Origin of the sequence: Ideonella sp. A 288, assembly GCF_002198735.1 — a bacterium.
GTDB lineage: Bacteria > Pseudomonadota > Gammaproteobacteria > Burkholderiales > Burkholderiaceae_C > Pseudaquabacterium.
Genome location: NZ_MWLO01000118.1, coordinates 57672 through 115342, shown reverse-complemented (window position 1 = coordinate 115342; position 57671 = coordinate 57672). Strand labels below are relative to the sequence as shown.

40 protein-coding genes (2 of these 40 cut by a window edge) are annotated in these 57671 nt (G+C 71.2%); 30 read left to right on the top strand and 10 right to left on the bottom strand.

Annotated elements, in window-relative coordinates; all coding sequences use genetic code 11:
- The 10 genes from EOINJALH_RS13030 to EOINJALH_RS12985 form a co-directional block, all read left to right on the top strand.
- Positions 1-463, top strand: the 3' portion of a protein-coding gene (locus EOINJALH_RS13030) for a branched-chain amino acid ABC transporter permease (RefSeq protein WP_088280791.1). Its footprint begins 614 nt before the window's first position; the window shows 463 of its 1077 coding nt (coding positions 615-1077); the start codon falls outside the window, past its left edge; its stop codon occupies positions 461-463.
- Between the two features lie 55 nt (positions 464-518).
- On the top strand, positions 519-2624 hold the full coding sequence (locus tag EOINJALH_RS13025) for a D-(-)-3-hydroxybutyrate oligomer hydrolase (RefSeq protein WP_088280799.1): 2106 nt from the start codon (positions 519-521) through the stop codon (positions 2622-2624).
- Positions 2625-2646: 22 nt separating this feature from the next.
- Positions 2647-3486 (top strand): alpha/beta fold hydrolase, encoded by an 840-nt coding sequence (locus EOINJALH_RS13020; RefSeq protein WP_088280790.1) that lies wholly within the window; start codon positions 2647-2649, stop codon positions 3484-3486.
- 240 nt (positions 3487-3726) lie between these two features.
- The gene (locus EOINJALH_RS13015) at positions 3727-5868 is read left to right on the top strand and encodes a bifunctional diguanylate cyclase/phosphodiesterase (RefSeq protein WP_088280789.1); all 2142 of its coding nucleotides are present in this window, start codon (positions 3727-3729) and stop codon (positions 5866-5868) included.
- Positions 5865-7889 carry a TonB-dependent siderophore receptor gene (locus EOINJALH_RS13010; protein ID WP_088280788.1) on the top strand — a complete coding sequence of 675 codons (2025 nt, stop codon included), beginning with the start codon at positions 5865-5867 and terminating at the stop codon, positions 7887-7889. Before EOINJALH_RS13015 ends, EOINJALH_RS13010 begins: the two co-directional genes overlap by 4 nt.
- Positions 7890-8012: 123 nt before the next feature.
- Complete coding sequence (locus tag EOINJALH_RS13005) at positions 8013-8522, top strand: YfiR family protein (protein ID WP_088280787.1); 510 nt, start codon at positions 8013-8015, stop codon at positions 8520-8522.
- Positions 8519-11317: an ATP-binding protein gene (locus EOINJALH_RS13000; protein ID WP_088280786.1), complete on the top strand. Its 2799-nt coding sequence runs from the start codon at positions 8519-8521 to the stop codon at positions 11315-11317. The genes EOINJALH_RS13005 and EOINJALH_RS13000 overlap by 4 nt, the downstream gene beginning before the upstream one ends.
- 32 nt (positions 11318-11349) lie before the next feature.
- Entirely contained in the window at positions 11350-12192 is an 843-nt protein-coding gene (locus EOINJALH_RS12995) for a substrate-binding domain-containing protein (protein ID WP_158219748.1), read from the top strand.
- A gap of 10 nt (positions 12193-12202) precedes the next feature.
- Positions 12203-14938: an ATP-binding protein gene (locus tag EOINJALH_RS33160; RefSeq protein ID WP_144290018.1), complete on the top strand. Its 2736-nt coding sequence runs from the start codon at positions 12203-12205 to the stop codon at positions 14936-14938.
- Between the two features lie 58 nt (positions 14939-14996).
- Positions 14997-17297 carry an ATP-binding protein gene (locus tag EOINJALH_RS12985; protein ID WP_088280783.1) on the top strand — a complete coding sequence of 767 codons (2301 nt, stop codon included), beginning with the start codon at positions 14997-14999 and terminating at the stop codon, positions 17295-17297.
- On the opposite strand, the gene EOINJALH_RS12980 is transcribed toward EOINJALH_RS12985, so the two are convergent.
- The 3 genes from EOINJALH_RS12980 to EOINJALH_RS12970 form a co-directional block, all read right to left on the bottom strand.
- Positions 17267-17983, bottom strand: a complete 717-nt coding sequence (locus EOINJALH_RS12980) for a hypothetical protein (protein ID WP_088280782.1) — start codon at positions 17981-17983, stop codon at positions 17267-17269. The two genes, EOINJALH_RS12985 and EOINJALH_RS12980, sit on opposite strands and share 31 nt — an antisense overlap.
- A gap of 172 nt (positions 17984-18155) precedes the next feature.
- Complete coding sequence (locus tag EOINJALH_RS12975) at positions 18156-18689, bottom strand: NapC/NirT family cytochrome c (protein ID WP_088280781.1); 534 nt, start codon at positions 18687-18689, stop codon at positions 18156-18158.
- Positions 18689-19402 carry a cytochrome c gene (locus EOINJALH_RS12970; protein ID WP_158219747.1) on the bottom strand — a complete coding sequence of 238 codons (714 nt, stop codon included), beginning with the start codon at positions 19400-19402 and terminating at the stop codon, positions 18689-18691. Before EOINJALH_RS12970 ends, EOINJALH_RS12975 begins: the two co-directional genes overlap by 1 nt.
- A 258-nt stretch (positions 19403-19660) precedes the next feature.
- Between EOINJALH_RS12970 and EOINJALH_RS12965 the strand changes: the two genes are divergently transcribed.
- The 8 genes from EOINJALH_RS12965 (at position 19661) to EOINJALH_RS12930 (ending at position 32620) form a co-directional block, all read left to right on the top strand.
- On the top strand, positions 19661-20719 hold the full coding sequence (locus EOINJALH_RS12965) for an extracellular solute-binding protein (RefSeq protein WP_158219746.1): 1059 nt from the start codon (positions 19661-19663) through the stop codon (positions 20717-20719).
- Between the two features lie 4 nt (positions 20720-20723).
- Complete coding sequence (locus tag EOINJALH_RS12960; protein WP_088280778.1) at positions 20724-22343, top strand: iron ABC transporter permease; 1620 nt, start codon at positions 20724-20726, stop codon at positions 22341-22343.
- 85 nt (positions 22344-22428) lie between these two features.
- On the top strand, positions 22429-23145 hold the full coding sequence (locus EOINJALH_RS12955) for an ATP-binding cassette domain-containing protein (RefSeq protein ID WP_088280777.1): 717 nt from the start codon (positions 22429-22431) through the stop codon (positions 23143-23145).
- A 145-nt stretch (positions 23146-23290) separates the two neighbouring features.
- Positions 23291-24736, top strand: coding sequence for an NAD-dependent succinate-semialdehyde dehydrogenase (locus EOINJALH_RS12950; RefSeq protein ID WP_088280776.1), 1446 nt, complete (start codon positions 23291-23293; stop codon positions 24734-24736).
- Positions 24737-25031: 295 nt separating this feature from the next.
- A complete protein-coding gene (locus EOINJALH_RS12945) occupies positions 25032-26852 on the top strand; it encodes an ATP-binding protein (protein ID WP_158219745.1) in 1821 nt (606 codons plus the stop codon).
- Between the two features lie 87 nt (positions 26853-26939).
- Positions 26940-28871 (top strand): radical SAM protein, encoded by a 1932-nt coding sequence (locus tag EOINJALH_RS12940; protein WP_088280774.1) that lies wholly within the window; start codon positions 26940-26942, stop codon positions 28869-28871.
- Complete coding sequence (locus tag EOINJALH_RS12935) at positions 28868-30346, top strand: M81 family metallopeptidase (RefSeq protein WP_088280773.1); 1479 nt, start codon at positions 28868-28870, stop codon at positions 30344-30346. The genes EOINJALH_RS12940 and EOINJALH_RS12935 overlap by 4 nt, the downstream gene beginning before the upstream one ends.
- Before the next feature lie 225 nt (positions 30347-30571).
- Positions 30572-32620 (top strand): methyl-accepting chemotaxis protein, encoded by a 2049-nt coding sequence (locus EOINJALH_RS12930; protein ID WP_144290017.1) that lies wholly within the window; start codon positions 30572-30574, stop codon positions 32618-32620.
- Here the strand turns inward: EOINJALH_RS12930 and EOINJALH_RS12925 are convergent, their stop codons facing one another.
- Complete coding sequence (locus tag EOINJALH_RS12925) at positions 32621-35926, bottom strand: PAS domain-containing protein (protein WP_144290016.1); 3306 nt, start codon at positions 35924-35926, stop codon at positions 32621-32623. It lies immediately after the preceding gene.
- Between the two features lie 217 nt (positions 35927-36143).
- Here EOINJALH_RS12925 and EOINJALH_RS12920 point away from each other — a divergent pair, with 217 nt between their 5' ends.
- Both EOINJALH_RS12920 and EOINJALH_RS12915 read left to right on the top strand, forming a co-directional pair.
- The gene (locus EOINJALH_RS12920; RefSeq protein ID WP_199873356.1) at positions 36144-37268 is read left to right on the top strand and encodes an ABC transporter substrate-binding protein; all 1125 of its coding nucleotides are present in this window, start codon (positions 36144-36146) and stop codon (positions 37266-37268) included.
- Positions 37268-39256: an ATP-binding protein gene (locus EOINJALH_RS12915; RefSeq protein WP_088280770.1), complete on the top strand. Its 1989-nt coding sequence runs from the start codon at positions 37268-37270 to the stop codon at positions 39254-39256. Before EOINJALH_RS12920 ends, EOINJALH_RS12915 begins: the two co-directional genes overlap by 1 nt.
- 21 nt (positions 39257-39277) lie before the next feature.
- Here EOINJALH_RS12915 and EOINJALH_RS12910 read toward each other — a convergent pair whose 3' ends face one another.
- Positions 39278-41344, bottom strand: coding sequence for an FAD-dependent oxidoreductase (locus tag EOINJALH_RS12910; protein WP_088280769.1), 2067 nt, complete (start codon positions 41342-41344; stop codon positions 39278-39280).
- Positions 41345-41703: 359 nt separating this feature from the next.
- Positions 41704-42852, bottom strand: a complete 1149-nt coding sequence (locus tag EOINJALH_RS12905; protein WP_088280768.1) for an aminotransferase class V-fold PLP-dependent enzyme — start codon at positions 42850-42852, stop codon at positions 41704-41706.
- Positions 42853-43173: 321 nt separating this feature from the next.
- Here EOINJALH_RS12905 and EOINJALH_RS12900 point away from each other — a divergent pair, with 321 nt between their 5' ends.
- On the top strand, positions 43174-43941 hold the full coding sequence (locus EOINJALH_RS12900) for an SDR family NAD(P)-dependent oxidoreductase (protein WP_088280767.1): 768 nt from the start codon (positions 43174-43176) through the stop codon (positions 43939-43941).
- A gap of 55 nt (positions 43942-43996) precedes the next feature.
- Complete coding sequence (locus tag EOINJALH_RS12895) at positions 43997-44824, top strand: metal-dependent hydrolase (RefSeq protein WP_088280766.1); 828 nt, start codon at positions 43997-43999, stop codon at positions 44822-44824.
- Positions 44825-44830: 6 nt separating this feature from the next.
- On the opposite strand, the gene EOINJALH_RS12890 is transcribed toward EOINJALH_RS12895, so the two are convergent.
- Positions 44831-45832, bottom strand: coding sequence for an integron integrase (locus EOINJALH_RS12890; protein ID WP_088280765.1), 1002 nt, complete (start codon positions 45830-45832; stop codon positions 44831-44833).
- A gap of 335 nt (positions 45833-46167) precedes the next feature.
- Here EOINJALH_RS12890 and EOINJALH_RS12885 point away from each other — a divergent pair, with 335 nt between their 5' ends.
- From EOINJALH_RS12885 to yidD, 6 genes are all read left to right on the top strand, one after another.
- A complete protein-coding gene (locus EOINJALH_RS12885) occupies positions 46168-47118 on the top strand; it encodes a site-specific integrase (RefSeq protein WP_088280797.1) in 951 nt (316 codons plus the stop codon).
- Positions 47119-47126: 8 nt separating this feature from the next.
- Positions 47127-48383: an IS91 family transposase gene (locus EOINJALH_RS12880; RefSeq protein ID WP_158219744.1), complete on the top strand. Its 1257-nt coding sequence runs from the start codon at positions 47127-47129 to the stop codon at positions 48381-48383.
- Between the two features lie 428 nt (positions 48384-48811).
- Positions 48812-49687, top strand: coding sequence for an alpha/beta fold hydrolase (locus EOINJALH_RS12875; protein ID WP_158219743.1), 876 nt, complete (start codon positions 48812-48814; stop codon positions 49685-49687).
- Complete coding sequence (locus tag EOINJALH_RS31235; RefSeq protein ID WP_144290014.1) at positions 49684-50637, top strand: hypothetical protein; 954 nt, start codon at positions 49684-49686, stop codon at positions 50635-50637. The genes EOINJALH_RS12875 and EOINJALH_RS31235 overlap by 4 nt, the downstream gene beginning before the upstream one ends.
- A 260-nt stretch (positions 50638-50897) precedes the next feature.
- Entirely contained in the window at positions 50898-51890 is a 993-nt protein-coding gene (locus tag EOINJALH_RS12870; RefSeq protein ID WP_088280796.1) for an IS110 family transposase, read from the top strand.
- A 142-nt stretch (positions 51891-52032) separates the two neighbouring features.
- Entirely contained in the window at positions 52033-52365 is a 333-nt protein-coding gene (yidD, locus tag EOINJALH_RS33490; protein WP_088280762.1) for a membrane protein insertion efficiency factor YidD, read from the top strand.
- Positions 52366-52500: 135 nt separating this feature from the next.
- On the opposite strand, the gene EOINJALH_RS31805 is transcribed toward yidD, so the two are convergent.
- Positions 52501-52671, bottom strand: a complete 171-nt coding sequence (locus EOINJALH_RS31805) for a hypothetical protein (RefSeq protein ID WP_158219742.1) — start codon at positions 52669-52671, stop codon at positions 52501-52503.
- Positions 52672-53130: 459 nt separating this feature from the next.
- On the opposite strand from EOINJALH_RS31805, the gene EOINJALH_RS31230 reads away from it, so the two are divergent.
- On the top strand, positions 53131-53526 hold the full coding sequence (locus EOINJALH_RS31230) for a hypothetical protein (RefSeq protein WP_144290013.1): 396 nt from the start codon (positions 53131-53133) through the stop codon (positions 53524-53526).
- A 160-nt stretch (positions 53527-53686) separates the two neighbouring features.
- Here the strand turns inward: EOINJALH_RS31230 and EOINJALH_RS12855 are convergent, their stop codons facing one another.
- Positions 53687-55093, bottom strand: coding sequence for a CoA transferase (locus EOINJALH_RS12855; RefSeq protein ID WP_088280760.1), 1407 nt, complete (start codon positions 55091-55093; stop codon positions 53687-53689).
- Here EOINJALH_RS12855 and EOINJALH_RS12850 point away from each other — a divergent pair.
- Entirely contained in the window at positions 55083-56237 is a 1155-nt protein-coding gene (locus EOINJALH_RS12850; RefSeq protein WP_310732304.1) for a citrate synthase family protein, read from the top strand. The two genes, EOINJALH_RS12855 and EOINJALH_RS12850, sit on opposite strands and share 11 nt — an antisense overlap.
- Positions 56238-56668: 431 nt before the next feature.
- Here the strand turns inward: EOINJALH_RS12850 and EOINJALH_RS12845 are convergent, their stop codons facing one another.
- Positions 56669-57671 carry the 3' portion of a hypothetical protein gene (locus EOINJALH_RS12845; protein WP_144290012.1) on the bottom strand. The gene runs 263 nt beyond the window's last position, so the window shows 1003 of its 1266 coding nt (coding positions 264-1266); its start codon lies off the right edge, out of view — the gene reads right to left on this strand; it ends in the stop codon at positions 56669-56671.

Here is a 57671-nt window from a genome sequence, read left to right as displayed (position 1 = left end):
CTTCGGCCGCGTGCTGCAGGCCATCCGCGAGAACGACTTCCGCGCAGAGGCCATCGGCTTCCGCACGGTGGTGTACCGCACGCTCGGCAACGTGCTGGCGGCGCTGTTCGCCACCCTGGCCGGCGTGCTGCTGGCGCTGTGGCTGCGCTACACCGGGCCCGACACCACGCTGAGCTTCGAGATCATGCTCGACATCCTGCTCATCGTCGTGATCGGCGGCATGGGCACGATGTACGGCGCGGTGATCGGCTCGGTGCTGTTCGTGCTGGCCCAGAACTACCTGCAAGACCTGCTGAAGCTGGCCGGCGGCGCGCTCGACGGCGTGCCCGTGCTGGGGCAGCTGGTCTCGCCCGACCGCTGGCTGCTGTGGCTGGGCGTGCTGTTCGTGCTGTCGGTGTACCACTTCCCCGCCGGGGTGGTGGGCCGCTTGCGCGCGATGGCACCGGCGCCATCGAACAAATGACATGACCACGAGGAGAGACCCGATGACCCACGACGCACCGCACCTGCCCATCCGCATGCTCACGCCGCCCCGCCCGCCGATCGTGGCCGTGGCGCTGGCCGCCTCCCTGGCCCTCGGCGCCTGCGGCGGCGGCGATTCGGTCGAGGTCAGCGTCAAGCCGAGCTTCGTGGGCACGGTGAAGACCACCACCTACGACGGCGTCACCGACGACCTGCTCACCGCCGGCCTGGGCCGCAGCGGCCTGGCCTCGGCCGTGGCGCCCACGCTGTCGGCCGTGCCCACCGCGGCCGAGCTGCGCCGGCTGGCCATCCACAGCAGCTACCGCGGGCTGGTCGACACCACCACCAACGGCGGCTACGGCGTGTTCTACGGCCCCAACGTCGACGCGGCCGGCGTGGTCGGCAGCGGCGAAGGCCGCATCGCCGGCACCGAGACCATCACCTTCAGCGACGACGGCAGCGGCCAGCGCAACGTCACGCTGATGGTGCAGGTGCCGGCCGGCTTCGACCCCGCGCAGCCCTGCATCGTCACCGCCACCTCGTCGGGCTCGCGCGGCGTCTACGGCGCCATCTCCACCGGCGAATGGGGCCTGAAGCGCGGCTGCGCCGTGGCCTACACCGACAAGGGCACCGGCAGCGCGCCGCACGACCTGGCGGCCGACACCGTGCCGCTGATCGACGGTACGCGCAGCGCGTCGGCCACCGCCGGCGCGCAGGCGGCCTTCCGCGCCGCGCTGTCGGCCACCGACCTGACGGCCTTCAACGCCGCCACGCCGAACCGCTTTGCCTTCAAGCACGCCCACTCGCAGCGCAACCCCGAGAAGGATTGGGGCAACTTCACGCTGCAGGCGGTGGAGTTCGCGTTCTGGGTGCTCAACGAGCGCTACGGCCAGACGCTGGTCACCGGCGCGCACGAGCGCCGCATCCGGCCCGAGAACACCATCGTCATCGCCTCCAGCGTGTCCAACGGCGGCGGCGCTGCCATCGCCGCGGCCGAGATCGACCGCGCCGGCCTGATCGACGGCGTGGCGGTGGCCGAGCCGGCCATCGAGATGCCGCCCAACCCGGGCGTGACGGTGCGCCGCGGCATCACCGCGCAGCCCACCATCGGCAAGACGCTGGTCGACTTCACCACCTACGCCAACCTTTACCAAAGCTGCGCCGCGCTGTCGCCGCAGGTGGCCGGCACGCCGGGCGCGGCCTTCGTCGTCACGGCCTTCGCCACCAACCGCTGCGCGTCGCTGAAGGCCAAGGGCCTGCTCACCGCCAGCACCACGACGGCCCAGGCCGACGAGGCGCTGCAGAAGCTGCGCGACTACGGCTGGGAGCCCGAGGCGGCGGTGCTGCACGCGTCGCACGCGGCCTTCGAGATCGCCTCGGCGGTGAGCGTCACCTTCGCCAACGCGCTGTCCCGCGCCAGCGTCAAGGACCACCTGTGCGGCTACAGCTTCGGCGCCACCACCCCGCAGGGCGTGCCCACGGCGCTGGCCACGGCGGCGGTGCTGCCGCTGTTCGCCACCGGCAACGGCGTGCCGCCGTCGGCCGGCGTGCAACTGATCAACAACCTGAGCCCGGGCGCGCCGCTGCGCGACCTGTTCTCGTTCTCGCCGTCCACGCTGGTGCAGGATTTCAACCTCGACGGCGCGCTGTGCCTGCGCGACCTGATCGGCGGCACCGGCCCCACCGCGCGGGCGCTGCAGGCGGGCGTCGACGAAACCCGCCGCAGCGGCCGCCTGGGCGGCAAGCCGGCACTGATCGTGCACGGGCGTGACGACGCGCTGCTGCCGGTCAACCACACCTCGCGGCCCTACACCGCGATGAGCAAGACCGTGGAAGGTGCCAACAGCAAGCTGTCGTACATCGAGGTGGCCAATGCCCAGCACTTCGACGGCTTCATCGGCCTGCCGGCAGTGCTGCCCGGCTACGACACGCGCTACGTGCCGCTGCACCTGTACCTGTTCCGTGCGCTCGACGCGATGTACGCGCACCTGAAGAACGGCACCGCGCTGCCGCCCAGCCAGGTGGTGCGCACGCTGCCGCGCGGCGGCACGCCGGGTTCGGCGCCGGCGCTGACGGCGGCCAACGTGCCGGCCATCTCGGCCGCGCCGCAGAACGCCGACGCCATCACGATGAGCGGCACGACGCTGTCCGTGCCCGACTGACCGCGACCCGGGTGCCACCGCGATGAGCTTCGCCTCCCGCTACCTGCGCTGCGCAGGCCGAGAACTCCACGTCACCGAATGGGGTGCCTCGCACCACGAGGTGGTCATCGCCTGGCACGGCCTGGCGCGCACCGGGCGCGACATGGACGACATCGCCGCGCACCTGTCCAGCCGCTACCGCGTCATCTGCCCGGACACGCTGGGCCGGGGCCTGTCGCAGTGGAGCCCGGCGCCCGACGACGAGTACTGCCTGGCGTTCTACACGCGCCTGGCCGAATCGCTGCTCGACCAGCTGGGCATCTCGCAGTGCCGCTGGCTGGGCACGTCGATGGGCGGGGCCATCGGCCTGCACGCGGCCGCCGGCCCGCTGCGCGGCCGCATCCGCCGCCTGGTGCTCAACGACATCGGTCCCGAGCTGGCGAAGCCGGCGGTCGAGCGCATCCGCAGCTATGCCGGCAGCCCGCCGGCCTTCGACACCATGGGCGAGCTGGAACAGTACTTCCGCACTGTCTACAAGCCCTACGGCTGGCTGAGCGACGTGCAGTGGCGCCGGCTGACTGAGTCCAGCATGCGCCGGCTGCCCGACGGGCGGGTGACGCCGCACTACGACCCGGCGATGGTGCGCCAGTTCACCGCCCACCCCGACGACTACGACCAGTGGCCGGCCTGGGACAGCCTGGACATCCCGGTGCTGGTGCTGCGCGGCGCCACCAGCGACCTGCTGCTGCCCGAGGTGGCCGAGGCCATGCGCAGCCGCGGCCCGCGGGCGGTGGTCGTCACGCTGCCCGACTGCGGCCACGCGCCGGCGCTGAACACGCCCGAGCACTTCGGGCTGGTCGAGCGCTTCTTCGCCGCCGGCTGAACGCCGCGCCGGGACGGCATCCCGGGCCCGACGGGCCCGATTGGGCCCGATTCGGCCCGTCGCAGCGTGAACAAGGGCCGATCGGCGCCCTTCATCGGCTCAAGCCGCCTGGAATGGTGGCCGAAACTGGGGAACGCAGGGCCGAGTCCTGCCGGGGGAGCGTCATCGGACCGCAGTCGGCGGCCACCGCCCGGCCGGCTGCGGTGCCCCACGACCGATGACCCCAAGAGGCTGCACCCGATGAATCCTGTCCCGGCTGGTTCCCGCCTGCTCGTGGTGGACGACGACTGTCTGCTGCGCGGCATGGCCGCCCGCACGCTGAGGCATGCGGGATTCGACATCGTCGAGGCCGACAGCGGGGAGCAGGCGCTCTCGGTCTTCGAGGCTACGCCCTTCGACCTGGTCCTGCTCGACGTGCTGATGGCGGGCATCGACGGCTTCGAGACCTGCCGCCGCCTGCGCCGCCTGCCCGGCGGCGCGCGCGTGCCGGTGCTGATGCTCACCGGCCTGAACGACACCGAGTCGATCGACCGCGCCTACGAGGCCGGCGCCACCGACTTCATCACCAAGCCCATCCAGTGGGTGCTGCTGGCCCACCGCGTGCGCTACGGCCTGCGCTCGGCCGCAGCAGCGGACGCGATGCGGCGCAGCGGCGACAGCCTGGCCCGCGCGCAGCGCATGGCCCACATGGGCAACTGGGAACTGCGCGTCGGCGGCCAGATGGGCTGTTCGGAAGAACTGGCCCGCATCTTCGGCGCGCCGGCCGAGGCCATGCAGTGCGCGTCGGCCGACGCCTTCCTGGAGCGGGTGCGCGACTTCGACCGCGAGCGCGTGCGCCAGGCCCGCGAGCGCCTGCAGAACGAAGGGATGCCGTACCAGCTGGTGTTCCAGGTCGAGCGCTTCGACGGCGTGGCCCGCACGGTCTTCGAGCAGGCCGCGCCGGTGCGCGACGTGCACGGCCGGCAGGTGGCCGCCGAGGGCATCACGCAGGACATCACCGACCGGGTCGAGGCCGAGCGGCAGATCCGCCACCTGGCGCTGCACGACACGCTGACGGGCCTGCCCAACCGCGACTTCTTCCTCGAACTGGCGGCGCCGGCGCTCGAGCAGGCGCGGCGCAGCGACAGCCTGTGCGCGGTGCTGCAGCTCGACATCGACCGCTTCAAGAGCGTCAACGATGCCATCGGCCACGAGGGCGGCGACCGCGTGCTGCGGGTCATCGCCGAGCGCCTGCAAGCCGGCACGCGCGGGGCCGACCTCACCGCCATCGGGCGGCACGGCGGGCACGTCGAGGTGCTGGCGCGCCTGGGGGCGAATGCCTTCACCGTGATGCTGGTCGACCTCGACCGCGCCGAACATGCCGCCGGTGCCGCGCAGCGCCTGCTGCAGGCGGTGGCCGAACCCATCCACCTGGCGGGCCGCGACGTGCAGGTCACCGCCAGCATCGGCATCTCGCTGTTCCCGCGCGACGCGCGCGAACCGGCAGAGCTGGTGCGCTTCGCCGAGCAGGCGCTCTACGAGGCCAAGCGCACCGGCCGAGCGCGGCACCGCTTCTTCGACGAGACCATGAACGCCGAGGCCAGCGCCCGGTTGGCGCGCGAGGCCGACCTGCGCCGCGCCATCGGGAATGGTGAGCTGCGCCTGCACCTGCAGCCCAAGGTCGACGCCGCCAGTCGGCGCATCGTCGGCGCCGAGGCGCTGGTGCGCTGGCAGCACCCCGAGCGCGGCCTGGTGCCGCCGGTCGATTTCATCCCGCTGGCCGAGGAAACCGGCCTGATCCTGCCGCTGACCGACTGGGTGCTCGAAGAGGCTTGCAGCCTGCTCGCCGGCTGGGCCCGCGACGGCCTGCCGCTGGTGCCGGTGGCGGTGAACGTGGCCACGCCGTGTTTCATGTCCGACGACCTCGTCGACATGCTGTCGGCCCGCATCGCCCGCCACGGCCTGCAGCCGGGCCAGCTGATGCTGGAGGTGACCGAGACGCTGCTGATGAGCGACATCGACCGCGCCGTGGCCCGCCTGGAGGCGCTGCGCGCGCGCGGCTTCCGCCTGTCGCTGGACGATTTCGGCACCGGCTTCTCGTCGCTGGGCTACCTCAAGCGCTTCCCGATCGACGAGCTGAAGATCGACCGCTCCTTCGTGCGCGACGTGCAGCACGGCGGCAAGGACGGCGCGCTGGTGGCCTCGATCATCACGCTCGGGCGCATGCTCGACCTGAAGGTGGTGGCCGAGGGTGTCGAGACCGATGCCCAGGCCGCGGCCCTGATGGCGCAGGGCTGCCAGCTGCACCAGGGCTTCCTGTACGCGCGGCCGATGCCCGCAGCACAGTTCCGCGAACTGCTGGCCCAGCGCCTGCCTGTCCCCCTTCCGTTGGAGGTCGCATGAGACCTGCCGGCCTGCCCGATGTGGCCACCCCGACCTTTCGCCGGCTCGTGCCGATCGCCGCCCTGCTGACCGCGCTGGTGCTCGCCATCCCCGGGGCCGCGTCCGCCGCCGCAGCCCCGGTCCCACAGGAGGCTGACGCCGGCCTGGACGAGCTCGAGCAGCTGATGGCCGTGCCGGTGTACGCCGCCTCCAAGTACAAGCAGTCGGCCGCCGAGGCGCCGGCCGCACCCACGGTGCTGACCCAGGGTGACATCCGCAGCTTCGGCTGGCGCACGCTGGGCGAGGTGCTGAACGGCGTGCGCGGCGTGTTCCTGCGCTACGACCGGGCCTACACCTATGCCGGCGTGCGCGGCCTCAGCCGCCCGGGCGACTACAGCTCGCGCCTGCTGGTGCTGATCGACGGCATGCGCGCCAACGAGAACATCTACGACTCGGTGCTCATCGGCCGCGAGTTCCCGCTCGACGTGGGCCTGATCGAGCGGGTCGAGTTCATCCCCGGTCCCGGCTCGGCGATGTACGGCTCCAACGCGGTGCTCGGCGTCATCAACGTGGTCACGCGCAGCGCGGCCAGCCTGCGCGGTGGGGCCGTGGCGGTCACGCTCGACAGCGATCGAGGGCGCAAGCTGCAGCTCAGCCTGGCGCGCGAGTTCGACACCGGCGCGCTGCTGGTGGCCGGCAGCGCCGAATCGCGGCCGGGCGGCGACCTCTACCTGCCCGAGTTCGACAGCCCCGACACGGGCTTCGGCCGCGCCGTCGGCCTGGACGGCGAGCGCGACCGCAAGCTGATGGCCCGCTGGACCGGCGGCGCCTGGACCCTGACGGCGCTGGCGGCCGAGCGCCGCAAGCAGATCCCGAACGCCTCGTTCGATCTGGTCTTCGGCGAATCCGCGGTGTGGACCGACCGCATGACCCTGGTCGGCGGCACCTGGCAGTCGATCGACGCCGCCGGCGAGGGCTGGCATGCGCAGGCCGGCCTGGGCCAGTACGACTACCACGACATCGGCCGCTACGAGCCCGACCGCCTGCTCACCGCCTACCGCAACCAGGGCCGCTGGTTGCAGGGAGAACTGCGGCGCACGCTGCGCCTGGGCGGCGCGCACCTGGTGCTGGCGGGCGTGGACGTGCAGCGCAACTTCCGGCAGGCCATCTCGAACACGGTGCTCGAGCCCGAGGTCTCGGACAGCGGGTCGCTGAGCACGGGCACGCGACTGGGCCTGTTCGTCAACGACGAGATCGCGCTGAACCCCGGCCTGCGGCTGGGCCTGGGCGTGCGCCTGGACCGCGAAAGCAGCGGTTCGTGGCACAGCACGCCGCGCCTGTCGCTGCTGTGGCAAGCGGCGCCCGGGCTCGTGGCCAAGCTGCTGGCCGGCACGGCCTACCGCGAGCCCAACGTCTACGAGCGCGCCCCCGAGGCCGACGGACGGCCCTGGAACGAGGCCTTGCGCCGCGAGCAGGTGGATTCGCGCGAAGTGGTGATCGACTGGCGTGCCACCGAGCGCCTGCGCGTGTCGGCGTCGTGGTTCCGCAACCGTGTCACCGACATGATCGAGCAGGTCGACAACGCCGAGACCGGGCTGCTGATCTATCGCAATGTCGGCGCGGCCACGTCGCGCGGCGTGGAGGCGGAGGCCGAGTACCTGGCGGCCGCCGGGTGGCGTCTGCGTGGTAGCTGGACCGGCCAGCGCGTCACCGGCGAGGGCGGGCAGGCGGTGTCGAACTCGCCGCGCTGGCTGGCCAAGCTGCACGGCACCGCGCCCGTGGCGGGCTGGCCGCTGCGCCTGGGCCTGGAACTGCAAGGCCTGGGCCCCCGGCTGACGCTGGCCGGTGCCACGCTGCCCGCGCACTGGCTGGCCAACGCCACCGTGCTGTGGGACCCGCCCGGCCGCGCCTGGTCGTTGGCCGCCAGCCTGTACAACCTCGGCAACCGCCGCACCGCCGACCCGTCGGGCCCGGAGTTCGTCGGCGACCGCATCGAGCAGGACGGCCGCAGCCTGGCGCTGCGCTGGGGCCTGGCCTTCTGAGCGCACCGATGCGAGCCCCGTGCCCGCCGACATCGCACCAGCGCCAGCGCATGGTGTTCGCTGCCACGCGCCCGAGCCGAAGGGCCTTCGCGCGGCGCGGTCAGATGGCCGGGTGGCGCTGACATGACCCGCCTGTCGTTCTGCCTGCTGCTGGGCGTGGCATGGCTGCCCTGCATGGCAGCGGCGCAGCCCTCGCAGGAGCTGATGGTGAAGGCGCGCCTGGCACTGAACCTGGCGCGCTTCGCGCAGCGGCCGGCTGCGGCGGCCAGCGAGCCCCTGCGGCTGTGCCTGGCGCACCGCGATGCAGCCTTCGAGCAGGCCTTCGGCGAACTCGAAGGCAAGCTGGTCAACGGCCGCCGCATCGTGCTGCAGAAGGCACCGCCCGTGCAGGGCTGCGATGTGCTGTACGTGCACGCCAGCGCCGACCGCGGGGCCGAACTGGTCCGGGCCTGCCAGGGCGGCGCCACGCTGACCATCGGCGATGGCGAGGGCTTCCTCGCACACGGCGGCATGGTGGAGCTGGTGGTGGTCAACGACGCGCTGCGCTTCGACGTCAACCTGGGGCCCGTGCGGCAGGCGCAGCTGGGTCTGTCCAGCCAGGTGCTCAAGCTGGCACGGCAGGTGAAGGAATGATCGCGACCCCCCACGCCCGATGGCACGACCGGCCGCTGGCCTTCAAGCTGGCGGTGGTGCTGGCGCTGAGCGCGGGGCTGGCGGCGCTGTTCGTGGCGGCGGCCATGCTGGTCATCGCCTGGTGGAGCGCCGAGGCCCACGCCCGCGAGGACGCGCGCGAGAACGTGCGTTCGCTGGCCTTCGCGCTGCAGGCGCCGGTGGCCTTCGTCGACGATGCCGGCATCCGCGAGGCCGTGGCCGTGCTGAAGGCACGCCCGCAGGTCACCGGCGCGTGGGTGGTCGATGCGGCGGGCGGACCGCTGTACAGCTTCGGCGAGCAGCGGGACCAAGGTGTCGACGAGGCCGGCGGCCTGTGGGCCGGCTGGCTGCAGGTGAGCGAGCCGATCCGTGCCAATGCCGACACCGAGGAGCTGGGGTGGGTCACGCTGCACATCGATCTCGGCGAGGTGTTGCATGGCCTGCGCCAGCAGGCCGCGGCGGCGGTGGGCGGCGCGCTGGCCGCGCTGGTGCTGGCGGTGCTGATCTCGCGGCGCCTGGCGCGCCGCCTCACCGCGCCGGTGGTGGCCCTGGCCGAGACGGCCACCGCCATCGCCCGCGACCAGCACTTCGAGCGCCGCCTGCTGCCGTCCGGCGCCGACGAGGTGGGCGTGGCGGTGCAGGCCTTCAACCGCATGCTCGACGAGGTGCAGCGGCGCGGCCAGGCGCTGTCGGTGGTCAACCGCGAACTGCAGCAGCAGGCCCGCGACAGCCAGGACGCGCGCCGCCTGGCCGAGGCCGCGTCGCTGGCCAAGACGCGCTTTCTGTCCAACATGAGCCACGAGCTGCGCAGTCCGCTGAACGGCGTCATCGGCGCCGCCCAGCTGCTGCAGGCCCAGGGCGCCGACGCCGACCGGCGCGCCGAGCTGGTGGGCATCATCCGCACCAGCGGCACCAACCTGCTCGGCCTCATCGAGGGCGTGCTCGACCTGGCGCGCATCGAGGCCGGCGCGCTGCGCCTCACCGAGGAAGATTTCAACCTCGGCGAATGCGTCGATGCGGCGGTCATGTCGTCGGCGGCGGTGGCGGTGGCCAAGGGCCTGCGGCTGGACTGCATCATCGACCCCGGCCTGGCGCCGTGGCGACGCGGCGACGGCCACCGGCTGCGCCAGCTGCTGCTCAACCTGCTGGGCAATGCCGTCAAGTTCACTGCCCGGGGCGAGGTGGTCGTCGAGGTGCAGCCCGGCCGGTCGCCGGACGAACTGCGCATCGACGTGCGCGACACCGGCATCGGCATCGAGGCCCAGGCCCTGGCCGCCATCTTTGCGCCCTTCCAGCAGGGCGACGAGTCGACCACGCGCCGTTTCGGCGGCAGCGGCCTGGGCCTGACCATCTGCCGCGAACTGGTGCAATTGATGGGCGGGCACATCGAGGTGAGCTCGGTCCATGGGCAGGGCTCGACCTTCACGCTGTGGCTGCCGCTGCCGCCGGTGGTCGCGCCGCCGGCCACGCCGGCCCCGCTGGGCCTGCGCGTGGCCTGGTTCGAGCCGCACCCGCCCAGCGCCAGGGCGCTGGCGGCGCTGCTGCACCGGCTGGGCTGCGTCGAGCAGGCCTGTGCCGACCTCGAATCGCTGCGGCGCTTCGTGGCCCAGCCCGACGGCCGCGGTCGCGCCCCCTGGGTCATGGTGGCCACCGACACCCCCGAGGGCCGGGCCCTGCTGTCGCAGGCGCGGCCCTGGCTGGATGCCGCCCACGTCATCCCGATGGGCGGTGCAGCCGTGGCCGCCGAAGCCATGGCCTGCGACGCCGCCGGCGTGCCTCGGCCGGTGGCGCGCCCCTTGCTGCGCTCGGCCATGGTCAGCCGTCTGGCCGAAGGCCGCGGCCTGGCACCGCTGCCGGCCGACCACGGCGCGCCGCAGGCCGGCGGCGCCGCGCCCGGCAGGCTGGTGCTGGTGGTCGAGGACGACGAGATCAACCAGTCGGTCGTGCGCTCGATGCTGGCGCATGCCGGCTTCCGTTGCCAGGTGGCATCGCACGGGCACGGCGCGCTGCTGCTGCTGTCCGAGGTGCCCTTCGATGCCGTGCTGATGGACTGGCAGATGCCCGACATGGACGGGCTCGAGGTGACGCGTCGCCTGCGCGCCGGCGAAGCGGGTGCCTTGAACCGCGAGGCGCCGGTGATCGCGCTGACCGCCAATGCCTTTGCCGAGGACCGCGACGCCTGCCTGGCCGCCGGCATGGACGATTTCCTCACCAAACCGGTGCTCGCCGCGCAGCTCACCGAGATGGTGTCGCGCTGGGCCGGCCAGCGGCCGGTGCGCGATGCAGGTGATCTGCCGCCGTCGCCGCCACCCGTCGACACGGCCTCGGCCGATGGGCCGACGGCCGCCCCGTCGCCGCAGGGCCTGCCGGCCGAGGCCGGCGACCCGCCGGCCTACGACCCTTCGCTGCTGGCCAGCCTGCCCATGGTGGCCGACGGGTCCGATCCAGGCTGCGCCGATGCGCTGCTGGCCCTGTTTGCCGAGAGCCTGGCGGGCACGCTGGCCACGCTCGAGGACAGCCTGGCCCGCGGCGACACCGCCACCCATGCGCGACTGATGCACACCTTGAAATCCTCGGCCGGCCAGGTGGGTGCCCTGGCGCTGGCCGCCGAAGCCGAACGCCACGAACTGGCGCTGCGGCGCGGGGCGCCGCCCGATGCGGGCGCGCTGCCCTGCCTGCGCGCGCAGGTGCGTCGTTTCGAGGCCGCCATCGGCCGGGGGGCATCCTCGGGTGCCGACCAGGGCGTGGTGGCGCCGGTCGAGTCGAGCCTGGCATGACCCTGGCGTCCACCCCGATCGAGCGAGACCCGATGATGACTTCCCAGCGGTTTGTCCGATCGGCCCTGGCCTGGGCGCTCGGCCTGTGCGTCGCGCTGCTGCCGGCCGCGGCGCGGTCCGACGAAGTGGTGGTGCCCGGCAGCGGCAACCCCGAGCAGGTGCTGCGCGTGCTGGCCGATGCCTTCCACCGCAGCCAGCCGGCGCACCGCGTCGTCATCCCCGGCAGCACCGGCACGGCCGGCGCACTGCGCGCCATCCAGGAGGGCACCGCCGTGCTGGGCCGCATCGGCCGGCCCCTGACGGACGACGAACGGTCCCGTGGGCTGGTCTTCGTGCCGATCGGCCGTGACCCGGTGGCCTTCGTCGGCGGGGCGGGCGTCGGGCTGCGTGGCCTGACCCGTGCGCAGGTCGTCGACATCTATGCAGGAAAATACGCGAACTGGCAGGAGCTGGGCGGCCGGCCCGGGCCGATCCGCGCGATCGGCCGCGAACCGACCGACACCTCGCGGCAGTCCATCCAGCGGGTGATCGAACCGTTCTCGACCATCGTCTTCGGCGAGCACGTCAAGGTCGTCCACCTCGACCCGCAGATGCTGGACCTGCTCGACCGTTTTCCCGGCAGCCTGGGCTTCATCAACCGCTCGGCGCTGGCGGCCGCGCGCACCCGGCTGGTGCCGCTGGCGCTCGACGGCGTCGAGCCGTCGCCGCAGAACGTCGGCGCCGGGCGCTACCCCCTGTGGCTGGAGTTCGGCTTCGTCCACCGCCGCGGCCTGCGCTCGCCTGCGGCCGAGGCCTTCGTCGCCTACGTCCGGTCGTCCGAGGGCGTGCGGCTGCTGCGCGAGATGGGCGTGCTGGCTGCACCGGGCTCGCCATGAGCCCGGCGCCTTGACCCACACACCGGCCATGATGGCGCGCCTGCGACCGTCCACCAGCCTGACCCTGGCGCTGCTCATCGGGCTGCTGGCGCTGGCCGGGCAGTGGGTGTCGCAGCGCGTGGCGGCCGATGTGCTGGAGCAGACCGTGCGACAGCGCGAGATCGACAAGGTCGACACCATCGCCGGCGTGCTGCGCGGCCTGATCGAGGCCCACACCGACCAGGTGGAGATGATGGCCCGCCTGCTGGCGGCCAACCCGCTGATCGCCCGCGCGATGGCGCTGGAGGGTGCCGATCGCCGCAGCGCGCTGGCGCGGCATCTCGAGGCCGCGATGCGCATCGGTCGGGTGGCTGGGCTGGAGGTGACCGACGCCGCGGAGGAAGTGGTGTTTCGCGCCCACGAGCCCCAGCGCTGGGGCGGGCGGGCAACGGGCTGGGGCGTGGCGGAAGGCCTGGCCGGCACCGGCGTCGTCGTCAGCCAGCGAGAGAGTGGTGGCGTCATGGTGCGGGCGATCCAGCCGCTGTCGCTGGACGGCCGGGTGGTCGGCACGGTGGCGGCGGGCCTGCGCCTGGACCGCGCCTTCGTGGACGAGCTGAGCCAGGAGGTCGGTGCCGGGCTGGCGCTGCTGGGCCGCCAGGGGCAGTCGTTCGGCACGGACCGTGGCACGGCCGGCGACGTCGACCGCGGCGCCGTGGACGAGGCCTTCCTGCGCAAGGTGCCGGTCTACCGGCTTGATGCCGGCACGCGCACGACCCACGCCTACCTGCCGGTGACCATCGTCGACGAGGCCTACGTGATCCTGGCGCGCATCGACAGCCGATCGGCCTACCAGGTGCTCGACGACGGCAAGCGGCGCGCGGCCATGTACGGTGCGCTCACCACGGTGGTCAGCATCCTGCTCGGCCTGCTGGCCCTGCGCCTGGCGCTGCGGCCGCTGCACCGGCTGCGCGAGCGTGCCGAGCGCACGGCGGTGGACCTCACCGGCGCGGCCATCGACAGCGCCGGCGCCGACGAGGTGGGCTCGGTGGTCAAGGTGCTGGAGACGCTGACCGACCGGCTCGTGCAGCGCAACGCCGAGCTGGTCGAGGCCACGCGGGCGGCCGACGCCGCCAGCCAGGCCAAGTCGCACTTCCTGTCGGCGATGAGCCACGAGATCCGCACGCCACTGAACGGCGTGCTCGGCATGGCCGAGCTGTTGCGACGCACGCGGCTGGACGAGCAGCAGGCCCGCCATGTCCAGGCCATCGACACCGCCGGGCGCATGCTGCACGACCTGCTCAGTGACGTGCTCGACCTGGCCAAGATCGAGGAAGGCCAGGCGCAGCTCGAGCGTGTGGACTTCGACGTCGGCCGCCTGCTGACCGACCTGGGTGCGGTGTACCGCGAGATGGCCGCCGCGCGCGGCCTGGCGATGCGGCTCGACCTGCAGGACCTCGACGGCCAGTGGGTCAGCGGCGACCCCACCCGCCTGCGCCAGGTGCTGTCCAACCTGCTGGGCAATGCGGTCAAGTTCACCCTGCAGGGCCACGTCGGCCTGGCCAGCCGCCGGCTGGCGGCACCCGACGGCGATGTCCGGGCCTGGTGGCGCTTCGCGGTGGAAGACTCCGGCATCGGCATCTCCGCGGCCGCCCAGGCCACCCTGTTCCAGCGCTTCGTGCAGGCCGATGCGTCGACCACGCGCCAGTTCGGCGGCACCGGGCTGGGCCTGTCGATCTGCAAGCACCTGATCGAGATGATGGGCGGCCGGATCGGGCTGGACAGCCAGCCCGGCCGCGGCGCGCGTTTCCATGTCGACCTGCCCTTCGAGCCCGCCGTGGCCCCGGTGCTGGCGCCCGTGTCGGCTCCCGTGTCGGCGCTTGTGCCGGCGCCTTTGCCAGCGCTTGTACCGCCGCCCGTGCCGGCCAGACCGCCGCGCGCGCCGGCGTCGCAGCCGACGGCGGCCCGGGTGCTGGTGGCGGAAGACAATCCGGTGAACCAGCAGGTCATCAGCGGCCTGCTCGGCTGGCTGGGCGTCGAGGTGACACTGGCCGGTGACGGCGCCCAGGCCCTGGCGTGGCTGCAGAAGGCGCCCTTCGACCTGGTCTTCATGGATTGCCAGATGCCCGTGATGGATGGTTTCGAGTCGACACGCCGGATCCGTGTCTGGGAGCAGGGCCAGCCGGGCCGTGGGCCGGTGCCCATCGTCGCGCTCACCGCCAATGCGCTGGCGGGCGACCGCGAGGCCTGCCTGGCCGCCGGCATGACCGGCTACGTGGCCAAGCCGCTCACCAGCGCGGCCCTCGAGGCGGCGCTGGCGCAGCACCTGCCGGCGTCCGCCCGGTCGGCCGCGGTCGGCCAGGGGTCGGCCGCCGCAGAGGCGCCGTCCGACACCGCACCGGCGGTGTTCGACCGCCGTGTCCTGGAGGCCCTGCCCATGGTGGCCGACGGATCGGACCCGGCCTTCGCGGACCAGATGGTCGACCTGTTCATCGAGGGCGCCGGGCCGTTGATCGACACCCTCGACCAGGCCCAGCGTCAGGGCCTGCGCGAGGCCCAGGTGCGCGCGGTGCACACGCTGGCCTCCGGCGCCGGGCAGGTCGGCGCCTTGGCGCTCGCCGGCGCGGCCTTGGCCCTGGAACAAGGCCTGCGCGCGGGCGACACCCTCGCCGACGGCGCGCCCGCGCGCTTGCGGCAGGCCGTCGACCGGCTGGCCGACGAGGTCGCCCGGTCCCGCTCGGCCAGCCGCCGCCCGAAGGTAGCCCAATGAGCGTGCGTGGCCGTTCCAGGGCGCGAATCCTGCCGCGCGCAGCGCGAAGGGCTGGTCCTTGAGCCGGGCCTGGTCGCCCGGGCCGCCAACCTCGCCCAGCCGCCAGGCCGGCGCGGGCGAGCCCGACGCCGCCTCGGCGGACGTCGCCGCCGCCACGGCCAGCGCGGTGGCGGCCGCCCAACTGCACATGGTCTATGGGCGGCTGCGCCTGACGGTGCTGCTCACCGTGGGCACCTGCGCGGTGTTCTTCGCGCCGATGGTGCTGTTCTTCCCGATGACGACGCTGCTGGCGTGGCTGGCGGTGATGCTGGCCGTGACGGCCGGGCGTTATCTGCTCTGGTACGCCTTCCGGCGCACGGCGCCAGCCGACAACGCGCTGGCGCGCTGGGACCGCCTGTATGTCGGGTTCAACCTGCTGGCCGGCGGCGCCTGGGCCTGCGGGCCGGTGATGATGGGTTCGCTCGACCGCGGCCAGGCCCTCTTGCTGGTGGGCACTCTGCTGGCCGTCAGCTCGGTGGCGGCCATCACGCAGGCGGCACGCTTTTCGGCGCTGCTGGCCTTCCTGACGGCGGCACTCCTGCCCACGGTGGCGGTGCTGCTGGCCAGCGCCGACGAGGTGCAGAACGCTGCAGCCCTGGTGGTGCTGGCCGCCTACCTCGCCATGACAGCGGTGGGCCGCGTGTCCAACGCGACCATCCGCACCTCCATCGAGCGTGAGTTCGAGCTGTCGCGGGCGGTGGAACAGCGCGAGCGGGCACGCGCCGAGGCGCAGGCGGCGTCGGGCGCCAAGTCGCGCTTCCTGGCCAACATGAGCCACGAGCTGCGCACGCCGCTGAACGCGGTGATCGGCGCGGCCCAGTTGCTGGCCCTGGAGCATGGCGACGCCGGGTCGCGGGCCCTGCTGGTCGAGGCGATCCAGAAGAGCGGCACCAACCTGCTCGGGCTGATCGAGGACATCCTCGACCTGTCGCGCATCGAGGCCGGCCAGCTGTCCCTGGTGCACGGCGAATTCGTGCTGCACGACTGCGTCGAATCCGCCCTCGCCACGGCCGCGCTGGTGGCGCAGGCCAAGGGCCTGGCACTGGCCTGCGACATTGACCCCGCCTTGCCTGCGCGGCGCCACGGCGAGGCCACGCGCCTGCGCCAGGTGCTGCTCAACCTGCTGGGCAATGCCGTCAAGTTCACCCCGGCGGGCGAGGTGCGGCTGCGCGTCGGCCCCGGTGAGGCAGCCGACCGCGTTCGGTTCAGCATCAGCGACACGGGCGTGGGCATCGGCGAGGCGTCGCTGCCGCACATCTTCGAGCCCTTCCGGCAGGCCGACGATGGCGCCGACCGGCGTTTCGGCGGCAGCGGGCTGGGCCTGTCGATCGTGCACCAGCTGGTGCAGGCGATGGGCGGTCGCATCTCGGTGCGCAGCCAGCTGGGCCAGGGCACCTGCTTCGAGTTCGAGCTGCCATTGCCGCGGGCCACGCCGGCCGCCGATCGGGTGCCGACCCCCGTACCGACCCCCGCACCAACACTGGCACCGCGAGCCGCCACCGGCCACCGAGGCGTTCAGGTGCTGGTGGTCGAGGACGATCCGCTCAACCAGATCATCGTGTGCCGGCTGCTGCAGCACGCCGGCTGCATCACCACCGCCGCGGCCGATGGCGCGCAGGCGCTGGCCCAGCTGTCTGCGCGGCCCTTCGACCTGGTGCTGATGGACTGGCAGATGCCCGACATGGACGGCCTGGAGGTGACCCGTCGCATCCGGGCCGGCCAGGCCGGCGGTGCCGCGCAGGGCATGCCCATCGTGGCCCTCACCGCCAACGCATTTGCCGAAGACCGGACGGCCTGCCTGGAGGCGGGCATGAACGATTTCCTCACCAAGCCGGTGCTGGCCGATCGGCTGCTGGCGGTGGTGCAGCGCTGGGCCGGCGTGCCGCTGCCGGCGATGGCAGCCTCATCCGAGGCCGCCGCGCGCGCGTCCCGGCAGGTCGACCTGCCGGTGTACGACCCCGACGTGCTGGACGCCTTGCCGATGGTGGCCGATGGATCCGACCCGGGTTACGTGGGCGAACTGCTGGCGGTCTTCGTCGACGGCGCGCGGCGCGGCGTCGAGGCGATCGACGCCTGCGCGGCAGCCGGCGATGGCGCCGGCCTGCAGCGCCAACTGCACACGCTGCGTTCGTCGGCCGCGCAAGTGGGTGCGATGGCGTTGGCGGCCGAAGTCGGCGCCATGGAGGCCGCGGTGCGCGCAGGCGCGTCGATCGATGCGCTGGCGCCGGCACGGGCGCGCCTGGCGCTGGCGGCCTTCGAATCCGCGCTGGCCGAGCGGCGCCGGTCGGATCAGCCGAACCTGATGAAGAGCTTGCTGTAGGCCGGCTTGACCTTGCCCATCGCGTCGCGCAGCGCGGCGGCGTCCATCGCCAGCGCGGCCGTCTTCAGCTGGCCCATCGAGCCCTCCAGGGCCTGCAGCAGGGCATCGAACTCGGGCTGGGACTTCAGCGCCGACGGGGCTTCCTGCCGCAGCCGCCCGGCCAGGTGGTCGAGCGCGCCGACACGGGCCACCAGCCGGGGCAGGCCCTGCGGTTCGGCCAGGGCCTTCGGGCCATCGGCCAGCAGGTGCTCCATCTCGGCGTGGAAGGCGTTCATGTGGTCGCTGAACACCACCACCTGGTTGCGCCGGCGCAGGTCGGCGAGTTGCTCGCGCACCGCTTCGAGCGTGGCGTGCGCCGCCGGGAGCTGGCCGTCGCCCACCTCTGCGGCGGCCTGCTCGTAGACCTTGGACACCTGGGCCAGCGTGGCCCGGAAGGCGGCGTCGCGGTCGTAGGGCGCGACCACCGGCTGACCGCCCAGCCGCTGCACCAGGTCTTGCCAGGCCGATTGCGCCTGCAGGACCGCCTGCCTGGCCTCGGGGACCGACTTGCCGTTGGTGCGTGACAGTGCCGCGCGGTAGGGCGCGTAGGCCACCTGGATGGCGTCGGTGACGGCGTCCGCCGCCTGCAGCGGCGACGCGAACGCGGCAGCCAGTGCCGCGGTGAGGAGGGTGTGGGTCAGGCGCATGTCGGTCTCGTGTCGGTTCGGGGAATCTCCCGGACCGCGAGGGTACCCATTTGGGTATGTTCGGACATGCGATTTGTCAATTCGCTGCCGTGCGATCGGTGCGGTGAGATCGGTGCCGGCGGGGCGTCATGCGCCTGCCGTCACCGATGCCGCGACCGACGCGCCCGGGTGCTCAGTCGTCGCGCTTGGGCAGCGAGTGGGCCACGCCCTGGTGGCATTCGATGCAGGTCTCGCCCTTCTTCTGGCTTTCCTGCATCTTCTCGCGGCCGCGCTCGGTCTGCTTGTGGAAGTCCATGGCCTCGTAGCTGTGGCAGTGGCGGCACTCGCGCGAGTCGGTGGCCTTCATGTACGACCACACCCGTTCGGTGAGCACCGGCCGCCTGGCCTCGAACTTCTCCGGCGTGTCGATCGTGCCCAGCAGGTGGTGGTACAGGTCGTTGGCGGCCATCAGCTTGCGCATCAGCTTGGGGCCCAGTTCGCGCGGCACGTGGCAGTCGGCGCACTCGGCCCGCACGCCGGAGGCGTTCTTGAAGTGCGGCGTCTTGATGTAGTCCGCGTACACCGTGTCCTTCATCTCGTGGCACGAGATGCAGAACTCGGACGTGTTGGTGGCCGCCAGCGCCCCCTGGAAGCCACCCCACAGAGCCACGCCGACCACGCCGCCCACGACGAGCAGCGTGGCCGCACCCCACTTGCGCCAGCCCATCACTTGGCCGGCAGCGTGGTCAGGTGCACGGCAATGTCGGCAGCGATCTGCGGGTCGAGTGCGCGCAGGGCCGGCATGGCTTCACCGGGTTGCCCGTTTGCGATCTTGTTCAGCATCTCGGCGCCGTTGTCGGCCACCGAGCCCAGCGGCGGGCCGTCCTTGACCTTCTTGCCGTCCAGGCCGTGGCAGCCGGCGCACAGGGTGTTGAAGTACACCTCGCCCTTGGCACCGTTGCCCTTGGCCTTGTTGGCGGCGTCCAGGTACTTGGCCATGTCGACCTGCCCCTTGCTGACGAACAGTGCCAGGTCGCTGGCATCCTTGGCGCTCAGCTGCGCGTCGGTGTAGCCGTGGTTCTTGTCGCGCAGCACGGCGGCGATGGCCGCGGGGTCTTTGCCGGCTGCGCCCTGGATGCCCTTCACGCCGGTGAAGTGGCTGCCCTTGGCGTACAGGCCGTCCTTGCCCTTGTAGTCCCAGCCGTGGCATTCCTTGCAGCGCCAGGAGTTGTCCTTGCCGTACTTGCCGTCCTTGATGTAGCCCGGATGGTCGGTGGTGGGCTTGGCTGCCTTGTTCTCGGCAAACCACTTGTCGTAAAGGCGTCCGCCGCGGGCGATGGACGATTCGGTTTCGGCGGCCGAGGCCGGCAGTGCCGTCAGCATGAAGGCTGCCGCGCCGGTGACGGCCAGCAGAAGTTTGGCGAATGGGTGCTTGATCATGAAAATTTCCCTGGGTTGCTCGATGGCTTGGCGGATCATGTCGTCCCAACCTGAATCAGGGCCGACAGCCGCAATTGGATACGGTAACCGGGGGTTTCTCCCCGCGTTCGGGGGGGGGACATGATGGGCATCAACGTGCCTTCATTCACGGGGGGCAGCGTTCGTCGGCCGGGGGGGCTGCACTAGACTTTCGTCCGGGTCCGCCAGGTGCCTGCCATGGCCCCGGCCCGCGAGCCAACCCTTTTCAGGAGAACACCGATGACGACACGCCGTACCCCCTGGCTGTCTGGCCTGCTGACGCTGGCGATGGCGCTGACGGCGTCGACTGCCGCGCTGGCCCAGCAGCGCGTGCTGCGCATCATCTCCGACCGCACCGACCAGGGCACGCTGCGCCCCATGCTGGAGGCCTTCGAGGCCAAGTCGGGCGCCAAGGTCACCGGCGTGTTCCTGGACCAGGGCCTGGTCAACCGCCTGGAATCGCGGCCCACCGAGGCCGACGTGGTGATCACCAAGGACGCCGAACTGCTGGAACTGGCCGCCGAGCGCGGGTTGCTTTCGCCGTTCAAGTCGGCCGCCATCTCGGCGTCGATCCCGCCCGAGTTCATGGACCCGCAGGGCCGCTTCTTCGTCGACGCCTACCGCGCGCGCATCATCTTCTACTCCAAGGCGCGGGTGAAGCCGTCCGATCTGTCGAGCTACGAGGCCCTGGCCGACCCCAAGTGGAAGGGCCGCATCTGCGTGCGCAGCGGCAGCCACGACTACAACCTGGCGCTGTTCGGGCAGTTCTTCGCGTCGTTCGGCGACGACAAGGCGCGCAAGGTCATCACCGGCATCGCCGACAACCTGGCCCGCGCGCCCAAGGGCAACGACCGCGAGCAGGCCAAGGCCATCTTCGAGGGCAAGTGCGATCTCGCGCTGATGAACACCTACTACCACCCGATGATGGCGGCCAACCCCGACCAGAAGGCCTGGGCCGACTCGGTGGGCGTGTACTTCCCCAGCCAGGCCGGCAAGGGCACCTTCATCATGCGCTCGGCGGTGGGCCTGACCAAGGCCAGCGAGAACCGCGACCTGGGCCTGCAGCTGATGGAGTTCCTGGCGTCGCGGGAAGGCCAGCAGAAGATGGTCGATGCCACCAAGCAGTACGCCGTCCACCGCGACGTGCCGGTGCACCCGCTGATGGTCAAGCTGGGGGCCGAACAAGGCCTGGTCGACGGCAAGTTCCGGATGGACTTCGTGCCCCTGGTCGCCATGGCCGGCCGGCGCGATCAGGTGATCAAGCTGGTCAACGAGATCGGCTTCGACTCCGGTCAGTGAAGGGGTGACCGTCGCCGCCTCCACTGCCACGGGCCTCGTGGCGCCCGCGGGGCCGAAGCTCGTTCTCGGCGGTGCGGCGGTGGCCAGGGTGCTGCTGGCCGGGGTGCTGGCGCTGGCCGCGGTCGTCCCGTCGGCCTACCTGCTGTGGGTGGCCGCGCCGATCCTGCTGGACGGCGGCTGGCTGGTGCACTTCGCCTCGACCACGCTGCCGCACCAGGCCTGGGCCAGCCTGGCGGTCGCGCTCGAGGCCTCGGCCGTGGCCTTCGCCGCCGGCGCGGTGCCGGCGGTGGCCGTGTCGCGCTTCGACTTCCGGCTGCGCGGCCTGGTCACCGTGCTGGCGCTGCTGCCGCTGCTGTTCGCGCCCTACGTCACCGCCAGCACCTGGATGACGTACTTCTCGTCGGCCTTCTTCGAGGGCCGGCACGCGCTGGCCATCGAACTGGGGCTGGCCTGCGGCCCCTACGTGTTCATCGTCTTCCGGGTGGCGGCCTCGCGCATCCCCAACGCGTTCTCCGAACTGGCTGCGGCGCTGGGTTGCGGCCCCTGGCAGCGGCTGTGGCGGGTGCACCTGCCCAGCCATGCGGTGCCGGCGGCGGCGTCGCTGATGATCGTCTTCGCCCAGTCCATCGGCGACTACGGCGCGGCCGAGCGCCTGGGCATCGACACGCTCAGCGTCGGCATCCACAACCTGTGGCTGGCCAGCCAGAACTCGTGGGTGGCGGCCATCGCCTCAACGCTGCTGATCGTGCCGGCGCTGGTGCTGGTGGCGGTGGCGGCCTGGGCGTCCACCTCGATCATCAGCCAGAACCCGATCCCGCCGGCCGCGGCGGCGTCCTCGCGCAAGCCGCTGGCCGGCCCGGCGGCCTGGGCGCTGGTGGGCTGGAGCATGCTCTGCTCGCTGCCGGGCTTCTGGATCCCCGAGGCCATCACCGTGCGCTGGGCCTGGCTGCGCTGGGAGCGCACCCGCTTCGCGGCCATTCCGGGCGACATGCTCAACGCCGCGCTCACCTCGCTGTCCACCGCGCTGCTGGTGGGCGCCGTGTGCGCGCTCACCGCGGTGCTGATGCGTGCCGGCTCGCGCTCTCGGCTGGCCGAGCGCATGCCCTGGCTGTACCTCACCAACTACTTCCTGCCCTCGCTGGTGCTGGCGCTGGCCTTCGTGATGATGAGCCGCGACGGCGCCGTCCTGGCCGAACTGCTGGGGCCGCTGCGCGACACGCGGCTGCTCATCGTGCTGACCGAGGCGCTGCGCTTCATGCCCTTCGCGATCCTGCCGACGCTCGATGCGCTGCGCCGCACGCCGCCGGCGATGATCGAGGCCGCGCGGGCCTTCGGTGCCGGCCCGGTGCGGGCCCGCATGGTGGCCTTCTCCGGGCACCTGTGGCCGGCGCTGGTGCTGGGCTGTGCGCTGGTGTTCATGGAATCGCTGAAGGAACTGGACATGAGCCTGATGCTGCAGCCCTTCGGCTACACCTCGCCGTCGCTGAAGATCTGGGCCTTTGCGCGCCACCAGAACATGGACCGGGCGGCCGTGTGGGTGCTGATCACGCAGGTGCTGATGCTGCTGCCGCTGGCGTTGCTGGTGTGGCGCATGGAGCGGCTCGGCGAGCGCCGGGCGGGTTGAGCCCGGCGGGCCGGGCCCGGGGTGGGACGGGGCGGCGCAGTCGGCCGGGTGTCGCAATGCAGTGTGTTGAGTCGATGGGTTCGAGATGCTTTCAGTCAGGTCGTTGTCCAGGGTCGTGTCCGGCCGGGCCATCGTGTCGGAGGTGTCCTTCGACATGGCGCCCGGCGAGGTCGTGGCCATCCTCGGGCCCTCGGGCAGCGGCAAGACCTCGCTGCTGCGGCTGATCGCCGGCTTCGACGCACCGTCCGGCGGCAGCGTGCATCTGGCGCAGCGCGACGCCTCGGCCGACGGCCGGGTGCTGGTGGCACCTGAACACCGTCGTGTGGCCGTGGCCTTCCAGGACGCCACGCTGTTCCCGCACCTCGACGCGGTGGGCAATGCCGCCTTCGCCATCCGCGGCGGCGACAAGGCGGCGCGCCAGCACAAGGCGCGCGAGGCGCTGCGCGACATGGGCCTGGCCGATGTCGACGGCCGCGATGTCGCCACGCTGTCGGGCGGCGAAGCCCAGCGCGTGTCGCTGGCCCGCGCCCTGGCGGCCGATGCGGCGCTGCTGCTGCTCGACGAGCCCTTCGGCAATGTCGACCGGCTCACCCGTGCCGACCTGCTGGTGCGGCTGAAGGCCCGGCTGGGCGGCGGCCTGGGCGCCATCGTGATCACCCACGACCCGGCCGACGCGGTGGAACTGGGCGCCCGCGTGCTGCTGATGCGCGACGGCCGGTTGATCGCCGACGGGCCCTACGACGCCGTGGCCGGTGGGGCCCGAGGCGACTGGGCGCGCGCCTTCCTGGGCGCCGGGGGCTGAGCGTCGAGCGGCCCCCGGCCGGGCCGTCGGGCCGGCTGATCGGCGTCGGGCTGGCCGGCCGCTTGGGGTAGACCGCACGCCGGGGCCCGAGCCGGCTGGCCGACAATGCCGGGCTCCATCGACCCGACACCGAGTGAGCGCCGCCATGACCGAATCCTCCTACCCCGACGTCCAGCTCTTCATCGCCGGCCAGTGGCGCGACGGCAGCAGCGGTGAGACGTTGCCGGTGCACGACCCCGCCACCGGGCTCGAGGTGGGCCGCGTCGCGGTGGCCCGCCAGGCCGACCTGGACGCCGCGCTGGCCGCTGCCGCGCAGGGCTTCGAGACCTGGAAGCGGGTGCCCGCCGCCGACCGCGCCAAGCTGATGCGCGAGGCCGCGCGACTGTTCCGCGAGCGTGCCGACCGCACCGCGCGCCTGCTCACGCAGGAGCAGGGCAAGCCGCTGGCCGAGGCCAAGGCCGAGGTGCTGTTCGGCGCCGAGATCATCGAGTGGTTCGCCGAGGAGGGAAAGCGCGTCGCCGGCCGCATCGTCGCGCCGCGCAGCGAGGGCACGCTGCAGCAGGTGTTCAAGGAGCCGGTGGGCCCGGTGGCCGCGTTCACGCCGTGGAACTTCCCGATCAACCAGGTGGTGCGCAAGCTGTGCGGTGCGCTCACCACCGGCTGCTCCATCGTCATCAAGGCGCCCGAAGAAACACCGGCCTCGCCGGCCGAACTGGTGCGGGCCTTCGTCGATGCCGGCGTGCCGGCCGGCGTGATCGGCCTGGTCTACGGCGACCCGGCCGCGATCTCGTCGTACCTGATCCCGCACCCGGTGATCCGCAAGGTCACCTTCACCGGTTCCACGCCGGTGGGCAAGCAGCTGGCCGCGCTGGCCGGCGCGCACATGAAGCGGGTGACGATGGAACTGGGCGGCCACGCGCCGGTGATCGTGGCCGAAGACGCCGACGTGGCCCGTGCCGCCAAGGTGGCCGCGGCGGCCAAGTTCCGCAACGCCGGGCAGGTGTGCATTTCGCCGACCCGCTTCATCGTCGCCAACAGCGTGCGCGAGGCCTTCGTCGCCGGCCTGGTCGAGGCCAGCCGCGGCCTGTCGCTGGGCCACGGCCTGGAGACCGGCACCACGCTCGGGCCGCTGGCCAACCCGCGCCGCGTGGCGGCCATGGAACGCCTGACCGCCGACGCGGTGCAGCGCGGCGCCACCGTGGCCACCGGTGGCGAGCGCATCGGCAGCGCGGGCAACTTCTTCGCGCCCACGGTGCTGGTCAACGTGCCCGGCGACAGCCTGGTGCTCAACGAGGAACCCTTCGGCCCGCTGGCCGCGGTGCGCGGCTTCGACACGCTGGACGAGGCCCTGGCCGAGGCCAACCGCCTGCCCTGGGGCCTGGCGGCCTATGCCTTCACCACGTCGTTGAAGACGGCGCATGCGCTGACCCACGGCGTGCAGGCCGGCATGCTGTGGATCAACCAGCCGGCGCCGGCCTGGCCCGAGATGCCCTTCGGCGGCATCAAGGATTCGGGCTACGGCAGCGAGGGCGGCCCCGAGGCGCTGGAGGCCTACCTCAACACCAAGTCGGTCTCGACCTTCTGCGGCTGAGGCCGCCAGGGCGCGTCGGCGCGCGCCCGGCGGTCGGCGGCCGCGGAGGCCATGGCCGCCGTGGCCGCCGTGGCCGCGAGCGTGGGCTGAGATGGCCCCGAGATGGCCCCGACGCACCCCCTTGATCGGGCCTTCGGCGGCCCGGGCGCCCGATAGCATGGCCTGCGTCGCCCCCGATGTCGCCACGGGGCTCCCGATGGATCACCCGGCCAGGCCACCGACGCCCACCCCGCGAGGGGCGCGTCCGCCCCTGCGACCCCACCGCCGCCACCACCGCCCCGATGACAGGCCGCCCTTGCGCGTTCGCGCACCCACCGCCTGGTTCCGCGTCGACCACGTGGCCGGAGGGCGCCATGGCCGTCGCCCCGCGCCCGGCGCCCGGCGCCGAGCGGCTTACCACGGCGGCGCGATGACGGCGCTGTCACCCGCATGGACGGCCGGCGCCCTGGTGGCCGGCCTGGCACTGGCCGTGGCGCTGGGCCGCCAGGTGGTGCTGCGACGCCGAGCCGAACGCGCCCTGGACCGCACGACGGCCGAGCGCGACCGCCTGCTCGCCGGCCTACCCGAGGCCGAGCAGCGCCTTCAGGCGCTGGGGCGCCAGCACGAGGCGCTGAAGCTCACGATGAACACCCACGCCATCGTCTCGGTGGCCGACCGGTCGGGCACCATCGTCGACGTCAACGACGCGTTCTGCCGCATCAGCGGCCATGCGCGCGAGGCGCTTCTCGGGCAAGACCACCGCATCGTCAACTCGGGCGTGCACCCGCCGGAGTTCTGGCGGGCGATGTGGGGCACCATCGCGCGCGGCAGTCCGTGGCGGGGGCAGATCTGCAACCGGGCCAAGGACGGTTCGCTGTACTGGGTGGACAGCATGATCGCGCCCCTCGCCGGCGCCGATGGCCGCATCGAGAAGTACGTGTCGGTGCGCTTCGACATCACGGCGCTGCACGCCATGCAGGCCGAGGTCGAGAACAGCGCGAGGCTGCTGCGCGGCGCCATCGACGCCATCGACGAGGCCTTCGTACTCTTCGGTCCCGACGACCGGCTGGTGTTCTGCAACGACAAGTACCGAGCCATCTACGCGTCCTCGGCCGATCTGATCGTGCCGGGCGCAACCTTCGAGTCCATCGTGCGCGGCGGTGCCGAGCGCGGCCAGTACCGCGACGCGATCGGCCGCGTCGACGAGTGGGTGGCCGAGCGCATGGTCGCGCACCGCAGCGGCGACGCCACGCTGGTGCAGCGCATCGACAGCGGGCGCACCCTGCGCATCGTCGAGCGGCGCATGCCCGACGGGCACCTGGTGGGCTTCCGCATCGACATCACCGACCTGGTGCGCGCCAAGGAGGCCGCCGAGCAGGGCAGTCGCGCCAAGAGCGAGTTCATCGCCACCATCAGCCACGAGCTGCGCACGCCGCTGCAGTCGGTGCTGGGCTTCTCCGAGCTGGGCGAGCAGTTCGCCATGTCCCAGGCGAACACTCGCCTGCAGCACATGTTCGCGCGCATCCAGGACGGTGGCGAGCGCATGCTGCGGCTGGTCAACAGCCTGCTGGACCTGTCCACCATCGACACCACCGAAGGCTCGCTGGCGCTGGAGCGCTGCGACCTGGTGGTGCTGGTGTCGGACGTGGTCGACGCGCTGCGTGCCCAGGCGGCCCGGCGCGACGTGTCGATCGGGCTGGACGCGCCCGCCGCGCCGCTGCCGATGGAGGTGGACGTGCTCCGGCTGCAGCAGGCGCTGCGCAACGTGCTGGCCAATGCGCTGCGCGTGGCGCCCGAGGACAGCGTCGTCGACGTGGCGATGCACCTCGGGCAGGGCGTCGAGATCACGGTGCGCGACCACGGCCCCGGCATCCCGCCGGACGAACTGGAGGCGGTGTTCTACGCCTTCGTGCAGTCCAGCCGCACCCGCGACAACTCCGGCGGCACCGGCCTGGGGCTGACCATCGCGCGCAAGATCATGGTCGCGCACGGTGGCAGCCTGCAGGCCGAGAACGCCGATGGCGGCGGGGCGCTGCTGCGCCTGCGGCTGCCCGGGCGAACCGCCTCGCCGGCTGGCGCGCCGCCGCCGGCCCTGGACGCCGCCGCGCCGGGCGGCGCTCCGGCCGCGCCGGGGTAGGCAGCGAGGCAGCCAGCGCGGGTATGGCCTGGCCCGGCGGGGCTCAGGCGCTTGCGCCGACAATCGGGCGGCCCCGCTGCCGCCACCATGCCCGACCACCCCGATCGACCCGCCCGCGTGCTCTCCGTCATCCCGCCGATGACGCAGCTGAACACGCCGTACCCGTCCACCGCCTACCTGACCGGCTTCCTGCGCTCGCGCGGCGTCGATGCGGTGCAGGAAGACCTGGCCCTGGCGCTGATCCTGGCGCTGCTGTCGGCCGATGGCCTGCGGGCGGTGCGCGAGGCCATCGTGGCGCTGCCGCCGGCGCAGCGCACGCCGCGGGCGGTCGAATTCGACGCTCAGTTCGCGCGCTATGAATCCACCATCGGTCCCACCATCGCCTTCCTGCAGGGGCGCGACGCCACGCTGATGCACCGCATCGCCGGCCGCGGCTTCCTGCCCGAGGGGCCGCGCTTCACCTCGCTGGACGTCTACGTGGACGAGGACGGCGGCGACCCCATGGCCTGGGCCTTCGGCGCGCTGGGCACGCACGACCGCGCGCGCCACCTGGCCACGCTGTACCTCAACGACATCGCCGACGTGCTGCGCGAGGCGGTGGACGAGCGCTTCGAGTTCGTGCGCTACGCCGAGTCGCTGGCGCAGAGCCAGCCCAGCTTCGACCCGCTGGCCCGGGCGCTGGCCGCGCCGCCCAACCTGGTCGACCGCACCCTGCACCGCCTCACGCTCGACGCCCTGCAGCGCCACCGGCCCACCATCGTGCTGCTGTCGGTGCCGTTCCCCGGCGCGGTGTACGCGGCGCTGCGCATCGCGCAGTCGATCAAGGCGCACGACCCGGCCATCGTCACCGTGCTGGGCGGCGGCTTCGTCAACACCGAGCTGCGCGAGCTGGCCGAGCCGCGACTCTTCGACACCATCGACTTAGTCACCCTCGACGCCGGCGAGCGCCCGCTGCTGGCGCTGCTCGAGCACCTGGCGGGCCGGCGCTCGGCCAGCCGGCTGGTGCGCACCTTCTCGCGACCGGCCGGCACGGACGAGGTGCGCTACACCAATTTCGTCGAGCCCGACGTGCCCTTCGACGAGGTGGGCACGCCCACCTGGGACGGCCTGCCGCTCGACCGCTACCTGTCGCTGCTGGACATGCTCAACCCGATGCACCGGCTGTGGTCGGACGGGCGCTGGAACAAGCTGACCGTGGCGCATGGCTGTTATTGGAAGAAGTGCAGCTTCTGCGACGTGGGGCTGGACTACATCTCGCGCTACGACGCCGCCACCGCCGGCACGCTGGTCGACCGCATCGAGGCCATCGTGGCCGAGACCGGGCAGACCGGCTTCCACTTCGTCGACGAGGCCGCGCCGCCCAAGTCGCTGAAGGCGCTGGCGGCCGAGCTGCAGCGCCGCCGCGTCGAGATCACCTGGTGGGGCAACATCCGCTTCGAGAAGACCTTCTCGCCCGAGCTGTGCGAGCAGCTGGCCGACAGCGGCTGCATCGCCATCTCGGGCGGACTGGAGGTGGCGTCCGACCGGCTGCTGGCGCTGATGAAGAAGGGCGTCTCGGTGGACCAGGTGGCGCGCGTCACCAAGGGCTTTGCCGACGCCGGCATCCTGGTGCACGCCTACCTGATGTACGGCTTCCCGACGCAGACCGTGCAGGACACGGTGGACGCGCTCGAGTACGTGCGGCAGCTGTTTGCCGCCGGCTGCATCCAGTCGGGCTTCTTCCACCGCTTCGCCTGCACCGTGCACTCGCCGGTGGGCCAGCACCCCGAGCAGTACGGCGTCACCCTGAAGCCGCTGCCGCCGGGCCGCTTCGCGAAGAACGACATCGGCTTTTCCGACCCCACCGGCACCGACCACGACGCGCTGGGCGTGGGCCTGAAGAAGGCGCTGTACAACTACATGCACGGCCTCGGCCTCGAGCAGGACGTGCGCCGCTGGTTCGACCTGCCGGTGCCCAAGACCCGCGTCGCCCGGCACCGCATCGAGCAGGCGCTGGCCAAGACCCACGGAGGACCATGAAAGTCTTCACCGCCTCGCTGGCCACCGAGACCAACACTTTCGCGCCGATGCCCACCGGGCTGGATTCGTTCCTCGAGCGCGGCACCTTCAAGGCCGGCACGCACCCCGACCACCTCACCCTGTTCGCCGGCCCGCTGTGGGCGGCGCGGCAGCGCGCGCGAGAGCGTGGCTGGCAGCTGGTCGAGGGCCTGGTGGCCAGCGCGCAGCCCAGCGGCGTCACCACCCGCGCGGCTTACCAGGCCCTGCGCGACGAACTGCTGGCCGACCTGCGCGCCGCGCTGCCGGTGGACATGGTGGTGCTGGGCCTGCACGGCGCGATGGTGGCGGATGGGTACGACGACTGCGAGGGCGACCTGCTCGGCCGCGTGCGCGCCATCGTCGGCCCCGGCGTCGTGGTGGGCGCCGAGCTCGACCCGCACCACCACCTCAGCGACGCGATGGTCCGCCACGCCGACTTGCTGATCGCCTTCAAGGAGTACCCGCACACCGACGTGCTGGCGCGCGCCTTCGAACTGGTCGACCTGTGCGAGGCGCAGGTGCAGGGCCGCATCCACCCGGTGCCCGCGGTGGCCGACTGCCACATGATCACCGTGGTGCACACCACGCGCCCGCCGGCGCGCGGCTTCGTCGACCGGTTGATGGCGCTCGAAGGGCAGGGCGGCATCCTGTCGATCACACTGACGCACGGCTTCCCCTGGGGCGACACCGCCGACATGGGCACCAAGCTGCTGGTGTACGCCGACGGCGACCGCACGCCGGCCGAGCGCCTGGCGCGGCAACTGGCCGACGAGCTGTTCGCGATGCGCGAGGCGCTGGCGCCGCCGCTGCTGGGCGTCGACGAGGCGCTCGATCAGGCGCTGGCGCTCACCACCGCGCCCGACGGCGGACCGGTGGTCATCGCCGACGGCGCCGACAACGCCGGCGGCGGCGCCGCCAGCGATGCCACCTTCATCCTGCGGCGGCTCGTCGAGCGCGGCATCGCCGGCGCGGCGCTCGGCCCGCTGTGGGACCCCGGCGCCGTGCGCATCGCCTTCGAGGCCGGCGTCGGCGCCACCCTGCCGATGCGCCTGGGCGGCAAGGTGGGGCCGCTGTCGGGCGACCCGCTCGATGCCGACTGCACGGTGCTGGCGCTGCGGCGCGACATGGTGATGAGCGGCCTGTCGGGCGCGCCCACGCCGATGGGCGACTGCGCGCTGGTGCGGGTGGGCGCACCGGCCGGCGGCGTCGACGTAGTGCTCAACACGATCCGCAACCAGGCCATCGGCACCGACCTGTTCACCCAGCTGGGCTGCGACCTGGCCACGCGCCGCGTCGTCGTCGTCAAGTCATCGCAGCACTTCCACGCCGCCTACGCCCCGCTGGCCCGCCAGGTGCTGTACGCCGCGGCGCCCGGCGTGGTCACGCAGGACCTGCGCCAGCTGCCCTACCGCAAGCGGCGGCGGCCGATGTGGCCGTTGGACGCGGCGGCTGGCTGATCGCAGGCCGGCCCGCGCGGGCGGCGTGTCGGACGGCGTGTCGGACGGCGTCGGCGCGACGGTTCTGCGCCCAACGGCCGGGCCCTGGGGTCCCCGCCGCGTGCACCATGAAAAGGCATTAATTGAGAGATCCCGACAGGCCTGATCGGGCGATCTGAGCATTCGAGGCCATTCGACACTGTCGGCGTACCACTGTGGTGCGACGCCAGCCGCCAGGACATGTCGATGACCCGCCGTTCCCCCAGCCCACCCGCCGCCCGTGCGAGCGCCCGATCGCAGGGCTTCTTTGCCCACCACGGCATCTGGGCTCCGGGCGTCCGGCTGTTCCGGCAGCTGGGCTTCCGGACCAAGGCGACGATCATCACCTGGTCCGCGATCCTGCCGTTGCTGGCCCTGCTGGCCTGGCAGGCGCTGGGCGACTACCGGGGCCAGCTGGAGGCCGAGAAGGCCTCCACGCGCGAGCACGTCGAGCTCGCCCATGGCGTGCTGGCTTGGGCCCACGGCTTCGAGACCTCGGGGCGCCTGTCGCGCGAACAGGCCCAGGCCATGGCCTTGTCGGCCATCGCCCGCATGCGCTACGGCGACGGCGGCGCCGAGTACTTCTGGGTCAACGACATGGCGCCGCGCATGGTCATGCACCCCGTCAAGCCCGAGCTGGACGGCAAGGACATGGCTGCGTTCAAGGACCCGAACGGCCTGGCGCTGTTTCAGGCCTTCGTCGACACCGTGCGCCGTGGCGGGCACGGCTTCGTGGCCTATCAATGGCCCAAGCCCGGCCACGAGCAGCCGGTGGACAAGGTCTCCTACGTGAAGGGCTTCGCGCCCTGGGGCTGGGTGGTGGGCTCTGGCATCTACGTCGACCACGTGCTGGCCGCGGCGCAGGCCCGCTGGCGCGTCGGCGTCGTGGTGGTGGTGGCCGCGCTGGCCTTCGGCTGCTACCTGTTCTGGTGCTTCTACCTCGTGATGGACGGCGGCCTGCGCGAGACCGAATACCACCTGAACGCGATGGCCAGCGGTGACCTGACCACCCAGCCCTCGCCCTGGGGCACCGACGAGTCGGCCCGGCTCATGATGAGCCTGCGCGCCATGCAGGACAGCCTGCGCGACACCGTCACGCGCGTGCGCCTGGCCAGCCAGGACATCGTGCACTCTAGCAGCGACATTGCCAGCGGTGCGCTCGACCTGTCGTCGCGCACCGAACAGGCCGCGGCCAACCTGCAGCAGACGGCCGCGTCGATGGAGCAGATCTCGTCGACGGTGCGCCACACCTCCGACCACGTGATGCGGGCCGCCGACCTGGCGCGCAGCAATGCCGAGGTGGCCACGCACGGCGGACAGGTGATGCAGCAGATGGTGTCGACGATGGCCGAGATCCACGGCGCCTCGAACCGCATCGCCGACATCATCGTCGTGATCGACGGCATCGCTTTCCAGACCAACATCCTCGCGCTCAATGCCGCGGTGGAGGCGGCGCGCGCAGGCGAGCAGGGCCGTGGGTTCGCCGTGGTGGCCGGCGAAGTGCGGCAGCTGGCACAACGGTCCGCTGCCGCGGCGCGGGAGATCAAGGCGCTGATCGGGGCCAGCGTCGAGAAGGTGACGACCGGCACCGGCATCGTGCGCGAGGCCGGCCGCGCCATCGAGCAGATCGTCGGCAACGCCGGCCAGGTGAACGAACTGCTCGACCAGATCGCCACCGGCGCGCGCGAGCAGGCATCGGGCGTGGGTCAGATCGGCCAGGCCGTCGCCGACCTCGACCGCATGACCCAGCAGAACGCCGCGCTGGTGGAGCAGACGGCCGCGGCGGCCGGTGCCATGAAGGACCAGGCCCACATGCTGGCCAGCGACGTCGACCGGTTCAAGCTGCCCGATGCGCCCGCCGGTGGCGGCAGCGCCGCCGGCCCTGGCGCGGCGCAGGGCGTGCCCGATTTCGATTTCGACCAGGCCATCGACGCCCACCGCCAGTGGCGCGTGAAACTGCGCGCGGCCATCGCCGAGCACCAGCGGCTGGACGCCGACACGATCTGCCGCGACGACCAGTGCCCGCTCGGCCGCTGGCTGCACGGCCCGGGCGGCGCCCAGTGGGGCGGCCGCCCCATGTTCACCGCCCTGATCGACCGGCACGCCGACTTCCACCTGGCCGCGGGCGACGTGGCCCGCAAGATCAACGCCGGCGCCTACGCCGAGGCCGATCGGCTGATCGGCTCGGGCTCGCGCTTCGCGCAGGCCTCGCTCGAGGTGGCCACGCTGCTGACGCGCTCCAAACAGGGCTTGTGATCAGCCCCTGCCGCCCAGCGTCGCCCGCATCGCCCGCAGCAGGCGCGGCCCGTCCACCGGCTTGGTGATGTAGTCGGCGAAGCCCTCGCGCAGGCAGGCCTCGATCGTCTCGGGCATGGCGTTGGCGCTGATCGCGATCACCGGGATGGCGGCGGTCAGCGCATCCGCGCGCAGCCGGCGCAGCACGCCCTGACCGTCGATGCCGGGCATCTGCAGATCCACCAGCACCAGGTCCGGGCGCTCGCGGCGGGCCAGCTCGATGCCCTCGGCCGGGTGCTCGGTGGTCCACACGCGCAGGCCGGTGTGCTCGTCGAGCAGGCCCTCCATCAACGCCAGGTTGACCGGGTTGTCGTCGATGCACAGCACCTTGCCCACCAGCTTGGGCGCGCCGCCGGCAGTGGGCGCCTCGGCCTCGGCATCGCGGCGGCCAGGCTGCGCGGACCAGGCATCGGCCTGGCGCAGCCGCACCCAGAAGCAGCTGCCCTGGCCGGGCACGCTGTCGATGCCGATCTCGCCGTGCATCAGCCGCACCAGCTGGTGGCTCAGCGCCAGGCCGATGCCGGTGCCCTCGGTGCCCGATTTCTCGGCGCCCAGGCGCTCGAAGGCCAGGAACAGCCGCGACTGCGCGGCCTCGTCCAGGCCGGGCCCCTCGTCGTGCACCTCGAGCCGGGCCTGTCCGTCGACCGCGCGGCAGGCCAGGCGCACGCGCCCACCGGGTCGGTTGTACTTGATCGCGTTGGACAGCAGGTTCAGCAGCACCTGTTTCAAGCGCATGCGGTCGGCCAGCACCACCACCGAGCAGTCTTCCACCGAGGGCATCTCGAGCCGCATGCCGTGGCGCGCAGCCACCGGCTGCATCAGCTGCACGCAGTCGTCCACCAGCGAGGGCAGCGCCACCGGCTCGATGCTCACGTCCATGCGGCCGGCCTCGATGCGGGCCAGGTCGAGCAGGTCGTTGATGAGGGCCAGCAGGTGCTGCCCGCCGCGCTGGATCTCGCGCACCTGGTGCAACTGCTTGTCGGTCAGGCGCCCGCCGGCATTGCGCTCGAGCAGTTGCCCGAAGCCCAGCACCGCGTTCAGCGGCGTGCGCAGCTCGTGCGACATGCTGGCCAGGAATTGCGACTTGGCGCGGTTGGCGCGCTCGGCCTCGTCGCGTGCGGCCACCAGCGCGGCCTCGGTGGCCTTCAGCGTGGTGATGTCGGTGCCGAAGGCATAGCACAGCGCCGTGCCGTCGGGCTGGTGGCCCACCGCCAGCGTGATGAGGTGGTCGCGCGACGGGCGACCGGGCACGGCGCTGTAGTGCCGGTCCTCGATCACCGACTCGCCGGCGAAGGCGCGGCGCAGGCCGCGGGCCAGGTGCTCGGCATGCTCGGGGGGGTGCAGGTCGGTCAGGTGCTTGCCGACCACCTGCTGAGGGTCGACGCCCAGCAGCTCGGCCACCCGCGCGTTGACGTAGCGGTACCGCAGCTGCTCGTCCAGCGCCGTGATGTAGCCGGGGAAGGCATCGAGCAGCGTCCGCTGCCGCGCTTCGGCCTCGCGCAGCGCCTGCAGCGCCTGCGATTCGGCGGTGACATCGCGAAAGCCCCACACCCGCACCTGCCGGCCGAGCTCCAACGTGGGGATGCAGCGGCGCACCAGCACGCGCCCGTCGCGCAGCGTCAGGCGGTCTTCCTGCGGCAGGCCGCTGGAGATGACCTCGGCGATGCGCGCCACCTCCCGGTCGGGATCGACGAAGTGCGACCGGGCGTGGGCGATGATCATCGCCGGCGTGACGCGGCTGCCCTCGCTGGCCGGGATGTCCCACAGCTGCAGCAGCTTCTCGTTGGCGAACAGCACCGGCTCGTGGGGCGAGCGTGCATCGGTGGCGAAGATCGCATCGCCGGTGGTGTTCAGCGTCAGCCTCAGGTGCTCGACGCTCGAAGCCAGCGCGGCACGGCTGGCCTCGGCGTCGGTGATGTCGCGCGAGATCATCACCACGCCGCGCCAGTCCACCGCCGGGTCGATGAACGGAAAGTAGCGCGTCTCGAGGAAGCGGTCGCGGGTGTGCAGGCTCGGGCTCGGACCGCGCACCACCTGCTCGGTGCCTTGCGCGATGCAGTCGACGATGGCCTGCCGCCGCCGCTGGCTGGTCACCACCGGGAAGACCTCTTCCACCGTGCGGCCGACGGCCGCCTCGCGTGGCAGGCCGTTGTTGCGGCACCAGGCGTCGTTGACGATGCGGTAGGCCTGGCGCTCGTCGACCACGCTCACCGGGTCGGCAATGGCGTTGACCACGAACTCGAACATGCGCAGCGAGGCCTCGGCGCGCACCCGCTCGGTGATGTCCTGCACCGTGCCGATCATGCGCTGGGCCCGCCCGGCGGCGTCGAAGAACACCTCGCCGCGCGCGTGGATGCGCCGCTCGGAGCCGTCGGGCCCGACCACGCGGTGGGTGCAGTCGTAGCGGGTGGGGCCCGTCAGGGCCCGCTCCAGCAGGGCCTCGACCGCGCTGCGGTCGTCGGCGTGCAGCCCGGCGCGGTACACCGCGTAGGTGGGCACCACGGTGCCGGGCTCCAGGCCCCAGAGCCGGAAATGCTGGTCCGACCAATGCAACTGGCCGAGGTCGATCTGCCAGTCGAAGCTGCCCAGGGCGGCCAGGTGCTCGGCCTCGCGCAGTTGCTGTTCGCTGCGCAGCACGGCCTTGGTCTGCATGGCGTCGGCGGTGCGCCGGGCGTCCGAGCGCATCAGCTGCCGGCGGGCGTTCTGCACCGTCAGGGCCACACCCACCAGCAGCACCAGCAGCATCAGCGCCAGCACCAGCGCCTGCGTGTGGCCGCTGGCCAACAGTCGGGCCAGCAGCGGCAGCAGCGCCGGCCCGACGAAGAGGGCCGCCCCCAGCCGGTCCATCGGGGTGGCGGCCAGCGTCATCGCGCACACGATCATCAGCGCGGTGACCAGCAGCGTCTGCAGGCCGGTCTCCACCGCCGGCCACAGCAGCAGGCTGCACAGCCCCCAGGCCACGCCGCGCAGGGCCAGGCAGGCGCGGTAGCGCGGCAGCCAGCGGGGGTCGGCGGTGTCGGCCGGCCCCGCGTCGGCGTGTCCGGCCGCGCGGTGCCGGCGCCACACCTGCAGGTTGACACTGCCGGCGACCAGCATCGCGCCGTACCACGCCAGCAAGCTCGTCCGCTCGGCACTGCCCCACAGCACCACCAGCAGCATCAACGCCAGCACGGTGCCGGTGCCCACGGCCACTGGCAGGCCGGCATGGTGCATGCGCACCTGTCGTTGCCACAGGGGTCCGGTGCCGGGGTGCGGGGATTCGCTCATCGTGGTGGACAGCGGGGCCGATTCTGCGTTGCCGCCGCGCCGGTGCACAGGGCGGCGCGCAGATTCTTGTGCTGCACACCGAGTCAGGGGGGGCGCCCGGACCGGCCGGCACGTCGGCCCGGGCGGTGTCGGCGTGGCCCTGTCGGGCCATGCGACGCCAGGTGGCCTGCACCGAATCACCCACCTGCAGGGTGGCGGCCTGCCGCGTTCGCTGGGTATGATGACCCCATACCGGCGCGATGCGTCCGAGTTCATGCCACCCCCGACGACAGAGCGCGCGTCCGACCCACCGAACCACCGGCGCCTGCGCCGCCGTGCCCTGGGTCTGGCGCTGGCCACACCGGTGGCCGCGCTGGGGCAGCCCGCGTCGGCGCCGCCGCGCCCGGTGGCCCTGGCCCCCCGCATCCTGCACGTGATGAGCTTCGAATCGCCCTGGCGCTGGACCGACGGGCAATTCGACGGCTTCCGCGAGACGCTCGCCCTGCCGCAGGCCCAGTGGAAGGTGTTCGAGATGGACACCAAGCGCCACCGCACCGACGAGGCCAAGGCCGAGCGGGGCCGACTGGCCCTCGAACTGATCGGGCAGTGGAAGCCCGACCTCGTCTACCTGTCCGACGACGATGCGGTGGCCCACGTCGCCCGGCCGCTGGCCGGCCAGCCCCTGCCGATCGTCTTCAGCGGCGTCAACCGCGACCTGGATTTGCACGGCCTGCGGGGCGCCCCCAACATCACCGGGGTGCTCGAGCGCGAGCATGTGTCGATGACGCTGCGGCTGCTGCAGGGCATCGTGCCCGAGGCCCACCGCCTGGCCGTCATCTCCGACCACGGCAGCTACTGGGACACCGTCATCGGCCGCGTCCGCGAACGCGCCAACCGCGTGCCCGGCTTCACGCTCGCGTCGGTGGACCGCGTGGCCACCTTCGCCGAGTTCCAGCGCACCGTGCTCGGCTATGCCCGCAGTGCCGATGCCGTGCTCTACCTCGGCGTGCTCACGCTCACCGCCGCCCAGGGCGGCACCGTGCCCTACCCGGAGGTGGCGCGCTGGGTGACCGAGCACAGCCGGCTGCCCGATGCCAGCTTCTGGATCGACCGGGTGCACCACGGCACCCTGGTCTCGATGACGGTGTCGGAGCTCGAGCAGGGCCGCGCCGCCGGGCGCCTGGCGCGGGCCATCCTGGTCGACGGCCAGACCCCGTCCAGCCTGCCGGTCGAGGCCACCACCAAGGGCCACCCCGCCATCAGCCTGGCGCGGGCGCGCCAGCTCGGCCTGTCGGTGCGGGCGCGGCTGCTGCTGTCGTCCGAGGTGGTGCGGCAGTTCGCCTGGGACAACAAGGGCGTGTGATGGCACGGGCGGCGTTTCGCACCGGACTGCGCGGCAAGGTGCTGGCCGCCACGGCGGCCGCCTTGCTCACCGTGGTGGTGGCCACCGCGGCGGTGGCGGCCTACTTCTTCGTCGAGCGCCAGACCGTGGCGCAGGTCTCGCGCTCGCATGCCATCGCCGATGCGCTGGCGATCCAGCTCGAGCGCATCCTGGCGATGGACATCGGGCTCAGCGAGCTGCAGGGCTTCGACGAGCAGTGCGACGAGGCCCTGGCGCGCCACGGCGGCCTGTCGTTCGCGATGGTGCTCGAGCCGGGCGGCGCGGTGCTGTTCCGCAGCCAGCGCGTCGACGAGCCGCCCCCGGCCTTGCCGCCGCTGGTCGGCTCGCCGTCGGCCTCGGAGCCCAGCGCACCGCGGTTGCGCACGCTCGATGGCAGTGTCGAGCTCTCCTTGTCGCCCGTGTTCTCGCCCAACGGCGCGCGGGCGGCCACCGTGGTGGTGGGCTTCCCGCTGGCGGCGCTGCGGGACGACCTCAACACCCTGCTCCTGCGGGTGGCGGGCATCGGCCTGTTGGTGGTGCTGCTGGTGCTGGGCGCCCTGTGGGCGGTGCTGTCGCGCGTGCTGGTGCGCCCGCTGGGCCGCATCGTCGACGCCGTCGAGGGCATGCGGCAGGGCGACGCGGCCGCCACCGTGCCGCTCGAGCCCGGCGCCGACGACGAGATCACCGTGCTGGCCGAGGGGTTCAACGGACTGGCCCGCACCGTGGCCGCGCGCGAGCGCGAGCTGGTGGGTGCCCGCGACGACGCGCTGCAGGCCAGCCGCGCCAAGTCGCAGTTCCTGGCGGTGATGAGCCACGAGCTGCGCACGCCCCTGAACGCCGTGCTGGGCCTGGCCGACGTGCTGGCCCGCACGCCGCTGGACAAGCGCCAGCAGCGCCTGCTGGCGCAGGTGCGCAGCTCGGGCCGGTCGCTGGCCGACATCATCAGCGACCTGCTCGATTTCTCGTCCATCGAGGCCGGCAAGCTGCGCGTGGTGCGCCTGCCCTTCGTGCTGCGCGACACGGTGCGCGAGACGGTGGACATGTTCCGCGACGAAGCCGCCAGCCGCGGCATCGTGCTCACGCTCGACATCGACCCCACGCTGCCCGAGCACCTCGTCGGCGATGCGCTGCGCACGCGGCAGGTGCTGACCAACCTGCTCGGCAACGCGCTCAAGTTCACCGCACAGGGCAGCGTGCGCGTCGTCGTGGCGCCGACCGCCGACGACCATGTGCGGCTCAGCGTGGCCGACACCGGCACCGGCATCGCGCCCGAGTTCCTGCCCCACATCTACGAGGCCTTCCGGCAGGCCGACAGCTCGTCGACACGGCGCTTCGCCGGCAATGGCCTGGGCCTGACCATCGCGCAGCAGCTGTGCATGGCCATGCAGGGCCGCATCGACGTGCGCTCGCAGCCGGGCGAGGGCTCCACCTTCTGGTTCGATCTGCCGATGCACCTGCCGGCGCTGGCCGGCGCACCGGCATCGGCCACCCCCGATGCCGCAGCCGCTGCCGCCGCGCGCCCGGCGCCGGACGAGGCCGAATCGCTGGCCGGGCTCGAGGTGCTGGTGGTCGAGGACAGCCCCACCAACCGCGAGTTCATGGTGCAGTGCCTGGCCGGCAGCGGCGCGCGGCTGACGGTGGCCGAGGATGGCCTCGCCGGCCTGGCCCGTGTGCGCGCGCAAGCCTTCGACCTGGTGCTGATGGACTGGCAGATGCCCGGCATGGACGGCCTGGCGGTGCTGGCCATGCTGCGCGAGATCGAGCAGCGCACCGGCCGCGCGCGCAGCCACGTGGTGGCCGTCACCGCGCACGCCGCACCGGGCGACCGCGAGGCCTGCCTGGCGGCCGGCGCAGACGACTACCTGGCCAAGCCCTTCACGCCGACGGCGCTGCAGGCCCGGCTGGCGCCACCGGCCCGCCGCGCCCACCTGGCCCGGCAGCAGGCCGACCGGCACATCCGGCGGGCCTGAGCCGGCACCCGCCCGAAGGGTTCAGACCTCGCAGCCTGCCCGGTGCCCGCTGTGCATCGCCCCGGCGATGTAGCCCACCTCGCCGCAGTCGCCGATGCGCTGCACCGGGATGCCCAGCTCGGCCAGTTCGTTGGACAGCCTCGCATCAGGCCGCACGCCGGTGGCCAGCACCACCGAATCGGCCTCGCTGCGGCGCTCGGCACCGGTGCCGTCGCACCACAGCACGGCGTCGCGCTCGATCGACTGCACCGCCGCGCCCGTGTGCAGGGTGCCGCCGTGCTGCACCGCCTGCAACACGCGCCAGCGGCGCAACAGCGGTAGGTCGCGCCCGGCCTCGGTACCGACCTCGAGCACGGTGACCGTGCGCCCGCGGGCGATCAGGAACTCGGCCAGTTCCAGCCCCACCAGCCCGCCGCCGACGATCACCACGCGCCGGCCCAGCGGCATCCACAGCCTGGACAGCTCTTGCAGCGCCTGCGTGCTGTCGGTCACGTGCAGCATGCCGCCGGCCTTGAACAGCGCGCGCTCCGCCAGGCCGAGCTTGGTGCGGGTGATCTCGTCGGCGCCGTCGCCGGTCATCAGCCGACGCAGCTCGTCGCCGTTCCACACGTGCGACTGGGTGGCGCCGCGCAGCGTCGGCGGGGGGCGCTGGGCGCCGGTGGCCACCAGCACCCGGTCGGGCTTCAGCACCGCCACGCTGGCTGCGTTGATCTCGGTGTTCAGGCGCACCTCGATCGGCAGCGCGTGCACCTGGGCCACCAGGTGGTCGAGCAGGCGGCCGTTGTCGGGGTAGGCCAGTGCCGCGAAGAACAGCGAGCCGCCCAGGCGGTCGCTGCGCTCGGCCAGCGTCACGCGGTGGCCGCGCAGCGCCGCCACCCGCGCCGCCTCGAGCCCGGAGGGGCCGGCGCCCACCACCAGCACGTGCAGCGGGGTCACGGCGGGCGACAGGGCGGCCTCCAGCTCGCGGCCCAGTTCGGCATTCACGGTGCAGCGCACGCGCTGGTCGAGCATCACGCGGCTGGTGCAGTCGTGGCAGTAGATGCAGGGCCGCACGTCCTCGGGCCGGTTGTCGGCCAGCTTGCGCGGCAGGTCGGCATCGGCCAGCAGGCGGCGCCCCAGCGCGACGAAATCGTAGCGGCCGGCGGCGATGTCGGCGGCGGCGGCCGCGGGCTCGATGCGCCCGGCCGCGAACACCGGGATGCCCACGGCGCGGCGGATCACCTCGGTGTTGGCCACGAAGCCGCTCGGCGCCTGCGTGGCCGGCGATTCGGCGGTGGTCGCCCCGGTGGCCAGCGTGGTGTAGGCCGACACGCTGATGGCGTGCGCGCCGGCCCATTCGCACCAGCGGGCGATGGTCACCGCGTCGTTCAGCGAATGGCCGCCGGCGCGGTGCCGCTCTTCGGCGTCCAGGCGCACCCACACCGGGTAGTCCGACCCGGTGCGGGCCTTGACGGCGGCGATGGTCTCGATCAGCAGGCGCGCCCGGTTCTCGAGCGAGCCGCCGTAGCCGTCGTCGCGCCGGTTGGCCGTCGGCGACAGGAAGCTGGCCAGCAGGTGTGTGTGCGCCGCGTGCAGTTCCACACCGTCGACGCCGGCAGCCTTGGCCCGCGCGGCCGCGGCGGCAAACTGCTCGATCACGCGCGTGATGTCGATGGCCGACATCACGCGCACCGGCATCGCACAGGCCTCGCCGGCGGCGCCGGTGAGCGGTGCGCTGGGCACCCAGGGCTCGTGCGCCAGGTCGCTGCGGGCCGCCGGGCCGGCGTGGTGCAACTGCAGCGCCAGCTTGGCGCCATGGGCATGCACCCGTTGGGCCAGCGCGGCCAGGCCGGGGATGAAGGCGTCGTTGGACAGGCCCAGCTGCCAGCGCTCGGACAGGCCCACCGGGTGCGCCACCGCGCACACGCCCACCGTCACCAGGGCGGCGCCGCCGCGCGCCCGCGCTTCGCAGAAGGCCTGCAGGCGCTCGCCGCAATGGCCCGCGTCATCGGCCAGGTTGGCCCCCATCGGGGCCAGGACGATGCGGTTGCGCAGTTCGAGCGGGCCGATGCTGCCGGTTTGCAGCAGGGGCTCAAAGGGGTGGGTCATCGGGCGGTGGGCGTGATCTGGGAGCGCAGGCAAACCCGACGCGGTGCCATCGTCCAGCCCGAGGCTGGCGTGCACCACGCACCACGTCGGCGCGCGCCGATTGTGAGCCAGCACCCCGGCCGCGGCGGCCTCGGCGGCGGCACTGAAACCCCTGTGGCGTCAAGTGTGTCGCGGAACCTGCGGCTCACCCCCAGGAACGCGGGGGATGGGTACACCCTGGAAGCGCGGCGGGTTTGGATGCAGCCCGGGCACGCGGGGGGCCGGCACGCCCGGGCGCCACGGGCCGGGTGGCCCGGTCGGCGCGCCAATCAGCGCCCGCGCCGATGCGTCGGCGCGGGCCCCCGCGGCTTGGCCGCAGGTCAGGCCGCGCGGCGGGCCGCCGGGGCGATGGTGTCGAGCGCCTGCTCGAGGTGGCTGACGGTGCGGTCGATGTGCTGCAGCTTCTCGAGCCCGAACAGGCCGATGCGGAAGGTGCTGAAGCCCTCGGGCTCGTCGCACTGCAGCGGCACGCCGGCGGCGGTCTGCAGGCCCAGGCCCAGGAACTTGCGGCTGCTCTGGATCTCGGCGTCGTCGGTGTAGCTGACCACCACGCCTGGTGCCTGGAAGCCGTCGGCCGCCACGCTGGCAAAGCCGCGCGATTCGAGCAGCGCGCGCACCCGGCGGCCCAGCGCCTGCTGGTCGGCGCGCAGCTTGTCGAAGCCGTAGGCCCGCGTCTCGACCATCACGTCGCGCAGGCGGGTGAGGGCGTCGGTGGGCAGGGTGGTGTGGTACGCATGGGTGCCCTTCTTGTAGGTCTCCATGATCTGCAGCCACTTCTTCAGATCGCAGGCGAAGCTGGTGCTGGTGGTGGAATCGATGTGCAACCGGGCGCGCTCGGACAGCATCACCAGCGCGCAGCAGGGCGAACTGCTCCAGCCCTTTTGCGGCGCGCTGATCAGCACGTCCACGCCGGTGGCGGCCATGTCCACCCACATCGCGCCCGAGGCGATGCAGTCGAGCACGAAGAGGCCACCCACCTCGTGCACCGCGGCCGTCACCTGGGCCAGGTAGTCGTCGGGCAGGATCATGCCGGAGGCGGTTTCCACGTGCGGCGCAAACACCACCGCCGGCCTGTGCGTGCGGATGGCGGCCACCACCTCGTCAATGGGCGCCGGGGCGAACGGCGACTGGCGGTCGTTGCCGGTGCGGCGGGCCTTCATCACGATGGATTCCGACGGGATGCGGCCCATGTCGAAGATCTGCGTCCAGCGGTAGCTGAACCAGCCGTTGCGGATGACCAGGCACTTGCGGTCGGTGGCGAATTGCCGCGCCACCGCCTCCATGCCGTAGGTGCCGCTGCCCGGCACCACCACCGCCGAGTGCGCGTGGTACACCTCTTCCAGCACGCCGGCGATGTCGCGCATCACGCCCTGGAACTTCTGCGACATGTGGTTGAGCGCGCGATCGGTGTACACCACCGAAAACTCGAGCAGACCGTCGGGGTCGACCGTGTTGAGCAAGCCAGGCATCGTGAAGTCTCCGTGTGCGTCCGCAGCAGGCGCGGGCGCGCAGCTTAGCACCGCGCCCCAGGCCCAGGGTGGACCGAATGCCCATGGCGGCGGTGGTCGTTCGGCGCCCGCCCCCTGAATGCGGGGCACCCCATCGGCTGCGCCACACCGGCAGCGCCACATGGGCGGGCCGCACAGGCGGGGGGCCGCACGGGCGGGCCGCACAACACGGGCGTGCCCGCATTGGCGGCGGCCCGGGGGCGGTGCGATGATCCCGCCACCGCCCGGCGTGCCGCCGGGCCAGCCCACCCCCAGGAGCNCCACCCCCAGGAGCCGCCCCCCATGGCCGAGCGCAAGGTCTGCGTCGTCACCGGATCGTCGTCGGGCATCGGCGCGGCCACCGCGCGGCGCTACGCCCGCGAGGGCTGGAACGTCGTCGTCAATGCGTCGCGCGACCCCGCCCCGGCCGAGGCCGTGGCCGCCGAGTGCCGCGCGCTGGGCGCCGACGCGCTGGTGGTGATGGCCAACGTGGGGCAAGACGCCGACTGCCGGCGCCTGGCCAGCGAGGTGGGCCAGCGCTTCGGCCGCTGCGACGCGCTGGTCAACAACGCCGGCACCACCAAGTTCGTGCCACTGAAAGACCTGGACGGCCTGGAGGCCGAAGACTTCCACCGCATCTACGACGTCAACGTCATCGGCGCCTACCAGATGACCCGAGCGCTGCTGCCGCTGCTGCAGCGCCACCCTGTCACCGGCGTCGTCAACGTCTCGTCGGTGGCGTCGATGATGGGCCGCGGCTCGTCCATCGCCTACATGGCCAGCAAGGGCGCGCTCAACGCCATGACCATCGGCCTGGCCCGTGCGCTGGGCCCCCAGGTGCGCGTCAACGCCATCGCCCCCGGCCTGGTGGAAACGCCGTGGCTGCAGCAGGGCATGGGCGCGCAGCGCTACGCCGCCGCGGTGGAAGGCTACAAGGCCGCCGCCGTGCTGGCCGAGGTGATCGCCCCCGACGACGTGGCCGACGCCGCCTGGTGGCTGGGCGCCGGCGCCGCCAAGACCACCGGCGAGGTGCTGCTGCTGGACGCCGGCCTGCGCCTGCACCGCGCCTGAGCCGCACCCGCGCCCACCCACCGCCCTGTCTGCCGAACGCAAAGGAACCCCCGCGATGACCGACCTCGTCGTGCGCCGCCTGCTGATCGACCTGGCCCCGCCGATGCCCGTGCGCTGGAACGGCGGCGACGCCTTCAGCTCGGCCTTCTTCAACGCGCTGTCGATGAGCTTTCCGGTGGGCGAGCAGTACTTCATCGATTCGGTGCGCCAGGGCCTGGCCGCGCTGCCCGAGGCCGAGCGCGCCGCCATGGCCGACGAGGTGCGCGCCTTCGTCGGGCAGGAGGCCACGCACCGGCGCCTGCACGCGCTGTTCAACCAGCACCTCGAGCAGCAGGGCCAGCGCAACACCGTGGAGCCGCGCGCCCGCCGCCGCGTGCAGGCCAACGCCCACCGCAACGTGCGCGTGCACGTGGCCGCCACCGCCGCCACAGAGCACTTCACCGCCGTCTTTGCCGACTGGCTGATGCGCCACCCCGACACCCTGGCCGGCGCCGAGCCGCGGCTGCGCACGCTGTGGCTGTGGCACGCCGCCGAAGAGTCCGAGCACCGCAGCACCGCCTTCGACCTGTACCATAAACTGAGCGGCCACCACGGCTGGCGCGTGCGCATCTACCGCTACGTCACCGTCGTGTTCTTGGCCGACCTGGCGCGCCAGACCCTGCGCAACCTGTGGCACGACGGCAGCCTGTGGCGCATGAGCACCTGGCGCAGCTGCGCCCGGCTGCTGTTCAGCCGCGACGGCATGCTGCGCGGCAACGTGGGCCAGTGGCGCGATTACCTGTCGCCCGACTTTCACCCGCTGCAGCACGAGCACCGGCTGTCCAGCGAGTGGCTGCGCGAGCATGCGCAGGCCTATGTGCCGGTGGGGGGCACGGCGGGGTAGTGGCGATCAGGCCGGCATCAGCCGGTCGAGCGGGCTGCGCACCGCGCCGTTGGCCACTTCCAGCACGTGGGTGTAGATCATCGTGGTGCTCACGTCGCTGTGGCCCAGCAACTGCTGCACCGTGCGGATGTCGGTGCCGGCCTGCAGCAGGTGGGTGGCGAAGGCATGGCGCAGCGTGTGCGGCGTGGCCGGGCGCACTATGGCGGCCAATTCGGTGGCGCGTTTGAAGGCCCGCTGAAACGTCTGGTCGAACAGGTGATGGCGCCGTCGGATACCCGTGCGCGGACACACCGACAGGTCAGCCTGCGGGAACACCCAGAACCAGGCCCATGACGCACCGGCCCGCGGGTACTTGCGATCCAGCGCATCGGGCAGTTGCACGCCGCCCTGGCCGGCCCGCGCGTCGGCCTGCCACACCGCGCGGGCGCGTTGCAGTTGCTCGGTCAACCCGCGTTCCAGCGCCGCCGGAAGCATCACCACACGGTCCTTGCCACCTTTGCCGGCGCGCACGACGATGGCGCGCCGGTCGATCTCGATGTCCTTGACGCGCAGTTGAAGCGCTTCGGTGATGCGCAGCCCGGTGCCATAGAGCAGGCGGGCCAGCAACTGATGCACGCCGTCCATGCACGTCAGCACCGCGGCCACCTCGGCCGTCGACAGCACCACCGGCAGGCGAGGTTTGTGCGCGGGGCGGCCGATGGATTCCATCCACGGCAACTGCTGGCCGAAGACCTGCCGATAGAGGAACAGCAACGCTGACAGCGCCTGGCGGTGGGTGGACGCCGACACGTGCCGCTCGGCCGACAGCCAGGCCAGGAAAGCCTCGACCTCTGCGTGCCCCATGTCCTTGGGGTGCCGCAAGCCGTGGAAACGGACGAAGGCCCGAATCCAATGGACATAGGCCTGCTCGGTACGTAAGCTGTAATGGAGGTATCGCACCTGCTCGCGAACCTGATCCAGCAAACGGCGCGGAGCCGCCGGAGCGGTAGGTTGCTGAAGGGAGGACATGATGAATCAACACTGTAATTTTATACAGCATATCGCCCCAGGCCGGGCGGCGCAAGCAGGTTGTGCCACGCGCGCATCCATGCATGGGCATTCGGACAGCCTGCAGGCGTATCTGGATACGCCTGCACGACGGTGGGCGTATCGCGAGACGCCTGCAGCGAGGTGGGCGTGTCCGGAGACGCCGGTGGATGCCGGCTCGACAACAAGTTGAACTAAACCGCTGATGCGGTAGTCGACCACGAAGGCCGTTAGCAGGGGCTGGGTCGCGTCCGGTCTCATTCGGTACTACCTTGATCCGGCGGGCATGTGCCCGCGCCATGATCGAGGAGTCGGTGATGACGCCCCTGAGACAACGCATGCTCGATGCGATGACGCTGCGAGGCATGGCCGCGCGGACGGTGGAGGCCTACATCCATGCGATGGTGGGCCTGAGCCGGTACCACCGGCGCAGCCCCGACACGCTGTCGGTTGCCGAGGTGCAGCAGTACATGGTGCACCTGCACCGCGAGCGCCGGCTCGCGTTCTCCAGCGTGAACCAGGCGGCCAGCGCCTTCAAGTTCTTCTACGGCGTGGTGCTGGGCCTGGATGCCCGCAGCTTCGACATCCCCTACGCACGCCAGCCGCAGCGCGTACCCGAGGTGCTGTCGCGCGATGAACTGGCCCGGCTGTTTGCCTGCGCGCCGCACGCCACGGCCAACGTGTTCATGAAGCTGGCCTATGCCACGGGCCTTCGGCTCAACGAGCTGTGCCACCTGCGTCGGCGCGACATCGACGATGCGCCCGATCGCATGTGCATCCACGTGGTGCAGGGCAAGGGCGGCAAGGACCGGCTGGTGCCGTTAGCGGCCGACACGCTGCAGGTGCTGCGGGCGTGGATTGCGTTGCAGCCTGCGGCGCGCAGTGGACCAGTGGATGCAGCGGGCTGGCTGTTTCCCTCACGAACCGATCCCGACCGACCGATGTTCGACCAGGCACCGCAGCGTTGGTACCGCGCGGCGGCCGCAGCGGCGGGCATCACCAAGTACGGCGGCGTGCACACCCTGCGGCATTGCTTTGCGACGCACCTGCTGGAGTCGGGCGTGGACGTCTACACGCTGCAGCAGTGGCTGGGGCACCGTCAGGTCGAGACCACCGCGCGCTACCTGCACCTGGTGCGGCCGGACTCCACGGTGGCGGCCAGGGGCGCCACGCTGTCGCTGCTGCAGGCGCTGCCCGTGCCGGGCAAGACCGCAGCGCCCACCACAGCCGGCACGGTCGCCCCGCCCGTCGCCATCCCAGTGGCCTGACACCCGCCGTGGCCACCACGCTGGCCGAGGTGCTGCGGCGCTTCGGCCCCGAGCTGCTGCGCCAGTGGCACGATCGTGGGCGCAGCCTGCGCCCGGCGCAGGCCAAGGCCTGGCAAGCCATCACCGACTGCCGCACACCGGCACTCGGCGGCCAGCGGCTGCGCTGCGACGGCTGCGGCACCGAGCAGTGGCGCTGGCACTCGTGCCGCAACCGCCACTGCCCGCAATGCCAGGGCCGCCAGCGCGAGGCCTGGCGCCGAGCCCGCGGGGCCGAACTGCTCGACGTGCCGTACTGCCACCTGGTGTTCACGCTGCCGCACGAGCTCAACCGCCTGGCCGGCGCTCACCCGCGCTGGGTCTACGACACGCTGCTGCACACCACCGCAGCCACGCTGACGCAGTTCGCGGCCGACCCGAAGTGGCTCGGGGGGCTCGGCGCCTTCACGCTGGTGCTGCACACCTGGACGCAGGACCTGCGGACCCACCTGCACGTGCACGCCCTGATGGCCTGCGGCGCGCTGGCGCACGACCCGCAGGGCCGCGCCTTCTGGCAGCCACCCCGGCGCAGCCCGACCTTCCTGTTCCCTGTGCGGGCGCTGTCGCAGGTCTACAAGGCCAGGTTCATCCACGCGCTCACCGTCGCCGAGGCCGAAGGCACCCTGCGGCTCGATCCCCAGCCCGGCCCGGCCGAGCGGATTTCGCGCACCCAGGCGCTGTGGGCCAAGCCCTGGGTGGTGTACGCGAAGACGCCGCTGGCCGGGCCGGCGGCGGTGCTGGACTACCTGAGCCGCTACACCCACCGAACGGCCATCGGCAACGAGCGGTTGCTGGCCATCACCGGCGATGCGGTGCGCTTCAGGACGCGCATCAACCGCCAGCCCGGCCACGACCCGGCTGAGCCCGCCGCCCGCCGCAGTGTCACCACGCTGGCGGGCACCGAGTTCGTCGGCCGGTTGATGCAGCACGTGGTGCCCAGCGGCTTCAAGCGCATCCGGCACTACGGGCTGCTGGCACCTGCGGCCAAGGGCCGGCGCATGGCCTCGGCGCGGGCGGTGCTGGGCATGCCTGTCGCCAGCCCCGCGGTGACCGAGGAGGTGCGTGCCTTCATGCAACGCGTGGCGGGCATCGACATTGAGCGCTGCGGGCATTGCGGCAACGGGCGCTGGCGAGTCATGGAGTGTCGGGGGCCGGAGCGGCGGACAGGGGCCGCGCCATCGCACGGCAACGCCGCGTCCACGCTCGCGACCTGCAGGGGGCCACCGTGAGCGAGCTGGGACAACGGTCATCCCGACGATCAGCGGCCGTCCCCGACGGTCGGCGGGGCCGGCTGCGTTGCCGCCAGGGATGCCGTCGATTCCAGCGGCGGACAGCCATCATCGGTCACGTCCGGCACCCCCATGCCGAGACGGGCCGAGCCCCGACCGTCCCCGGCCAAGCGGTCCCAACACGATTCATCCTCGCGCAAGTCGTTGCCACGGCCGCGGGCTGACCTTACATTCCCCATTCAACAGCCGCCGCGGCGGTTCAGTCCAACGAGGTTTATCTGACGCGGTCAGCACCGCACGCGCTGGATCGGATCGCAGGCGCGTCAGATAAACGCTATTCGTTAGGCGTCATTGAATCCAACAACGTCATGGCGACCCGAAGATCAACAATTGCCGTGCTCTGCGCGCCCATATTAGGCTGTAGTTCAATGATTACTGTCGACACATCATTCTCTGAACCAGCGGACTTCGTTGAGGTTGACGGCATACAACTGCGATACCAATTCACACGTCGCACCGGAAAAGGAGCGGTCGTTGTTTTGGTTCATGGCTTTGGCGCGTCTCTAGAGTCTTGGACAGACATCTATGCAGGCTTAGCGGAAGAGCATTCAGTAATGCGCTTTGATCTACGTGGCCACGGCCTCAGCAGCAAGCCGTTGGACAGTAATTACTCTCTACGAGACCAAGCCCTTCTACTCGTGTCGATCCTTGAGAAACTCAGAATTCAAAATGTCCATCTAGTTGGCCATTCATATGGCGGCGGGGTGGTGCTAATGGCACTTCTAGAGCACTTGAAAAGTGTAAATACCATAGCGAGGGTACGAAGCTTAACGCTTATTGACAGTGCTGGTTACCCTCAGGAATTCCCATTCTTTGTACGCGCCGTAGAAAGTCCATTGGTCCAGGCTCTAACGAATCTATTTCCATCAACATTGCGTGCCCGCGTGCTACTGACGAAGATCATGCGCGTTGACAGTCAAGTCACATCCGAACGAATACAACGGTACGCCAGATACTTTGATTTGCCAGGATACTCTCATGCGATGGGAGAAGCTGCTCGTGCGCTCGTTCCACCGGACTTAGCACAGCTAGTGCTACGGTATTCATCCTTGGCAGTGCCAACCCAAATAATTTGGGGAGCAGAAGATCCAGCCATACCGGTTGAAATGGCGCATCGCTTCAACGCTGATCTCCCAAATTCGAAACTCGAGATATTCAAATCTACCGGCCATATCCCACATGAGGAACGCCCGGCTGAAACCCTCGCTGTTCTGAAGAAGTTTATCTCGGAGGTAAAACGTTGAAAACTACAAAGGCTTTTGTTTCTAGATTCTATGCACCCGTTGCGGCTTCACTGGTTCTGCTGACTCTTGCGATCTTCACTCCAAAGGTTTTAAGTCCATCGGGTGGGCAGGCGGTTGAGGCCGAGATCAAGCTCGCCTTCATCGGAATAAAAGTGCCGCTATCAACGCTAGAGGCGGACTTTTATCTCATAAAGATTGTGCTTCTCACCTTGGGTCTGCTTGCGTTTCTGTACGCGATAAACATTGACTTCTCAAAGTACTTCCCTAGGCGCCTGAAACTAGATGCCTACTTTGATCCAAAAGGAATCGCCAGAACACTTGCCACATTCCGACCTGAGGATTTGGTTCGAATGAACATTGAATCAAATTGGTTGAACCACTTGGCCGACTATGACTCAGATGTTGTAAGTAGTCTAAAGCGAGTCTGGAATGCCCTTGGTCACACTGACCCATGGCCCGACCCAAAGGAGGAGTCACCTCGTGAGTACTTTCATTGCTCAGGCGAGACCACATTCGTGGTTCAGCGGAAGGGCCTACTTACCTATAAGGTCGTGGAGGCTGAAGGTCAGCTGCTCTACTCGGCTGACTATCCGCGCCGAGAGCGAAAGGACTTTGGTGGAGTATTTAGTCTACGAGATACATCAGCTAGCTATATAAGACCGAATTTGATTGACCTAATCAAAAGCCCAACTGTACTTATTGCGCCGGAGTTCATGCAGGTGTTCCGAGTGGACTCATGGCGGAATGAGGGGCCCTTTGACCATATCCTTATTGCTGCCACTCGAATAGCCCTATTTCCGTTGCCATCTTTTGGCGACAGCATATATCTCTGGAAAGGTCCAACTGGTCGATGGATACCAATTGCATACTGTATCTATCACGCGAATGACGCCTTGTATCTTGTATCTTCCAAAAGAAGGCAGTTGAGTTTGATTTGGAGGTCTTCTTGAAAGTCGTGGTGGCAGGCTGTGGGCAAGTGGGCAGAGGCCTGCGCGGTGGGCAACGCAAGGCGTTGTCCACGGCCAGCGGGCCGGTTCGAGCGTCAGCTCGAACTGTCCACTTGTCCACAGCCTCGCGCCTCGGCAGTGTTCGCGGTCGGTGCGCCAAACCTGATATGCCTAAGAGCATTCAGTTCGTGGGTTAGCCATTGGTCAACGCACCGACCCGTCTCATCCCAACCGTGTAGCCCGAACAGTTGTCCATCATGAACATGCATCCGCAAGGTGGGGTAGCGAATCGTGATCAGCGGCCGAACGCCGGCGTCGACGTCTGCAAGCAGCATCTCGATGTCTGCGTGAATGCGTTGGAGCTTCGCGTGGCCAATGACGCGAGTGGGTGGGACGTGGTGACCGCGACGCTCAAGGAGGCGAACGTCGATCTGGTGGTCGTGGAGGCCACGGGCGGCTACGAGCGCGGCCTGGTGTGCGCGCTGCAGCAGGCTGGCATCACGGTGGCCAGGGTCAATCCCAGGCAGGCCCGCGACTTCGCCAAGTCCATGGGGGTGTTGGCCAAGACCGACCAGGTCGACGCCCGTACCCTGCGCGACTTCGGCGACGTGCTGGCCCGCCACAAGGATCGGGCCAAGTTCATCAGCCCGATGGTCGACGCGCAGCGGCTGATGCTGGCCGAACTGATGACGCGGCGCCGCCAGCTGGTGGACATGCGGGTGGCCGAGAGCAACCGGCTCGAGCATGCGGGCAAGCACGCGGTTCGAAGCATCAAGAGCGTGCTCAAGACGCTGGACCGACAACTCGAGGCCATCGACCGCGAGATCGACGATCACATGGACCGGCACTTCAAGGACCAGCGCACGGTGCTCGACAGCGTCAAGGGCGTGGGGCCGGTGACGATACTGACGTTGACAGCGGCGTTGCCCGAACTCGGCAACCTGGGGCGCCGGCAGATCGCTAAGCTGGTCGGTGTGGCGCCACTGGCCGACGACTCAGGTTCACGCAAGGGCAAGCGGCGCATCTGGGGAGGTCGAGCCGAGGTACGCGCAGTGGTCTACATGGCCGCAACGGTGGCGATGAGGCACAACCCGGCGATCAAGGCTTTTCACAGCCGCCTGATCGAAGCAGGCAAGCCCAAGAAGGTGGCCATCGTGGCCTGCATGCGAAAGCTGCTGACCATCCTCAATGCCATGCTCCGAGACCAGTCCATGTGGAATGCCGCGAGGCATCTGCAGAACACGATTGCGGCTTGACTTTGAAGACAGTTGCTAACCCCTCGGTCGAGGCGAGGCCCAACGGCAAAGCACCAGGCCCGGCTCCGGCTGTTGTCTATCATGCCTCCGCCGGGCCTGGCGCTTCGCCGTCGGTCCCGCCTCACCTCGAACGTTAGAGCGCATGGTTCGTTCCGCAAGCATCGCTGCTATTGGCGTCTACCAACGCCATGTCTCGCCGCACAAGGGCTTCTGCTGTGCACACCGTGCGCGCACAGGACGCGCTTCGTGCTCACAGTTCGCAAAGCGCGCCATTTCCCGGTACGGCTTCGTTCAAGGTCTGGCGCTCCTTCGCAGGCGCTTCGAGGCTTGTTCCACTTCCGCAATGGCGCTGGCCTCGCAAGAAGAGTCAGCCGATGGGTCAGTTGTCAACGAGCCATGCCCAATTTGGTCAAAGGCTGGGGCTTCGTTCTGCGGTAAGTTCAGCGCCGGCTCGTGCGCCTGCTTGCCGTTCTAGCGCGGCGTTACAGCGCCTTTGGGGAAGAGCTTAAATGCAAACTGCAGTCCGTTTGTCGCCGGCGAGAATGCGCTCTAACCACTCAGTCGAGCTGACCAACTGCAGCAAGCTGCAGTCGGGAGCTCACCTCGAGCGTTAGGCGGCATAACCCATTCGACCTTCTTCGCGCACATGCATCCGCACAATACCCGCTTCCTTCTCGGCGCATCCGTCGCACTTGCTTGCTTGGCTGCCGTCGCTCAAGACGAAACGCCGAAGGCGATGCTCGCGATAGTTGGTGACGCTGATCGCCTCAACGTTGGACAAGGCGCATTCTGCGAAAGTCGGACCGAGGTGCCGTCTCCGAGCGGGAAGCAACTTCGGATCCCCGCGAACAAAGAGACCTACTTCTACATTCAATCGAGAATCCGGACTCAGTTGGCAATCTACACGTGCGAGGGAGACTTCTCATTCATGCCTTCCCCTGGATTGCTGCACGTAGTTCGATACGCGATGTCCGATGACCGATGCACGCTAGAGATGTATCACACAGAGCCTGGAGGCACCCCGAAGCCGATGCCCTTCAAGCAAGAGCAAGCGCGAGTTTGTCTCACCAAGTAGCCATCAAGCACACCAAGCAAGAGCAATGCCACCTAACTCTACGCTCAACCGGAGCGCCAACGGCAGGCCACCAGGCCCGGGCCGCAGGTACGCGGTACATTGTCTGAGGCCCGGGCCTGGCATCCTGCCGGTGGCGCCCGGTTAGCTCCACGTTATGCGTCAGAAGTGGCCCTCCTCGACAGGCTATCAGCCTGGTTCTCACGCATCGACAAGTCCTTGCTCGGGATCTTCGAACTGGAGATCGTCGAAGATCGGCATGATCGATTTGAGCTCAAGACGCGACGGGGACATTTCGTCTTTGATGGTCGACGCCGGGTTGTAAGTCGCAATGGCAGAACGTTGCTGAGATTTGAGCAGGTGAAGTCAATCGACGTGATAGCAGACAAGGACACTGGAGGGTTCAGTGAGTGGAAGATCGACTTGTACGTGAACTTCCTTCGGCGCATACGAGTTGGAACAACACTCGACGATGCGCAGGCCTCCATGGTCGGGGCCCGAATCATCACGATCACCGGAGCAAAGGGTATCGGCTGGAAGGAGCGGCATGACATCCGGTACTGAACGCACTGACGCCTAGCATGTCGCTCAACCGAAGCGCCTAAGGCACGCCACCAGGCCCGGGCCGCAGGTACGCGGCACATTGTCTGCGGCCTGGGCCTGGCGTCCTGCCGCTGTCGCCCGGCATCCCCACCCGGCGGCACCACCCAGCCGCACCGCCCCCTCAAGGCCAACGTGGCGGATGCGATCCCGGCGGCATCGAGGGGCGGCGCCAGCGCGCCGGCGTGGCCGAGAAGCGGGCGGCGTGGCGCAGCACCTGCAGGCGCCCGAAGCCGCTGTCGACGGTGTCGACATAGGGCTCGATCGGCGGGCGCTTCGCCTGCAGGCCATCGACACGCCCCAGCGTGCGCAGCCAGCGGCCGACGCCCGCGAGCGACACCTGCACATGCCAGCTGCCACCCTCGCGCGCCTGCCGCAGCAGCGCCGCCTGGGTACCGAACGCCATCAGGTAGCCGGCGGCATAGTCCAGGATCTGCAGCGGCAGGGCCTTCGGCTCGTCGACACCGAAGGCCTGGGCCTCGGCGACGTTGAAGCCGGTGGCCGTCTGCACCAGCGAGTCGAAGCCACGCCGGCCGGACCAAGGCCCTTGCGGGCCGTAGGCCGACAGGCTGACCGCGACGATGCCGGGCAACAGGGCCGCCAGGTCGTGCGGCGCAAACCCGCGCGCCGCCAGGGCGCCGGGTCGGTAGCCCTGCATGAAGACATGCGCACCCCGCACCAGCGTGGCCAGCGCCTCGCGCCCGGCGGGCTCGTCCAGGTCGAGGTGCGCGCTCAGCTTGCCCCGGCTGGTGTCGGCGATGTTGGCGATGTTGGGAAGCCGCGGCGAATTGACGAGCAGCACCTCGGCGCCGTAGGCCGCCAGGGTGCGCCCGGCCACCGGCCCGGCCAGGATGCGGGTGAGCTCCAGCACGCGCAGCCCGTCCAGCGGCAGGCCGCCGTCGCGCCAGGGCGCCCACGGTCGAGGCGGTGCGTCGCCGATGCGCTCGATCGCCACCGGCGGCTGTGTGCGCAGCGCGGCCGCCTGGGGATGGGCATCCCACTCGGCAAACGATCGTGCGGCGGCCACCACCAGACCGGCGGCGGCCGCGGCGTCCTCGAACGCCTGCGCCCGCCAGCCGGCAAGGGCCGCCTCGACGGCGGCGCGCTGGGTGTGCGGCCGCACCGGCAGGCCCAGCAGGCGCAGCACGCCGTCGCGGTGGTGCGCAAAGTTGGCGTGCACGCGCACCCAGCCATCGGCCGCACGGTACAGGCCCGACAGCTCGTCCCACAGGTTCGGCGTCTGCCCGTCCACCGTGAACCACGCCAGGCTGTCGAGCACGGCGTGTTCTGCGTCCACGCTCACCTGCTGGGCCGGCCCGCCGCGGGCGCGGCCGATCTGGGCCGCCGCCAGCGCGGCGGCACCCAGGCTGGCCTGCGCCGCGGTGGTGATGGCAAACGACGACGGCAGCACCGCGGCACGGGCCGGCAGCGCGACGTTGCCCAGCGCCTCGGGAAGCAACCCGGCGTCGCGCCACAAGGCCTCCAGGGCCTCCTGGGCCTGCACCGCAGGCCATTCCACAATGGCATCCATGTCGCGATTAAAGAAGGACGCCACGGGCACCGTCAATCTTGATCGGGCCGATCAATCCGAGTGGCTCGACGCGGCCGCCGCAGCCGCGCGGCTGGGCGTGAGCCGCAACACGCTGTACGCCTACGTCAGCCGCGGCCGGCTGGCGTCTCACCCCGCGCCGGGTTCGACCGCACGGCGCTATCGCGCCGCCGACGTGGCCGCACTCGCGCAGCGCCACGCCGGTGCGCACACGCCCAGCGCCGCGGCGCGCGCGACGCTCGACTGGGGCCTGCCGGTGATGACCTCGGCGCTGACCCTGATCGAGCGCGGTCGCTTCTGCTACCGCGGCCACGACGTGCTGGCCCTCGCCGATGCGGCCACCTTGGAAGACGTGGCCGCCCTGCTCTGGGCCGACGCGCCGGCGGAGGCCTGGGCGCTGGTGCGGGCGCGCGCGCGCCAGGCCTGCGGCGCCCGTGCGCGCGCCGGCGAGCCGCTGCACGCGCAGCTGGCGCGCGGGTGGGGCCTGGACCCGGCCGGCGCCGCGCTGCTGCGCAGGGCGCTGGTGCTGTCGGCGGACCACGAGCTCAACGCCTCGAGCTTCACGGTGCGGTGCGTGGCGTCGACCGGGGCCACGCTGGAGGCCTGCCTGGGCGCCGGCCAGGCCGCGTTGAGCGGGCCGCGGCATGGCGGCATGACGATGCGCGTCGAGGCGCTGTGGACGCAATGGCAGCAGTCGACACGCCTGGAGGCCAGCGTGCGGCGCTGGATCGACGACGTGCGCCGCACGCTGGCCACACGCGGCGGCACGCCGCCTGCGGGGGCGCTGCCTGGCTTTGGACACCCGCTGTATCCGAAGGGCGACCCGCGCGCGCGCCAGTTGCTCGCGTGCATGCCGCTCGACGCATCGCGCGAGCGCGTGATCGCGACCGTGCGCGAGGCCATCGGTCTGGAACCCGCGCTCGACTTCGCGCTGGTGGCGCTGCGCCGGTCGCTCGGCCTGCCCGAAGGCGCGGCGTTCGAGATCTTCGCCGTCGCCCGCAGCGTCGGCTGGATCGCGCATGCGCTGGAGCAACGCCAGGCGGGGGCGCTGATCCGCCCTCGCGCGCACTACACCGGGCCGCGCCCCCAGGCGGCCCCACGCGGCCGCGTTGTGCGGGTGCGCTGAGGGCTTGCCCCTTGGCCTTGGCGGGGTGGGAGGGGTCGAGCCCACCGCATCACGGGCCCGCGCAACAAAGTCCTTCGTGCACTTGGTCCCGGGTCAATCCGCTGTGCAGCGACATCCATCGGCACGCACTGCCCGAGGGTGATCGCTACCTGTACCTGAAGCAGAACGACGGCCATGTGCGTGATCCGTTCTCACATGAGCTCGTGCTGGTAGCGCGAGATGACACGAGATGGTCGCTCTGGCGCAAGAAATGCGGAAGATGCCCGTCGATGCCTACTGGACTGGCCACTGCACGGGCCACAAGGCATTCGAGATACTCAAAGAGGGCCTTGGAAACGGGCGTGCCGACTTGCCACGGCGCCATCGCAGCTTTTACAGCCGCAGCGAGAGAGCGACCGGTTCGTGGTCAGTCGAGAAAGGCGGACGCCTCGTCAGTCCAGAACCGCCAGCCGCTCGTGGCGACCGGCGGCCAGCTCGGCATCGAAAGTGCTGGCGATGCGCCGGATGAGTGCGTTGCAGCTGGCCTGCGCCGCACGCTTGAGGCTGGGCGCGTAGACCGAGACGACGCCGCCATAGTCCTCGTCGGGCGGCGAGTCGCCACTGGCCAGCAGGGACAGCACGCAGTCGCCAACGCGCAGGGTGTTGCCATCGATGCCGCGCGCCGGATCGATCCAGTCCGGCGCCAGCGCGGCGCCGGGAAGCGCCAGCACGACGCGCCTGAGCTCGTCGAGCAGCGCCGGGCGTACCCGGTCCACGCGGTACTCCAGCGTACCGCTCGAGTCCATTGCCAAGCGCCCGAGCCAGGGCTTGCGCGCAGCGCCGGGCCGCGGCAGCAGCGTCTCGCGGCCCGCGGCATCGCGCTGCCAGACGAAGTAGTGCGCGATCCACGCGGCGTCGATGTCGGCCACCTGCGCGAACGGCATGCGGCGCCGGTCCAGTCGCAGCTCGGCGGCCTTGCCGCTGGCGATGTCCACCAGCAGCAGCCCGTGCACGTGGCCGCGGCCGCGCGCGTAGTCGTACTGCGACCCAGCCAGCACGTACTGCGTGCCGCCCAGCGAGAAGGCGCGTGCCTCGTCGCCTTCACGCGACACGCTGGTCACGGGCTCGCCAGGCCGCATCGGCACCCAGGGTTCGATCTTGTGCAGCACCATCGTCTTGACATCCAGCACGCGCAGCGAGCCCAGGCGCAGCCAGCGTCCGCCGCGCAGTTCGCTGCCGCTGGCCACGTCCGACTTCTCGATGCCCCACATCAGCGATTCGCCCGGCTGGCCGGCCCGGCTGTCGAGCCATTGCGCCTCGGCCAGCGTGTTGCTGCCGCTGCCGACGGGCTGCACCTGCAGCTGGCCGTCCTTCTCGCTGACCAGCGTGAAGTCGCGCGTCACCAGCAGCAGGGTCGGCCGCGGGGCGTCTGTCAGGCGCAGCACGCGCCAGAAG

Bases quoted from the DNA above. Each gene is read 5' to 3' on its own strand.
- EOINJALH_RS12970 (WP_158219747.1), bottom strand. From the start codon at position 19,402: ATGATCAAGCACCCATTCGCCAAACTTCTGCTGGCCGTCACCGGCGCG.
- EOINJALH_RS12900 (WP_088280767.1), top strand. From the start codon at position 43,174: ATGGCCGAGCGCAAGGTCTGCGTCGTCACCGGATCGTCGTCGGGCATC.
- EOINJALH_RS12905 (WP_088280768.1), bottom strand. From the start codon at position 42,852: ATGCCTGGCTTGCTCAACACGGTCGACCCCGACGGTCTGCTCGAGTTT.
- EOINJALH_RS12910 (WP_088280769.1), bottom strand. From the start codon at position 41,344: ATGACCCACCCCTTTGAGCCCCTGCTGCAAACCGGCAGCATCGGCCCG.
- EOINJALH_RS12895 (WP_088280766.1), top strand. From the start codon at position 43,997: ATGACCGACCTCGTCGTGCGCCGCCTGCTGATCGACCTGGCCCCGCCG.
- EOINJALH_RS12965 (WP_158219746.1), top strand. From the start codon at position 19,661: ATGACGACACGCCGTACCCCCTGGCTGTCTGGCCTGCTGACGCTGGCG.
- EOINJALH_RS13025 (WP_088280799.1), top strand. From the start codon at position 519: ATGCTCACGCCGCCCCGCCCGCCGATCGTGGCCGTGGCGCTGGCCGCC.
- yidD (WP_088280762.1), top strand. From the start codon at position 52,033: ATGGTTCGTTCCGCAAGCATCGCTGCTATTGGCGTCTACCAACGCCAT.
- EOINJALH_RS12950 (WP_088280776.1), top strand. From the start codon at position 23,291: ATGACCGAATCCTCCTACCCCGACGTCCAGCTCTTCATCGCCGGCCAG.
- EOINJALH_RS12995 (WP_158219748.1), top strand. From the start codon at position 11,350: ATGATGACTTCCCAGCGGTTTGTCCGATCGGCCCTGGCCTGGGCGCTC.
- EOINJALH_RS12920 (WP_199873356.1), top strand. From the start codon at position 36,144: ATGATGACCCCATACCGGCGCGATGCGTCCGAGTTCATGCCACCCCCG.
- EOINJALH_RS12875 (WP_158219743.1), top strand. From the start codon at position 48,812: ATGATTACTGTCGACACATCATTCTCTGAACCAGCGGACTTCGTTGAG.
- EOINJALH_RS12925 (WP_144290016.1), bottom strand. From the start codon at position 35,926: ATGAGCGAATCCCCGCACCCCGGCACCGGACCCCTGTGGCAACGACAG.
- EOINJALH_RS13005 (WP_088280787.1), top strand. From the start codon at position 8,013: ATGACCCGCCTGTCGTTCTGCCTGCTGCTGGGCGTGGCATGGCTGCCC.
- EOINJALH_RS12915 (WP_088280770.1), top strand. From the start codon at position 37,268: ATGGCACGGGCGGCGTTTCGCACCGGACTGCGCGGCAAGGTGCTGGCC.
- EOINJALH_RS12850 (WP_310732304.1), top strand. From the start codon at position 55,083: ATGGCATCCATGTCGCGATTAAAGAAGGACGCCACGGGCACCGTCAAT.
- EOINJALH_RS13015 (WP_088280789.1), top strand. From the start codon at position 3,727: ATGAATCCTGTCCCGGCTGGTTCCCGCCTGCTCGTGGTGGACGACGAC.
- EOINJALH_RS13000 (WP_088280786.1), top strand. From the start codon at position 8,519: ATGATCGCGACCCCCCACGCCCGATGGCACGACCGGCCGCTGGCCTTC.
- EOINJALH_RS12870 (WP_088280796.1), top strand. From the start codon at position 50,898: ATGCATCCGCAAGGTGGGGTAGCGAATCGTGATCAGCGGCCGAACGCC.
- EOINJALH_RS12940 (WP_088280774.1), top strand. From the start codon at position 26,940: ATGCCCGACCACCCCGATCGACCCGCCCGCGTGCTCTCCGTCATCCCG.
- EOINJALH_RS12935 (WP_088280773.1), top strand. From the start codon at position 28,868: ATGAAAGTCTTCACCGCCTCGCTGGCCACCGAGACCAACACTTTCGCG.
- EOINJALH_RS12885 (WP_088280797.1), top strand. From the start codon at position 46,168: ATGACGCCCCTGAGACAACGCATGCTCGATGCGATGACGCTGCGAGGC.
- EOINJALH_RS12975 (WP_088280781.1), bottom strand. From the start codon at position 18,689: ATGGGCTGGCGCAAGTGGGGTGCGGCCACGCTGCTCGTCGTGGGCGGC.
- EOINJALH_RS13010 (WP_088280788.1), top strand. From the start codon at position 5,865: ATGAGACCTGCCGGCCTGCCCGATGTGGCCACCCCGACCTTTCGCCGG.
- EOINJALH_RS12955 (WP_088280777.1), top strand. From the start codon at position 22,429: ATGCTTTCAGTCAGGTCGTTGTCCAGGGTCGTGTCCGGCCGGGCCATC.
- EOINJALH_RS12930 (WP_144290017.1), top strand. From the start codon at position 30,572: ATGACCCGCCGTTCCCCCAGCCCACCCGCCGCCCGTGCGAGCGCCCGA.
- EOINJALH_RS12890 (WP_088280765.1), bottom strand. From the start codon at position 45,832: ATGTCCTCCCTTCAGCAACCTACCGCTCCGGCGGCTCCGCGCCGTTTG.
- EOINJALH_RS12980 (WP_088280782.1), bottom strand. From the start codon at position 17,983: ATGCGCCTGACCCACACCCTCCTCACCGCGGCACTGGCTGCCGCGTTC.
- EOINJALH_RS13020 (WP_088280790.1), top strand. From the start codon at position 2,647: ATGAGCTTCGCCTCCCGCTACCTGCGCTGCGCAGGCCGAGAACTCCAC.
- EOINJALH_RS12855 (WP_088280760.1), bottom strand. From the start codon at position 55,093: ATGGATGCCATTGTGGAATGGCCTGCGGTGCAGGCCCAGGAGGCCCTG.